The sequence below is a fragment of the Halomonas faecis genome (assembly GCF_010993975.1).
Taxonomy (GTDB): Bacteria; Pseudomonadota; Gammaproteobacteria; order Pseudomonadales; family Halomonadaceae; genus Halomonas; species Halomonas faecis.
On record NZ_JAACZO010000008.1, the window covers coordinates 1 to 57,671 of the forward strand.

Genomic DNA, 57,671 nt, shown 5'->3' on the forward strand with positions numbered 1-57,671 from the left:
GTAGAGCGTGACCTGTTGGCTGGTGACCGCCATACCGTCTCCCTGGTGGGTCAGGACAAGCGGTCAAGCTTAGGGCAACCGGTCAGAATAGTTGTCGTCCACCGGCCAGAGTAATTGTCGCTCTATACCATGAACATGCCAATGAAGAGTAGCAGCAGAAGGATGACCGCCAACACGATCCAGAAGGGTACGGGTAAAGCCCCCAGGAAGTTGGCGATGAGCGTGGGGATTCTCTCAAGCGTCAGGATTCTGGCATAGGTGGATGCGGTCGCAATGATAACCAGAATCATGCCGGAAATGAGGAAGGTAGTTTTCAACATCATGGGAACCTGCGACCACTGTGCTTCCCGATACAAAAGAGCAAGCACCAAGCTATAGGCCACGGCAATACCGGATGCTTCCGTCGGCGTAAAGACGCCCCCATAGATTCCGCCCAATACCACAATGGGCATCAAAAGGGTCCACTTCGCGCGCCAGACTGCCTTCCCTCGCGCGCCCCATTCTGCCCTCGCAACATGGGTGCCATAGCCCTTTTTCTTGCAGATATAGCGGTTGACGAGATAGAGAGATAGCACAATCACCAGGCCGGGAATCAACCCCGCAAGGAAGAGGTCGCCAATGGACGTATTGGTAGTGATGCCATATACGATGAGCGGAATGCTCGGCGGTATGACGATGCCCACACCACCGGCAGTTGCCAGCGTTCCGGCACTAAAACCCCGACCATAGCCTTCGCGAATCATCGCCGGAATCATGATACCACCGATGGCGGCAACCGTTGCCGGCCCCGAGCCGCTCAGCATGGCAAACACGGTGGTTCCCAGCAACGTTACTGCCGGCAAGCCACCGGTAATATGACCGACGAATGCCTTGGCAGCATCGATGAGCCGTTTGGAAAGTCCCCCATGTTCCATGATGACGCCGGATAACACGAAGAGAGGTACTGCCAGGAGGGAGTAGGAGTCTACGGCCCCGAACATGGTCTGTGTGAGGTAGTTGACGGGTACGACTTCAGTCATCATGACCGAGAGCATGGAAGCGATGCCGAGCGCAAAGGCAACGGGCATGCCCAGAATGAGCAGCACGATAAAGCTGATCGCCAGAATGCTGATACCCATGTCTTAATCCGCCTCCGGCTCTGATTGGGGAATAGGGGAAAAAGGGTGGCGAACGATGTCGATGAAGGAATGCACCGTATGCTGGAGAACCCGAAACGACATGAGAGAAAGGCCGAGGGGGAGCCCGACATAAACGAGATACATGGGAATCTGCGAGCCGGGGGACAACTGGCCGGTAATCAACTGTCTTCTTACCATCTCGATGGCAAGCGTGAACATGTAGATGAGAAAGGCCAGCCAAAGCACGAAGATGAAAAGACGGATGAGGCGTTGAACGAATGGCAGCTTTCTGCCGATCAGGTCGACGATCACGTTGAACTTGACATGTCGTTGGTACTTGATGGCATAGCTACCACTCAAGTAGACGAACCAGACGAGCGCATATCGCGCAATCTCTTCCGACCATGATGGTGGACTGTTGAAGATGTAGCGCATCACGACCTGGAAGATCACCAGAGACGCGAACACGACGAGTGCGACCGTGGCCAGATAGGTTTCTATGTGCTCATCCAAATGCGAGTATATCCACTTCCACATGGGGCAGCCATCCACGCTGAGATAACGACGTCAATGTGCCCCTACCCGAGCCTGCAGACTCGGATAGGGGCACGTTTAGACTAATTTACTGAATGGCTTCTAGGAAGGTGGTATTGCCTGCCGCTTCCAGAATGGCCTTGAGCTTGTCGGTATCGACTTCGGAAGCGTACTCCGCATAGAACGGGATGGCCGAATCGATCCAGGCTTGACGCTCTTCATCCGTCAGATCCGTGACCGTACCGCCTGCAGCCTCGATCTCGGCACGAATCTCATCACTCACGGTCTTCTTCAGCGAGCGGATCTTGTCGATCGCCGCGTCGGCTGCCTCCTGAACGATTTCCTGATCCTCTTCGGACAGGCTTTCGAAGAAGTCCTTGTTGATGAGCAGGACTTCCGGGTCATAGATGTGTCGGGTTTCGGTCAGGTAGTCGGCCGGCTCGGTCAGGCGCGCCGAGTAGAGCAGCTCGTAGGGGTTCTCGACACCATCCACGACCCCTTGTTGCAAGGAGGTGAAAACCTCGGGGAAGGAGATGGGCGTGGGGGCAGCACCAATGCTCTCCCAGTAAGCAATGTGCATGGGCACCTGCATGGTACGCAGCTTGACGCCTTCCATATCTTCGGGCACTCGCACCGTACCGTCGGTCATGGCCAAGTTACGGAAACCATTCTCGCCCCAGCCGAGCGCGATCAAGCCGCTGTCGGCCAGGCCAGCCAGCATTTCATCGCCGAGCTCGCTATCCAACACTTCGTGGGCCGTGTCGGCATCTTCGAAGATGAAGGGAAAATCGAAAACCTCGAGTGACTTGTCGAAGTTGGCAAGCACGCCGACCGAAGGCGCTGTCATCTCGATGTCACCGAACTGGGTAGCTTCGATCATCTCACGCTCACCACCAAGCTGACTGTCGGGGTACACCTCAACCGTAATCCGCCCATCGGTTCGCTCGGCCACCTGTTCGGCGAACAGTTCGTAACCCTGGTTTTGCGTGTCACCCGCTGAGATCACATTCCCGAATTTGATGGTGAGGGTATCGCTGGCGAGCAAGCTGCCGGACCAGGCAGTGAGGCCGAAGGCAGCAACGGCTCCAGCGGTGATGAGGTTTTTGGTGCGGATCATACGGCACTCCTGTTGTTGGATCGTCGTGTTGGAGCAACAGAGTAATGGGCTGGTGTGTCGGCGATTATATTCACCGATCGTGCACCCCCAGCACTGTCTTACAGTAACACAATATGCGTCTCCCGCAACTCGCTCGCCGACGACCCGCCGTGAGGCAGCGTTGACGCCCCACGGCGCAATGTGCCAGCCCGGCGAAGCGTCACGTCCCAGCCCTTCCGATGAGGTCCGGCACGCGGCGATGCAAAGTTGCCATACAGTCCGCTCCAACGCAGGAGTCGAAGGAGAAAGGTAGGCTTTTAGGGTCGGATTAGCCGATGGTTTCTTGGACGGTCCAGTGAAAGCCTGGAACACGGAATGGGGCGAGATTAGCCAGACAAAGAAAAAGCCGCTGAAATCAGCGGCTTAATCGATATTCGTGGCGGAGGGGGAGGGATTCGAACCCTCGAAGCCTTTCGACTTACACACTTTCCAGGCGTGCTCCTTCGACCACTCGGACACCCCTCCGTATTGTGGTTCTCACGCCTGGCTGTGAGCGCCTTTGTGCGTCAGAACGGCGCACATGCTATCGACTTAAGTGCGCGATTGCAAGCCGTTTTCCGTGCTGCCGGTCTCATCGGGCAGGCAGCACGGCGTAATCGCCTCGGGCTTCCAGGCAGAGCGTCTCGTCGCACCACAATCGCTGCACGAGGGCGATGCGCCCCTTGCCCCGGGCCTTGAGCTGCTTTTCCAGCAACGCGGGACCGCGCTCGTTTTCCGGCGTACAGATCAGTTGGTAGTCGCCGTTAACCGGGGCGAGAAAGCGTTGGTTGGCTTCAGCCACCACCACGTCGCGGGCATAGCCCAGCGAACGCAGCCACAGCGTGGTCCAGCACCAGCCAAGCAGCGTGGTCTGGGCAGTGAGGGCCCCGCCGAAGCCGGTGCCCTTGTCGTTGAGGTTGGGCCCCAGCGCCACATCCCAGCTCAGGGCGTCGTCTTTCCGCTGCATGGCAAGGATGCCGAGATGCTCGACCAGAGGAATGGCCTCATTCAACCAGCCGAGAAAAGTCGCCATGTCATCCAGTTGCCCGGCTGACGGCAGCGGTAGCCGGGGATGGGGTACGCCGATCTCGCGCATCGCTCAGCACCAGTGATCGACGAAGTCGGAAATTCGGTGCTCGACCGGCGGCTTATGGCGACCACCGAGCTGGCCGAGATAGACGAAGGCGACGATCTCGTCCTCTTCCTCGAGCCCCAGTCCTTTGCGCACGGTGGGGTCGAAGGCGTACTTGCCGCTGCGCCACATGGCGCCCAGCCCCAGGGCGTGAGCGGCCAGGATGATGCCATGGGCGGCGCAGCCGGCGGAAATTACCTGCTCGATCTTCGGCACCTTGGCCACGTCCGGCGTGACCTTGGCGATCACCGCGATGACCATGGGCGCCCGCTGCGGTTTCTTGCGGGCGGCATCCATTACGCTGTCATCGGCATGGGGATCTTCGCGGTACTCCGCCTCGGCGTAGAGCTCGCCCAGGCGCTCGAGCCCCTCCCCGGTGAACTCGATGAAGCGCCACGGCCGCAGCTCGCCGTGATCCGGCGCGCGCAGTGCTGCGCGGTAGATGGCCTCGAGCTGCTCGGGACTCGGCGACGGCCCCATCAGCTTGCCCATGGAACTTCGCTCGTGCAGCAGGTTCATGGCTTCCATGTTGCTCTCCTCTCGGTCTTGTCGAGCACTCTACCCAAGGTGCTACTGACGCGCCAGGCGCAGCGGCTGGGGCGGGCGTTCGCCGGGAGTCGCCCGCCAGGGACTGATGTCCAGCCCACCGCGTCGCACGTAGCGTGCCAGCACCAGCAGCCGTTCGGGCCGAGCACGCGCCATCAGGTCCATGAAGACATGCTCTACGCAGTGCTCATGAAAATCCTGATGCTGGCGATAGCCGATCAGATAGCGCAACAGCCCCTCGCGATCCAGCTTCGGGCCACGATAGCGGATCAGTACGCTGCCCCAGTCGGGCTGGCCGGTGACCGGACAGTTGGACTTGAGCAGATGCGAATGCAGCGTCTCTTCGACGACCTCGTCGCCCACGCCGATCACTTCGGCACTCGGCGTATAGGAAGTCACCTCGATGTCCAGGTCGTCGAGGCACTCGCCCGGCAGTTGCCGGGGCATGAGCGCGTCGTCGTCGACCCCGAACAGCTCGACCGAGACCGACGCGCCAGCCGCCCGACCCAGGTCGCGCTTGAGCGCCTCGAGCACATGCTCGCGGCTGGCGAAACGGCTCTGGTTGAACCCGTTGAGGTAGAGCTTCCACGACTTGGACTCGATCAGATTGGGCGACTCGGCCGGCAGACGGAAACGCGCCACCGCCACCAGCGGCTTGCCCCGGTCGTTTAGCCAGGACACCTCGAAGGCGTGCCACTCGTCCTCGCCGACGAACGGCAGTCGACCTTCTTGGATGCCCAGCGGCATGCGGTTGGCTGCACGGGCAATGGAATAGAGTAGCCCGGCGTCGTAGCGCTCGGGGTAGGCGGATTCACGCCCCAAAGGGGCATGTTCGAGCATATCGGGACGATGCATGGCTAACTCCTGATGCCCTTGCCGCGGCCGAGCATCCACAGAGCGATGGAAAAGAGGATGACGATGAAGGCAACGATGGCTGCCAGCGCCCAGCCTACGGGAATGTCGGAGACCCCCAGGAAACCATGGCGAAAGACGTTGACCATGTAGAGGATCGGATTGAGCAGCGAGACGCCCTGCCAGAAAGGGGGCAGCAGTGAAATGGAATAGAACACCCCGCCCAAATAGGTGAGCGGCGTGAGCACGAAGGTCGGCACGATGGAGACGTCGTCGAACTTGTCGGCGAGCAGCGCGTTGATGAAACCGCCAACGGAGAACAGTGCGGCGGTAAGCACCACCACCCCGACGGTGAGCAGCGGGTGAGCGACGCTCAGCTGGGTGAAAAACATGGATACGATGGTGACGATCAGCCCCACGCCCAGGCCGCGTGCCATGCCGCCCAGTACGAAGCCGCTGAGAATCACCCAGTGGGGCATCGGCGAGACCATCATCTCCTCGACCGAGCGCTGGAACTTGTTGGAAAAGAAGCTCGATGCCACGTTGGAGTAGCTGTTGGTGATCACCGCCATCATGATCAGTCCCGGCACGATGAAGTCCATGTAGGTGAAGCCGTCCATCTCGCCGATGCGCGAACCGATCAGGCTGCCGAAGATGATGAAGTACATGGACATGGTGATCGAGGGTGGCAGCAGTGTCTGCGGCCAGATTCGCGTGAAGCGCTTGATCTCCTTGAGTACCAGCGTCCACAGGGCAATCGCGGTCTGTGTGGCATTCATGTGCGCACCTCCTGCGGCTCCGCCTCGCTCGCCATCGCCGCGCTGCCCCGCTCGACCATGGACACGAACATCTCCTCGAGACGATTGGCACGGTTGCGCATGGAAACGACCTGAATGCCCCTGGCGCTGAGCGTCGAGAAGAGATCGTTGAGCCGCTGGCCACGATGCACCACCACGGAGAGCTGAGCCGGCTCCACGCGGCTCACCTCGAAACCGTCGATGTCCGGCACCGCCTCGACGGGGCGCGCCAGATCGAGCAGGAAGATTTCCGTGTTGAGCTCGGAGAGCAAGTCGCGAACGCTGGTGTTACGCACGATCTCGCCATGGTTGATGATCGCCACCTGGCGGCACAGGCTCTCCGCCTCTTCGAGGTAGTGAGTGGTGAGGATGATGGTGGTGCCCTCCTCGCGGTTGATGCGGCGCATGTATTCCCACATGCTACGGCGCAGCTCGATATCCACTCCCGCAGTGGGCTCGTCGAGGATCAACAGCTTGGGGCGATGCATCAACGCCCGCGCAATCATCAGGCGACGCTTCATGCCGCCAGAGAGCATGCGCGCACTGCCGTTGCGCTTGTCCCACAGCCCCAGATCGGTGAGCAGTTCGCGGGCTCGCGGCAACGCCTCGCGCCTCGGCATGCCATAGTAGCCGGCCTGGGCGAGCATGATGTCGATCACCTTCTCGAACTGGTTGAAGTTGAACTCCTGGGGGACCACGCCCAGATGGTACTTGGCGCGAGCGAAGTCACGGTCGATGTCGATGCCGAAAATCTCGACCTTGCCGGCCGTTTTCTGCACCAGCGAACAGACCACCCCCAGCGTCGTCGATTTGCCGGCACCGTTGGGACCCAGCAGGGCAAAGAAGTCGCCCTGCCCAACATCCAGGTCGATACCCTTCAAAGCATGAAAGCCATTGCCGTAGACCTTGGTCAGCCCACGGATCGACAGCGCCGGTTCAGCCATGCGAACTCCTCGCAACGGGTGGGTCGAAGCGGACATGCCGCAAAGGCATGGAACTATGGGGGCGGGCCTGCACCACTTCAAGCCGGTGCGGCGTTCCGACCGATGCACGCGGGTTTTGCCACTGCACGACGAGGCAGCGACTCACGAGGAGACGACGCATGCATGAGAAGACGACGAGTGGCGTCCCATAGGGGGTTCGAACCCCTGTTACCGCCGTGAAAGGGCGGTGTCCTAGGCCACTAGACGAATGGGACGAAAAGAAGAAGATTGGAGCGGGAAAGGAGATTCGAACTCCCGACCCTCGCCTTGGCAAGGCGATGCTCTACCACTGAGCTATTCCCGCTTGATCGACAGTCTATGCTATCGCTAACGCTACCGGAAGTGGCGTCCCATAGGGGGTTCGAACCCCTGTTACCGCCGTGAAAGGGCGGTGTCCTAGACCACTAGACGAATGGGACGCTGTTGGAGCGGGAAAGGAGATTCGAACTCCCGACCCTCGCCTTGGCAAGGCGATGCTCTACCACTGAGCTATTCCCGCATCCGGCACCTGCTGAAGGAGAGTGGCGTCCCATAGGGGGTTCGAACCCCTGTTACCGCCGTGAAAGGGCGGTGTCCTAGACCACTAGACGAATGGGACGCAGCCGTCTCGCCTCAACGAGGTGGCGCGAATGTTACTCAAGCCCCGGGGGGCTGTCAACTACTCCCATGAACGCCCCGGGGCTGGAAATTACCGCTGCCGACGATGTCTGATGAAAGTGGTGCCAAGACGTGCCGGCAGGACAGCCTGAACCGAGAGGAGAAGAAATCATGCGCAAAAAGGTCGAAAAGAGCGACGCGGAATGGCGTGCCCAACTGACCCCAGAACAGTATCGCGTCACTCGGGAGAGGAGCACCGAGCGCCCCTTCAGTGGCGACTATCGGGTTCATGATGAACAGGGCATCTACCACTGCATCTGCTGTCACGCGCCCCTGTTCGAGAACGAGCACAAGTTCGACGCCGGCTGCGGGTGGCCAAGCTTCGACCGCCCGCTGGGAAAATCCGCTGTCGAGGAGCGCTCCGACGACTCTGCCGGCATGCAGCGTACGGAAGTGGTGTGCGCCCACTGCGATGCTCACTTGGGGCATGTCTTTCCCGACGGCCCACCCGAGACGACGGGACTCCGCTATTGCATCAACTCCGTGGCGCTGGCCTTCCACCCCGGCGAATAACTCTCCGCCCCTGCCCTGAGGCGGCCACCCATCTGCTATGATGGGCGGCCGTCACGTTTAGGCAGGAGAAACCACGCAATGCTCGGCTGGTATCCGGGACACATGAACAAGGCGCGCCGCCAGATCAAGGAGGCGCTGCCGGAAATCGACGTGGCGATCGAGGTGCTCGATGCCCGCCTGCCCTACTCCAGCGCCAATCCCATGCTGGCCGAGCTCACCCGCCACAAACCGGTGCTGAAAATCCTCTCGCGCGCCGACCTGGCCGACCCCCAGCGCACCCGCGAGTGGGTCGCTCATTTCGACGCCCAGGCCGGCATGCGCGCGCTCGCCGTGACCACCACCCAGGCCCGGGAGCTCAAGCGCATCCCCCGGCTGTGCCACGAACTGGCCGGTGCGGTGCGCGCCGACCGCGACGTGCGGGTCATGGTCATGGGCATACCCAACGTGGGCAAGTCGACCCTGATCAATGGCCTGGCCGGCAGAGCCATTGCCAAGACCGGCAACGAGCCGGCGGTGACCAAGCGCCAGCAGAAGGTGCGCATCGCCGGCCGCGTGGCGCTGGTCGACACCCCCGGGGTGCTGTGGCCGAAGATCGAGGACCAGGCCAGCGCCTACCGGCTAGCGGCCAGTGGCGCCATCCGCGACACCGCCATTGACTACGTCGACGTCGCCATGGTCACCGCTGCGGAACTGGCCCATCGTTACGCCGAGGCGCTCAAAGCACGCTACAAGCTGAAGACGCTGCCGACCTACGTACCCCACCCGGAAGCCGAACGAGTCGAGGCCGACGGCCCCGAACGGCCGGACCTGATGGCCCTGGCCGGCTTCGACGGCCACGCCATACTCGCCGAAATCGCCACCAAGCGCGGCGGCCTTCGCCCGGGCGGCGAAGTGGACCTGCACCGCGGCGCCGAGGTACTGCTCCACGAGCTGCGCCACGGCAAGCTGGGCCGGTTGACGCTGGAAACACCGGCGGATATCCCGGCCCCCGACGCCGCGACCGATGACGATGCCTCGGCTACCAGCACATCCGCCTGAGACAACCGGCGCCCTCCGGCGCCACTGGACACCACCGACTTTCGGAATTGCCATGGACACGCCTTCTCCGTTCAGGAAATCGCACAAGCTCGACAACGTCTGCTATGACATCCGCGGCCCCGTCCTCGAACAGGCCAAGCGCCTCGAGGACGAAGGTCAGCGGATCTTGAAGCTCAACATCGGCAACCCCGCGCCGTTCGGCTTCGAGGCGCCGGAGGAGATCCTCCAGGACGTGATGCGCAATCTGCCCACGGCTCAGGGTTACTGCGACTCCAAGGGGCTCTACTCGGCGCGCAAGGCGATCATGCAGGAGTGTCAACGCAAGTCGATTCCCGGCGTCGGCATCGAAGACATCTTCATCGGCAACGGCGTCTCCGAACTGATCGTCATGGCGCTGCAGGCGCTGCTCAACGACGGTGACGAAGTGCTGATCCCCGCGCCCGATTACCCGCTGTGGACCGCCGCCGCCAATCTGTCCGGCGGACGAGCCGTGCACTACCGCTGCGACGAGCAGGCCGACTGGGCACCGGACATGGCCGACGTGCGCGCCAAGGTGACCGGCCACACCCGCGCGCTCGTGCTCATCAACCCCAACAACCCCACCGGCGCCGTCTACCCACCGGAGGTGATCCGCGAGCTGCTGGCCATCGCCCGCGAACACGACCTGGTGGTGTTCTCCGACGAGATCTACGACAAGATTCTCTACGACGCCACCGAGCACGTCTCCACCGGTGCCCTGGCCGACGAGGACCAGTTGGTGGTGACCCTGAACGGTCTGTCCAAGAGCTACCGCTGCGCCGGCTTCCGTTCCGGCTGGATGATTCTCTCCGGTCAGGTGGCCATGCAGCGTGCGGCCGACTTCATCCAGGGCATCAACATGCTCGCCTCGATGCGCCTGTGTGCCAACGTGCCGGCCCAGCACGCCATCCAGACGGCGCTCGGTGGCTACCAGTCGATCAACGACCTGATCCTGCCCGGCGGACGCCTGCTCGCCCAGCGCGACATCACCTTCGACAAGCTCAACGCCATTCCCGGCGTCAGTTGCGTCAAGCCGAAGGGGGCGCTCTACGCCTTTCCGCGGCTCGACCCCAAGGTGTTCAACATCCGCGACGACCAGCAACTGGTGCTCGACCTGCTGCTGCAGGAGAAGATCCTGCTGGTCCAGGGCACCGCCTTCAACTGGCCGGACCCGGACCACGTGCGCATCGTCACCCTGCCGTGGGCCGACCAGCTCGGCGACGCGCTGGACCGCTTCGCGCGGTTCCTGTCGCGCTATCGCCAATGAGCTCGGCAACGGTTCCACATCACGACTTGAAACCCCGCGGCCAAAGCCGTATCTAAGCAACGGCTTGTCGACGCCGCGAGCGGCGCAAACCCTTTGACGATCGACGGAGATATCCCGACATGATGCGCATCCTGCTCTTCCTGGCCACCAACCTGGCGGTACTGCTGGTGGCCAGCATCACCCTGCGCCTGCTGGGCGTGGACAGCTACCTCAGCGACCAGGGCATGAACTTCCAGGGTCTGCTGATCTTCTGCTTCATCTTCGGCATGGCCGGCTCGATGATCTCGCTATTCATCTCCAAGTGGATGGCCAAGCGCAGCACCGGCACGGTGATCATCGAGCAGCCCTCCAACGCCACCGAGAAATGGCTGGTCGACACCGTGGCCGAGCTGGCCCGCGATGCCGGCATCAAGACCCCGGAAGTGGGCATCTTTCCTGCCCAGCAATCCAACGCCTTCGCCACCGGCTGGAACAAGGACGACGCCTTGGTGGCCGTCTCCGCCGGTCTGCTCAACCGCATGAAGCCGGACGAGGTGCGTGCCGTGCTCGCCCACGAGATCGGCCACGTGGCCAACGGCGACATGGTCACCCTGGCGCTGATCCAGGGCGTGGTGAACACCTTCGTGATGTTCTTCGCTCGGGTGGTGGCTCACCTGGTCGACCAGTTCCTGCGGTCGCGCAGCGACGGGGGCGGGGGCCTCGGCTTCATGGGCTATTTCGCGGTGGTGATCGTCGCCGAGATCGTCTTCGGCATCGTCGCCTCGGCCATCGTGGCCTGGTTCTCGCGCTTCCGCGAATACCGCGCCGATGCCGCCGGTGCCAAGCTCGCCGGCTCGGGGGCCATGATCGGCGCCCTGTCACGCCTCAAGGCAGAAGTGGAAATGCCCGACCAGATGCCGGACACGCTGCGCGCCATGGCCATCACCAAGGGTCAGACCCGCTCGCTGATGGAGCGGCTGTTCGCCAGTCATCCGCCGCTGGACGACCGGATTCGGGCGCTGAAGGAAGCCGAATACCGTTGAGGGCTGCGGGCCACAGTCTAACTCGCCCCTCGAAACCCGCAACTCGAAACCCGTGGCTCGTATCTCGTGGCTGGCAACTCAGCCCGGCGCTACGCGAAAGCCGGCACCGGCAAGCAACGGCGTCAGATCTTCGGCGCCCTCGCCCAGCTCGATGCCGAGCGTGGCGAACTCCCGCCTCAGCGGGTAGTTCGCCCGGCAGGCGTCGAAGCCACGTGCCAGGCCCTGGCGGTGCTGCTCACGCAGCAAACGGTCGTGGTCGCGGCGCACGTCGAAGACGGCCCGAGCACAGAGCCGCAACGCCTCCTCCGAGGTGAGCCCACCGCCGAGTTCGAGCCGCCGCAGGGGCGGTGCCGGCAGCAGGTCGTCCAAGGCAAGCCGTGCCGGAAGCCCCAGCCGCTGGCAGAGCGCACGATAGATCTGATGGGTACCGCGCAGCTTGCCATCGAGGCTGTAGCCGGCCACGTGAGGTGTCGCAATGGCGGCCAGGTCGCGCAGAGCCGGGTCGATGGCCGGCTCACCCTCCCACACATCGAGCACCGCCGTGATGTCACCGGGCCCGGCAAGGCGCCCACGCAGTGCCTGACCATCCACGCAATCTCCCCGCCCGGCATTGAGCAGCACCGTCTCCGGCGCCAGCTCCGCAATGCGCCGCGCATCGAGCAGATGGTGGGTGACATGGGGGCCACGATGGATCAGCGGCGTGTGCAGACAAAGCACGTCACAGTCGTCGATCAGTGCCTCCAGGTCCTGGAAGCCGGCAGGCCCTTCCCGCTGTGCACGCGGCGGGTCGCAGGCCAGACACTCGACGCCGAGCGCACGGAGCCGTGCCAGCAAGCGACCGCCCACGTTGCCCACGCCCACGATTCCCACGCGCCGCTCGTCCAGGCGCCAGCCGTGGCGTTCGCCAAGCGTCAGTAGGCTCGAGAGGACGTAATCCACCACGGCTTCGGCATTGCAGCCCGGCGCGCTGGCAAAGTCGATGCCTTGACGACTCAGCAGCGCCTCGTCGACATGATCGGTGCCGATGGTACATGAGCCCACGAAACGCAGCCGGCTGCCTGTCACCAGCGATTCGTCCACTCGCGTGACCGACCGTACCACCAGGGCGTCTGCATCACGCACGGCGCACGCATCGATGTCGCGTCCGGCCAGGCGCACCACGTCGCCCAGCTCTCCAAAGCACGCCTCGGCGGCGGGAACGTTGGCGTCGACGACGATGCGCATCTTCACTCCCATGCGAGTTCCTGGAGAACCACCGCCGGAATGGGCGTATCCGACCAGACGCCCTTCAGGCCCACCTTGTGGATAGCCTGCTGCGGCTTGAGAAAGAGAAAGACGTTGACCGCGTCGTCGGCCAGATGACGCTGCGCCTCGCCCAGCAGCGCGTGACGGGCCGTCTCCTCCTGCTCCGCCTCGATCCGCTCCCACAGTGCCCGAAAATCGGCATCGCGATAGTTGAAGTAGTAATCATCGCGAGCGTAGATATCGATGTCCATGGGCTCGACGTGGGCCACGATGGTCAGGTCGTAATCGTGTTCGCCGAACACCTGATCAAGCCACTGCGGCCAGTCGAGCCGCTCCAGGGCCACCTCGATACCCACCGCCTCGAGATCGGAGGCGATGTACAGGCTAGCGGATTCGGCGTATTGGGTCGGCGGCACCGTCAGGGTCAACGACGCGCCGTCGGCCTGGCCGGCTTCCGCCAAGAGTTCGCGCGCTCGCCCAGGGTCATGAGGATAACGGTCGGCCAGATCGACGTAGGCTGGGTGGCGCGGCGAGAAGTGGCTGCCGATCAACGGTGGGGAGATGGCAGGGTAGATGTCGAGCAGCGCTTCCCGGTCCACGGCATGGGAGAGCGCACGTCGCACACGGCGGTCACCGAAGGGCTGGCGGGCATGGTTGATCGCCAGCAGCACCTCGCCTTCGCTGAAACCGTCCTTGATCCGATAATCGGCGCGGTGGGACAGGGCCATATGCGAGGTGAGGCTGCTGGCATCGGGATAGAGGTCGATCAACCCTTCGGCAAGTCCACCTTCCAGCTCCAGACGATTGCCGGTGTAGGTGAAAGTGGCATGCTTGATGGCCGGAGCCTGGCCCCAGTAGTCGGCAAAGGCCGCCAGGCGAACGCCCGAGCCACGCTCCCAGCCCTGGAACACGTAGGGCCCGGTGCCCACCGGCCGAGTCACGTTGGTATGAACGCTGTCGGGGTGCACCATCACGGCAGCGGAGAGCCCCAGCCGAAACGGCAGCAGGCTGTTGGGTTGCGAGAGATGCAGAACGAGCTCGTGGGAGCCGGCGACCTCCACCTCGCGAATCGCTTGATAGAGCAACCGCTGTGGGTTGCCGGAATCCTCGCTCAACAACCGCCGCAGGCTATAGGCCGCCACCTCGGCATCGAAACGACGTCCATCGTGGAAACGCACCCCCTGGCGTAGCCAGAAGCGATAGCGCAGCCCATCCTCGGACACTTGCCAGCGCTGTGCCAGGCCGGGTTGAACGTCGCCGTGGCGGTCGATGCGAGTCAGCCCCTGGAAGACATTGCGGTGGACCGTCTCGGCGGTGGTGGCCGAAGCCGTGCGCGTGGGATCCAGGTGTGGCGGCTCGAGCTGCAGATCGACCCGCAGGCTCTGCTGCGCCACCGTCACGTCCGCGAAGCTCATCAGCCCAGCCAGCAGCAGTGGCGTCATCGCCGCGATTCGTTTACCCATCGCTGTCTTCCTCGCTATCGGACTGGCGCAGCGGTCGAATCACCACGCGGTTTCGGCCGCAACGCTTGGCCTCGTAGAGCGCCTCGTCGGCCGCTTTGAGGCAGCGGCTGAATGCCGCGTCGGGAATCTTCTGCGCCACCCCGAAACTGACCGTCACCCACAGCGTCACACCATCGACCTGGACGGCGGCATCCATGAGGGTATGGCGTATGGCATCGAGCATCGGCGCCACCGCAGCCGCCGAACATCCCGGCACGAGCGCCACGAACTCCTCGCCGCCATAGCGGGCCAGCAATGCCGAATCCGGCAGCCCCCTGCTCAGCTGGTGGGCCACCATGCGGATCACCTGATCTCCCGCATCGTGGCCATGATTGTCGTTGATGCGCTTGAAATGGTCGATATCGACCATGACCACGCTGTAGAGCTCGCTGTCCAGAGTCTGCTGACGCTCATTGATGGCACGCTCGAAATGGTGGCGATTGTAGAGATGGGTCAAGGCATCGTGACTGGCCATGAAGTCGAGCTCGCGGTTCATCGCCAGGATGCGTCGCTCGTTGTCGCTGATATTGTGCATGTAACGCTGAATGGAGCTCGCCATGCGGGCGATTTCGTCATTGCCGCTGACATCGAGCTCCTCAGGCGCTGGCCGCTCGCGACTGATGGCCCGATGCAGTCGCAACACCCGATACACCACCGACCGGCTGACGTAGAACACCGTCACCAGCAGTACCAGCATCGCCACCCCGGCAAAGCCGGCAAGCAAGCGCTCGCGCTGGCCTATCTCCTCGTTGAGCCGGTTCACCGAAGACTCGAGCTGCGAACGGATATGATTGACGTGATACCCCACGGCCACGCCCAGCTTCATCGACAACGCACGGTTGGTGCGCATCTGCTCGGCAATGCGCTCCTCGAGATGATACAGCCGCACCACGCTGTCTTCGTCGTGGGGGCCGCGACTCAGGCGCAGCGCCTGGGTGTCGATGCGGCGCTGTACCAGCGCATCCAGCGCATCGAAGCTGTCGACCAGGTCGGCCAGCGTAGCCTCGAGTTCGGCAAACGAGCCTTGCGTCGCGGGTGACGCTTCCAGCTCCGCGAGCAGTTCGCGAATCCATTCCTCACGGTCGCTGATCTCGAACATCGCCTGGCGGCGACCGAAGTGATCGTCCGCCAGCAACAGCAGAGCGCCGCTTCCTACCATGCTCTCGCTCTGCTGTTTCAAGCGGCTGGCCGTCATCAGGGCCCGGGTCGACTCATCGGACAGTCGCGACAATGCCTGGCGATACTCGCCGAACGACATCAGCGCCAAGCCGATGGTCGAGAGTATTACCAACGTCAGCAGCCCCGTCAGCACCGCCAGCCTGACGGTCAGCCCGAACCCCTTTCTCATGTCACATCCTGTGCCCGAGAGCGTGGCGGACGAACCGTGCCCGCCAAAGCCGGCCAGCCACCCCGATGAGCTCCGATGGCCCGCTTGTCCGGCAGAACGAGTGCATTACAATAGTCCCATCTATTATCGGCCGCCAAAGCGGCAACTTGATGGCTGAGGCCGGGAGTACGCGTGATCGTCCGCTGGGAAAGTGACCATGACTACGTGCTGGTGCACATCCACCAGGACATGTTCGGCGACTGGATATTCAGTCGCGCCTGGGGGCAGATCGGCACCCAGTTCGGCGGGCTGAAGCATCAGTTGGCCGACGACCACGCTCAGGCCATGATGTGGCTCGCCGACGAGACCACCATCCAGACCTCGCGGGGCCTGCGCAAGGTACTGGAAGCCGAGGACCACAGTGCCGAAGGCCGTGAAGCGGTCGGTCAGCTCTCGCTGCTCGACACCCTTTAGCGCCGATAGCCGAGCAGATCCCATCCACATGGCCAGTGGCGAAGGGTTTTTCTTACAGCTCGAGGCTTATAGCTCATGGCTCCCGGCGAAGCCGGGTCAGCCCAGGTAGCGTCGCCCATCACGCAGGACGGCACCGCGCGCCCTGCCGGGTGCCGTTTCGCCAGGGTACTGCAGCCGTGCCCAGGCCGCTTCGTCCAATCGCTCGCGCGCTCCCAGCCAGGCTGCCAAGCGCCCTGGCTCGAAGCCACGATCGAGCTCTTCTCCCTGGGCATCCACCAATACCGGAATGCGCACCCCATAGCGAGCCAGCAACGCTTCGTCCTCGCTGATCTCAACCTTGTCCAGCCGATACTCGCCGTCGTGCAGTGTCGCCAGCAGCGCCTCGAGCCGCTCGCAAAGATGGCAGCCCAGAGTGGTGTATAACGTCAGGCGGGTCATTCGGCCTCCCGGTGGCGAATCACGAACACGTGGTGCAGGTCCGGGTTACGATGGAAGTCGGGGTCGAACGTCCGGGCCGAAATGTCCTGCGCTGCATAGCGCTCCGCCAGGGCATCATCGAGGCGAAAGCGGCGCTGATTGTTGGAGAACACCAGGGTGCCGCCAGGCGCCAGGCGCGCCATGGCCAGGTCGACGAGCCGACCATGATCGCGTTGCACATCCAGGGTGCCCGTCATCTTCTTGGAGTTCGAGAAGGTCGGCGGGTCGAGAAAGATCAGGTCGAACTCGGCGTGGGCCGTCTCCAGCCAGCGCAGGCAATCATCGCGCACCACCCGATGACGCGACGGGTCGAGCTCGTTGAGGGCGAAGTTGTCGCGTGCCCACGCCAGGTAGGTGTTGGAGAGATCCACGCTCACGCTCTCCGCGGCTCCCGACACCGCCTGGGTGCCCAGCGCCGCTTGCACGGTGGCTGCGGCGGTGTAGCAGAAGAGATTGAGGAAACGCCCCCCGGCGGCCATTTCAGCGAGCATGCGGCGTACCGGACGATGGTCGAGAAACAGCCCGGTATCCAGATAATCGTGAAGGTTGACCCACAGCTGGGCCCGGCCCTCCTGCACCACGAATCGCTCACCGCTGTCACCCTGCTTGCGATACTGGTCGCGGCCGCTCTGGCGCTCGCGCCGCTTGACCACGACGTGACTCGGATCGACCTCGAGCACCTCGGGCACCACCGCCAGCGCATCGAACAAGCGCTTCTGGGCTTGCGCCGGGTTCACCGAGCGCGGCGGCGCGTACTCCTGAACGTGCACGCGGTCGCCGTAGACGTCGATGGCCATGGCATACTCCGGCATGTCGGCATCGTAGAGCCGATAACAGGTTTCGCCGGAGCGGCGCAACCACTTGGCCAGTCGCTTGCGGTTCTTCACCAAGCGGTTGGCGAACATTTGCGCCCCTTCGCCGCGGATCGGACGCTCGGTCGCGGTCGCGGTGCTCTCATGGGCCTGATTCTCGACGGGCACGTCCAGCAACAGCAGCTTGGCCTCCAGCGGGCCGTTGTTCAACGCGTATTGCTTGTCGGCGCGCAGGCCGAGTCGATGTCCCAGGTCCGGGTTGGCGGTGAACACCGCCAGCCGCCAGCCGGGAAAGGCGCGCCGCACGCCCTCCCCCAGTTCGGCGTAGAGACTCACCAGTTCGGGCAACTCGCCGAGACGCTCGCCGTAGGGCGGGTTGGTGATCACCAGGCCACGCGCCGTCTCGTCCAACGCCTCCGGGCGCCGCAACTGGCCAAGCGAAGCGCCGTGGAAAGCGATCAAGGCGGGGATGCCGGCGCGCATGGCATTGGCCTTGGCCGCGGCGAGGGCCGGCGGGCTCTGGTCGAAGCCGAACAAGCGCGCCCGGCAGCGCTTGCGCCCGATGCGAGCCCGCGCCACGGCCTCACGCTTGAGTTCATGCCACTGAGCCGCATCATGGCCGGCCCAGCCATGCAGGCCAAACCGCTCGCGGTTCAAATTGGGGGCCATATCCGCCGCCATCAGCGCCCCCTCGATCAGCAGCGTGCCGGCCCCGCACAGCGGGTCGACCAACGCCTCGCCGGCATGCGCACGTGCCGGCCAGCCAGCACGAATCAACAGCGCCGCGGCCAGGTTTTCCTTGAGCGGCGCATGACCCACATCGCGCCGATAGCCGCGACGATGCAGGCTGTCGCCTGACAGATCCACGCCCAGGGTCAACCGCCCACGGTGAAGGTGAGCGTAGAGACGCAGATCCGGCTGTTTGAGCTCCACCCGGGGACGCGCCTGGCCGGCTGCCTGAACGGAATCGACGACACCGTCCTTGACGATCTGGGCGCCGAAACGGGTATGCCGGATGTGCTCGCTACGCCCGTGAAAATCTACCGCCAGGGTGCTGCCGGGACTCAGGTGCCGCGTCCAGTCGACAGCGGCCACAGCCTGGCGCAGGGTGTCGGGCTGTACGATGCCTTCCTCGCGAACGATGCACAGCACGATGCGATTGGCCAGCCGCGACCACAGGCAGGCTCGGTAGGCACCAGCCAGATCGGCGTGGAAGTACACGCCGGCCACGGTGCTCTTCTGCGGCTCGCCACCGAACTCGCGCAGCTCGTCGGCCAGCAAGACTTCGATCCCGCGGGGGCAGGTCGCCAAGAAGGTGGAGGGTGAGGTAGGCGTTTCGTTCATGATTCTCGTGCCGGCGGCTGACGCCGCACATATTCCTTTTATGGCATTTCAATGGCGATCTTATGACGAAACATAGGTCGACAGTCGCCACCATGATGCGCTATGAATGAAGTAGTAGCTACTGTCAGGACGCATGCGCTCTGTTGGCGAGCCAAGAGCTCGCTACCACTCGCTCGGCCGTGGAAAACGTCTTCCCACCGCCGAGGGCGTGGCACGCCGGGCTCCACGACGCCGTGCAGCCCAAATTGGTACCTTGACAAGAGGTCATCCGATGAAAAGACAGAAACGTGATCGGTTCCAGCGCGCCTATCTGCATGGCTACAAAGCGGGTATCTCGGGGCGCTCCCGCGACGACTGTCCCAGTCAGGATGTCAACATACGCGAGTATTGGATGAGCGGTTGGCGTGAAGGCCGTGGGGATCAGTGGGCCGGGATGACCGGTGTCTCCGGCATTCACAAGAACCCCATGGTCATTTGACCTTCCACTTTCGTTACACCCAATCGTTCGTCTTGTGAGCCGACACGTCGGCTTCATCTCAGCCAAGCCCATGACTGCGGTCATGGGCTTTCTTCTTGCCCCATGGGGGGCGCCAAAGCCTCACCGGACAGTGTCGCCGCCTGCAATGCCCTGGCGCACTCTGCCACCAGTGCCGGCCCGCGATAGATGAACCCCGAATAGAGCTGTACCAGATCGGCTCCCGCTTCGCGCTTGGCGATCGCCGCCTCGCCGCTGTCGATGCCGCCCACGCCGATGATCGGAAGCCGGGGCAGGTGGCGGCGCAGCTCGCGGACCACTGCGTTGGAAGCCTCGAACACCGGGCGACCGGAGAGCCCGCCCGCCTCGTCGGCGTGGGGCAGACCGGCCACTCCCTCGCGCGACACCGTGGTATTGGTGGCAATCACCGCATCGATGCCGTTGTCGGCGATGCGGCGCGCCACCAGCGCCACCTCCTCGGTCAGCATATCGGGGGCGATCTTCACCGCCAACGGCACCCGCCGCCCACTCTGGCGATCGAGTCGCGTACCGGCTTCGCGCAGCGTGCCCAGCAGCGCATCCAGGTGCTCGCCGAACTGCAGGTCGCGCAGCCCCGGCGTGTTGGGCGAGGAAACGTTGACGGTGACGTAGTGGGCATGGGCATGCACCTTTTCCAAGCAAGACAGGTAGTCATCGACGGCCCGCTCCACCGGGGTAGCCAGATTCTTGCCGATGTTGATGCCGATCACGCCATCGAAGCGGCTCGCTCTCACCCGCGCCACCAGATGATCGACCCCGGCATTGTTGAAGCCCATGCGATTGATGATGCCGCCCACCTCGGGCAGGCGGAACAAGCGTGGCTTGGGGTTGCCCGGCTGAGGCTTGGGCGTCACGGTGCCCACTTCGACGAAGCCGAACCCCAGCGCCCCCAGGGCGTCCAGGTGGTCGGCATTCTTGTCGAGGCCGGCGGCGAGCCCCACCCGGTTGGGAAAACGCAACCCCATGAGTTCCACCGGATCGTCGATGCGCTCGCCGGCCAGGCGCGGGGCCAGCCCCAGGCGACACGCTGCGTCGAGACCGCGCAAGGCGATGCCGTGAGCCGTCTCGGCATCCAGGCGAAACAGCAGCGAGCGAGCAAGGGCATACATGGGCATCTCCGAACGGCAGCGAAACGAGCGGGCGGGAGTATAGCAGCCCCGCTCGCCCGTCACGACTCACCCCTCGCCGTTGCTCTCCGCCAGATCGACGAGTTCGCGCACGGCCACCGCAAACAGCGGGAAGCCGCCCTGGCTGCCGCCACGCACCTCACTGACCAGGCGGCACCAGCGCTCATGCAGATGGCGGTGCTGATCGAGCCAGTGGTCGACGCGCTCGTCCGCATCGCGGCCGCCCTCCTCGGCTTTGAGCACACTGACGGTGAGCGCCAGTTGCTGGCGGTCGATGTCGTCGCGAAAGGTTTCCCGCGCCTGGGCCTGCCAGCTGTCGCGCACCTTGAGGTTGGTCACCTGCTGGAGCATCCACGGCAGCTCGAGGCGATGGCCGATCTCATAGAAGATCTCGGCCACCCGCTGCGGCTTCTCGTCGGACTGGCGGGCGGCCTGAATGATGCCCAACGCGCTGTACAGGCTGCCGGCAGCTGCCACCGTCGCCGCGAGCCCTTCGGGCACACCGACCTCGAGCAGCTCGTCGCGGCGCGTTTCCCATTGAGCCCGTTCTTCGCCGCGCAGCAGATCGCCGATGCCCTCCTGGAGCTGGGCGACCCGAGGGGCGAAGTATTCGATGGCATCGCGAGTCGACAACCCCATCCGCTGGCGCAGGAACCAGCGGGTCGCCCGCCGAATCAGCCGCATCAGGTCGAGCATCATGGCGTACTGCACCTGGCTCGGCACCTGATTGTCGAGCGCTTCGATCTGTTCCCAGATCGTGGCGAGCTGATAGCTGTCTCGTGCCACGATGTAGGACCGAGCGATCTCGGCACGGCTCGCTCCGGTGGAATCGATCAGCCGACGCACGAACACGATGCCCATGTGGTCGACCAGATCGTTGGCCACCTGGGTGCTGACGATCTCGCGCTTCAGACGGTGCTGGTACATCTCGTCGCGGAAACGCTCGACCAGCACCGATGGGAAGATACGCTCCAGGTACTGCTGGATATAGGGGTCGTCGGGTACGTCCGACGCCAGCACCTCGCCCTTGAGCACGCTCTTTGCGTAGGAGATCAGTACCGAGAGTTCGGGCAGCGTCATGCCCTGTTCATTGTTGGCCCGCTCATGGAGCTCGTCGTCGGCCGGCAGATATTCCAGCTCGCGGTCGATCTGGCCGGCCGCCTCCAGTTCGCTGACGAAGCGCCGGTAAGCCCCGATGCCCAGCCGCGACAGGATCTCGGAAAGATCCAGCGCCTGGGTCTGGCGGTAGTTGTCGCGGATCACCAGCTCGGATACCTCGCCGGTCATGTCGGCCAGCAGCCGATTGCGCTGCTTCTCGGTCATGTCCCCACGCTTGACCACCTCGTCGATGAGGATCTTGATGTTGACCTCATGGTCGGAGCAGTTCACGCCACCGGCGTTGTCGATGAAGTCGGTGTTGACGCGAATGCCGTTGAAGGCAGCCTCCATGCGGCCACGCTGGGTGAGGCCCAGGTTGCCGCCTTCGCCCACCACGCGACAGTTGAGTTCGGCACCGTTGACGCGCAGGGCGTCGTTGGCCTTGTCGCCGACATCGGTATCGCTCTCTTGGCCGCCCTTGACGTAGGTGCCGATGCCGCCGTTCCAGATCAGGTCTACCGGCGCCTTGAGCAGGGCGCGGATCAGCTCGTTGGGCGCAAGCTTGTCCTCCTTGATGCCAAAGCGCTGTTTCATCGCTTTGGAGATGGGAATCGACTTGGCACTGCGCTTGAACACGCCGCCACCCGCCGAGATGAGGCTGGTATCGAAGTCTTCCCAGGAAGCGCTCGACGAGGTGAACAGCCGCTGGCGCTCGGCGTAGGTGGACGCCGCATCGGGTTCGGGGTCGACGAAGATGTGCAGGTGGTTGAAAGCGGCCACCAGGCGAATCTTGTCGGAGAGCAGCATGCCGTTGCCGAAGACGTCGCCGCCCATGTCGCCGATGCCCAGCACCGTGAACTCGTCACGCTGGGTATCCACCCCCAGGCCGCGGAAGTGGCGCTTGACCGACTCCCAGGCGCCCTTGGCGGTGATGCCCATCTTCTTGTGGTCGTAGCCATTGGCGCCGCCGGAGGCGAAGGCATCGCCCAACCAGTGGCCATACTCGGCGGAGATCTCGTTGGCGATGTCGGAGAAGGTGGCCGTGCCCTTGTCCGCCGCCACCACCAGATAGGCGTCGTCGTCATCGTGGCGGAGCACGTCACGAGGCGGCACGACGTCGCCGCCGACCAAATTGTCGGTGACGTCGAGCAGTGCCCGGATGAAGGTCTTGTAGCAGGCGATGCCCTCCTGCTGGATGGCCTGGCGATCGCCGCTCTCGGGCAGGCGTTTGCACACGAAGCCGCCCTTAGCACCCACCGGCACGATCACCGCATTCTTGACCTGCTGTGCTTTGACCAGCCCCAACACTTCGGTGCGAAAGTCCTCATGGCGATCGGACCAGCGCAGACCGCCGCGGGCCACCTTGCCGCCACGCAGGTGCACGCCCTCCACCCGTGGCGAACAGACGAAGATCTCATAGACCGGCCGCGGACGCGGCATGTTGGTGACCCGCATGGGATCCAGCTTGAAGGCGATGTAGTCCTTGATGCGCCCATCCGGCGTGGTCTGATAATAGTTGGTGCGCAGCGTGGCCAGCATGAGTTCCATGTAACGGCGCAGCAGTTGATCGTCGTTGAGGCTCGCCACGTCATCCAGGTGGCGAACGATGCGCTCCACGCTGGCATCGATCGCCTCCGCCCCGCCGCGCTGCCGCGGGTGGAAACGCAGCTCGAACAGACGCACCAGCTCGCGGGTGATCTCGGGATGATTGGCCAGAGTGGTGGCGATGTAATCCTGGGACATGCCGAAGCGAATCTGCTTCAAGTAACGCGCATAGCCGCGCAGCATCGCCACCTCACGCCAGTCGAGGTTGGCGGCGATCACCAGGCGGTTGAAGGCGTCGTTGTCTGCCTCGCCGGCCCAGATGCGCTGGAAGGCTTCGATGAACGGCTCGCGCATCGACTGCAGGCTGACTTCAACGCTGGTATGGTGCTCCAGATCGAAGTCGTGAATCCAGTAGGTCCCTTCCGCCGTCTCGATCTCGTAGGGCCGCTCGCCGATCACTCGCAACCCCAGATTCTCCATCATCGGCAGCACGTCGGAGAGCGGGATCGGGCGACTACGGTGGAACAGCTTGAGGTTGACTCCGCTGCTCTCCTCCTCCAGCAAGCGATAGAGCGACAACGTCAGATCCTTGCCGTCGTCGAGTTCGATCAGATGGTGAACGTCGAACACCGCCGTACGCGCACCGTAGTCGTCGCGGTAGCTGGCCGGGAAGGCGTCGCGGAAGCGGTCCATCAAGCGATTGGCCTGCTCCTCGCCATAGCCTTCCACCATGGCTTCCTGCAGCTCGTCGCGCCAGCTGCGCGCCAGGCGCGCCACCTTGGCCTCGAGCCGCCGGATATCGACGTCCTTGGGCGTCTCGCCGTTGAAGCGCAAGATGAACTGGATGCGCGCCAGTACCGATTCCGAGAGGTAGGTGTTGAAGTCGCCGAAGGTGGCGTCGAGCTCCTCGCAGAGCAGATCCTGGATGCGCAGACGCAGATCGGTGGAGAAGACATCGCGGGGCACGAAGACCAGGCAGGAGTGGAAGCGGCCTGAATGGTCGGTGCGAATGAACAGCCGCACACGGCGACGTTCACGAATATCGAGTATGCCCAGGGTCGTACGCGCCAGCTCCTGGATGTCGATCTGAAAGAGGTCGTCGCGCGGGTAGACCTCGAGGATCTGCAACAGCTGCTTGCCGTTGTGCCCCTTGGGATTGAAGCCGGCGATGTCCATCACCGCCTTGATCTTGCGGCGCAGCAACGGAATGTTGCGTGGCGACTCGTTGTAAACGGTGGCGGTGAAGAGGCCCAGGAAGCGTCGCTCGCCGATTACCCGACCGTGCTCGTCGTAGCGATCCACCGAGATGTAGTCGGGATAGGTGGGCCGGTGAACCCGGGCATGGTGGGCGCTCTTGGCGAACGACAGCAGCTGTGGCACCAGCACGAAACGCTGGCCCTCGATGCCGAGCTCGGTGCGGATGCGCTCTCGATAGCGCGGCTGATCGAGGCGGAAGACCCCCAGCTCGCTGCCGGCCACCTTCTCCAGACGATCGCCTTCGGCGTCCGACTCGACGGTGAACTCGTCATAGCCGAGGAAGGTGAAGTTGTCGCGCACCAGCCAATTGAGGAAGGCGATCGCCTCGACATGGTCGTCCGCGTCGACCGAGGCCGGCCGGCTCGCCTTGAGTTCATCCACCGCCGCATTCACCCGTTCGCACATGGCAGGGTAGTCGCCCACGGCGGTACGCACATCCCGCAGCACTTCATGGATACCGGCCTCGATCTCGGCCAGGAAATCGGGATTGGAGTGCCGGTCGATCTCGATGACGATCAACGACTCGCGGGCGGCCGGAGCCTTCTCGTCACGCGGCGAAGCGACCCGCTGAAGGTCGTGCTTGGCACTGCGCTTCACGGCCAGCACGGAATTATGGATGGCATGCACGGTGAAGCCGCGGCGATTCAGCTCGATACGCACCGAATCGACTAGAAATGACATGTCCTCGTGCAGCACCGCCACGAAGGTGTGGGTCGACTGCCAGCCGTGCTCTTCGAAATCGGGGTTGAAGACCCGCACCTTGGGCTCGCCAGCGTCGAAATGCTGAATGAATTGCCACACCGATAGAGTGGCGCCGTAGAGATCGTCGAGTCGTCGGTCGACCAGGTCCTCCAGCGGCACCGTGGCGTAGAAGTACCGAGCGAAGGCATCCACCGCCTCGGCGCGCTTCCGATCCAGGCCCCCTTCCAGCCGCTCACGCAGCTGATCGAGAATGTCCTGCCTGTCCGCTTCGATCGTCTCGTAATGCATCCCTAACCTCGACTGCCACGGGCCGCTGTCGGCGGCCCTGGTAAGTGTCCAGCGATTGACTCATTGCTGACGCAAGCTTACTCCAGCCCTCGATCACAACCCACCGACATGCCGGCCTTTTCATGGAGCATGTCGCTTACGCATCGCGCCCGGCGTCATGACGGCTTGACTTCCCCGTCAGACGCAGCGGGGCTCAGGCTTCACGGCGAACCAAAAGCACTCCGCACTCGCAGTGGCCGGTCCAGGGAAACTGGTCGAACAGCGCCAGACGCTCGATGTCATGGGTTTGGCTGAGGAACTCCAGATTGCGCTCCAACGTATCGGGGTTGCATGAAATATAGACGATCCGCCGATACTCGCTCAGTTGACGGCAGCTCGCCTCGTCGAGGCCGGCCCGCGGCGGGTCGACCAGCACGGTGGAGAAGTCATGATCGCCGAGCGCCATGGCGGCTACTCGTCGCCCCGTCTTCTCGCCGGCCAAGGCCTCGGCGAACTCCTCGGCGGACATACGTGCCACATGCACGTTGTCGATGCCGTTGGCTGCCAGGTTCTGCTGCGCACTGACCACCGACACCCGCGAGATTTCCGTGGCCACCACGCGGCGGAAGTTCTCGGCCAGCGCCACGGTGAAGTTGCCGTTGCCGCAATACAGCTCCACCAGATCGCCACCTTGGCTGCCCCGCGTCGCATCGCGCGCCCAGGCGAGCATGGAGCGACACACCTCGGCGTTGGGCTGGGTGAAGCTGTTCTCCACCTGTTGGTAATGGAAGGTCTGCCCCTCCACCTCCAGCCGCTCCCAGACATGATCGCGGCAGAGCACCAGGCGCTGCTTGCGGGCCCGCCCGATGATGTCGATACCCAGCCGCTCCTGCAACTGGCGGGCCTCGACCTCCCAGGCGTCGTCCAGCTGGCGGTGGTAGATCAGCGTGACCAGCGCCGCGCCGGAGAGCGTGGTGAGAAACTCCACCTGGAAGAGCTTGTGACGCAGCACCGGGCTTTCCAGCAGCACGTCGCGCAAGCGCGGCATCAGCGCATTGATGCGCCGGCTGGCCACCGGATACTGGTCGAGGCGCACCACCCTCTTTTGCTTGGGGTCATCGGGATCGACCGCGAACATCGCGTAGAAGAGATCGTCCCCGGCGTGCCAGATGCGGAACTCGCAGCGCTGCCGGAAGTGGCTCGGCGGCGAGGCAAAGACCTCTAGATCGGGCGGTGCGAAACGGGCGAACTGGCGACGGATACGCTGGCACTTGGCAGCGAGCTGGTCGTCATAGCGGGGCGGGTCGACAACGGGAATGGACACGGCAACTCCGATCGGGTAACGGCAAAGGAAAATGCAAGGGACGCTCAACCGACGGTCAGCAGGCGCGGTTCGGCAAACTCAAAGCGGGCCAATGCGCGAGCCAGGCGCGCATCGGGCGCAGTGGCCAGGCTCGCATCCACCCCGCGATGCGCAGCGACGTCGCCCACCACCTGGCCCGTGCGGCGGGCGATCGCGGCACTCGAATCGATCAGCGTTACCGGCCAGGAAACTGCCGCGGCGATTTCGCGATGCAGTAGCGGAAAATGCGTGCAGCCCAGCACCAGAGTATCCAGCGTGGGCGACCGCCACAGCGGGGCCAGCGCCGCACGAATGGCATCCTCGTCGACCGCGTCTCCCGACACTTGCCGCTCGGCCTGCACCACCAGGCCATCGGCTGCCACGCGCTCCACCCGGCAATCGCTGGCAAACTCGCGAATCAACCGCTCCGTGTAGGGTCGTGCCACGGTGGCACTGGTCGCCAGCAGGGCAAGATGGCGGTTTCGGCTGAGTCGGGCGGCCGGCTTGATGGCCGGTACCGTACCCACCACCGGCACGCAGAGTCGCGCGCGCAGTGCATCGAGTGCCAGGGTACTGGCCGTATTGCAGGCCACCACTAGCGCCGCACAGCCACTGGCCGTCACGGCCGCCTCGCACACCGCCAGGATGCGCGCCACCAACCAGGCATCGGGACGGAGACCGTAGGGCAGCATGGCGTTGTCGCACGCGTAGACCAGCGCCGCGCCGGGTAGCTGGCGGCGCAGTTCGGCGACCACCGACAGGCCGCCGACCCCAGAGTCGAAGATCAGGATCGGGCCGGGCATGGGGCGGCGAAGGTCCATCCGGTGAAGCGCTCCCGCCGGCAGAACCGACGGGAGCGGAGCGAAACGGGGATCATGCAGCAGGGCTCCGCGACGACGAGGCGCCCATTCTAGCAGCCCTGGGCGTCGGGCAAAGCCTGCAGCGGTCCCGCGAGTGACTCAGGTGGCAGGCTCGGGAGCCTCCTTCAGCTCGGCATAGAGTTCGGGATACGCCTGCTGGAGCCGTTCCAGCTCGGCTGCGGCGCCTTCCGGCAGCGCCTCGGCGAGCTGATCCAGGTCGTCGTCATCGAAATGCTCACGGATCAGCGGGAACAGCAGCTCGCGCTCATCGCGCAGGTAGGCGCGGTGGGCATCGAGGTAGGCCTTGAGATCGTCGGCGAAGCGGTCCATCGGGACCACGGCGTCCATCAGGACCATGTCGATGTCGTTGGACAAGCGCTTCAACTGGCGGCGCAACGCCTGGTAGTCGCAGCTCAGACGTTCCGTCAACACCTGGCAATCGGGCTGCTTGGCCTGGAGACGCTCTGCCAGTACGCGCTCCAGTGGCTGGGTGAAACCTTCCATGTAGTCGAGAATGTAGTCGACCACCTCCCGAACCAGTTGAAAGTTGGGCCGCTCTCCAGCGGACAGGGTCTTCTGCTTGAGCTGAAGGACGTGCAACATGCGCGCCATGTTGGCATGATCCTGGCGCAGCTGGGTCAGCATGGGCATGTCGAAGCCTCCTCTACTACCTGCGGGTGAACGGCATATCGAATTGGAGTCGCATCGCGGGGGGTAGGTTCAGTGCCACGTCAACGTCGCGACGCGCATGGCCAGTGATGCTGTATCACCCTAGTGCGTTTGCGCTCACTGCGCCTATCATCAAATGTCATATTGACAAGGCCGCTAATCACATTTCAACGCTTGATCCCAACTCTCCGATTCGGCACCGTTGCCGATACCTCTGCAAGGACAAGCCCATGGATCTCTTCGCAACGGCCAGCGACGCTGCCGCACCGCTCGCCTTCCGCATGCGCCCCCGGCGGCTGACCGACTACGTCGGCCAGCAAGCGCTGGTCGGACCTGGCAAGCCGCTGGCACGCATGGTCGAGACGGGCAAGGTGCGCTCGATGATCCTGTGGGGCCCCCCCGGGAGCGGCAAGACCACCCTGGCCGACATCCTCGCCGAAGAGTCGGATTCCCACCTGGAGCGTCTGTCGGCGGTGATGGCTGGGGTCAAGGAGATCCGCGCTGCGGTGGAGAGAGCCCGCGCCATGCAGGCGCAGGGCCGCGCCACTCTGCTGTTCCTCGACGAGATCCATCGCCTCAACAAGAGTCAGCAGGACGCCCTGCTGCCCCACGTCGAGTCGGGGTTGCTGACGCTGATCGGCGCCACCACCGAGAACCCCTCTTTCGAGGTCAATTCGGCGCTGTTGTCGCGGGCCCGCGTGCACGTGCTCAAACCTCTCGGCGAGACGGAGCTCGTCGAGGTGCTGCGCCGCGCCCTGGCCGACGGCGAGCGCGGCCTGGGCGAGCGGCAAATCCATGTGGACGACGAGGTCCTCGGCCTGCTGGCGCGCGCTGCTGCCGGCGATGCGCGCCGGGCGCTGGGGCTGCTGGAGACCGCTTGCGACTTCACCGAGGCCTCCGCCGAAGGGGGAGAGGCACTCAGGCGCAAGGCGCTCGACGATGTACTCGGCCATCAGGCCAGCGCCTTCGACAAGCAGGGCGATCATTACTACGACCTGCTCTCGGCCATTCACAAGTCGGTGCGCTCCTCGCGGCCCGATGCGGCGCTGCTGTATATCGCCCGTTTCGTTCAGGGTGGCGGCGACCCGCTGGACATCGTCCGCCGCCTGGCCGCCATTGCTTCCGAGGACGTAGGCAACGCCGACCCGCGTGCCCTGCCCCTGACGATGTCCGCCTGGGACGCCTACCTGCGCCTGGGCGACTACGAGGGCCAACGCGCCATCGCCCATGCCGCCATCCACCTCGCCGTGGCGCCCAAGAGCAATGCCATCGACCAAGCCTGGAAGCGCGCCAAGCAGTTCGTTGCCGCCCAGCCGAGCCTCGAGGTGCCGACCTACCTGCGCAATGCGCCCACCAAGCTGATGGAGTCGCTGGGCCACGGCGATGGCTATCGCTACGCGCATAACGAGCCTAACGGCTATCCGGCGGGCAGCGCCCACGACTGCTGGCCGGATGACACACCTCGGGAGCGTTTCTATCGGCCCACCGGATACGGTCAGGAGAAGCGGTACGGCGAACTGATGGCGTGGCGGGACAACCTCGACGCCGAAGCGAACGACGGCGCGTAACGCCGAACTGGAAGCTGGATAGCCGCCTAAATGACACCGCCTCCAAGGCAAGACCTCGGAGGCGGTGTTCTTCTCGCTTCAAGCCTACCGCTCCCGGCGAAGCCGGGTCGGGTTCTCTTCTAGCTTCCAGCCGCGAAGCGGCGCTCTTCCAGCTTCAAGCTTCTGACCGGCGAAGCCGGGCCTAGTGCGTCTCACGAATCACATCGACGCCGTCGGGTACCTCGAGTTCGAAACGCGCCGCGTCGATGGACGAGTTCATCACCACATCGCGGAATTCGATGGCGGTTTCCTGACCGGTGCTGTCGGTCATCTGCAGGAAACGCAGGCGCCGGTCGCGGAAGGTCATCTCAAGCTCCTCGAAGAGAGTATCGGAAGCCTTGGGCACCAGCGTGAAGCTATCGCCCCCTTCCTGTTGGCGATACGAAACCTCGTAGCTCTCGGTGAGTTCGTCAGCGCTGCCGGAAAGCAGCAGGGCAGGCGTGTGGGTGACGCGCTGATCGAGCGCCTGGACGGTGACCTGCTCCAGATCGGGATCGTAGAGACTGACCTCTTCACCGTCCGACACCACCACCTGCTCGTAGGGAGCGTCGACCTCCCAGCGGAACTTGCCGGGACGCGACAGCCACATCCGGCCACGGGTCTCCTGCAGGCGTTCGCCGCCGCCATCAAGGATCAACTGCTCGAAGCTGGCCTGGTAGGACTCGAGCGGCTCGAGTATGGCGGTCAGTCGCTCAGCGCCGTCGTTGGCCAGCACCGCCGTCGGTACGGCAAGGGCCGCAGCCAGCACGGCCAAGCGTTTTTTCACGGTCATCGTCATGAGTCTCCTTGGACGGTTGCACGACACTCCTGTCACTCGGATTGCCACCGCGCCGGTGGGTTGCGCGCCCGCCGACGCTTGCAGGATGATTGCACGGTTACCCGCTGGCGTCGCTGGGTGGCGACATCGTCAATCCCCCGCCGGCGGCCCTGCCAGCACTTCGCGCGCGCCGTTGGTGCCCATTGAGGAGACCACCCCCGCGGCTTCCATCGCCTCCACCAGGCGCGCCGCGCGGTTGTAGCCGATCTTGAAGCGGCGCTGCACCGCCGAAATGGAGGCGCGGCGGCTTTCGGTGACGAAGGCCACGGCTTCGTCGTAGAGTGCGTCCTGCTCGGCATCACCGCCACCCTCGCCACCATCGGACTCGAGGCCGGTAAGCGCGTCGGCGGTGACGCCCCCAGAGAGGATCTCCTCGATGTATTCCGGTTCGCCGCGACGTTTCCAGTCCTCCACCACGCGGTGCACCTCGTCGTCGTCGACGAAGGCACCGTGGACGCGGGTGGGCAAGCCGGCACCCGCCGGCAGGTAGAGCATGTCGCCGTGGCCGAGCAGGTTTTCGGCCCCGCCCTGGTCGAGGATGGTCCGCGAATCGACCTTGGAAGAGACCTGGAAGGCCATGCGCGTGGGGATGTTGGCCTTGATCAGGCCGGTGACCACATCCACCGAGGGCCGCTGGGTGGCCAGTATCAGGTGGATGCCGGCGGCACGAGCCTTCTGCGCCAGCCGCGCGATCAGTTCCTCGACCTTCTTGCCGACGATCATGAACATGTCGGCGAACTCGTCGATCACCACCACGACGTAGGGCAGCTTCTCGAGCACCGGGGGATGCTCGTGCATCTGCCACGGTTGCGGCTCCCACAGCGGGTCGGCGACCTGGGCACCGGCGCGCTCCGCCTCGTCGAGCTTGGCGTTGAAGCCGGCGATGTTGCGCACTCCCATGGCGGCCATCAGCTTGTAGCGCCGTTCCATCTCGGCGACGCACCAGCGCAGGGCGTTGGCGGCCTCCTTCATGTCGGTGACCACCGGCGCCAGGAGATGCGGGATGCCGTCGTAGACGGAGAGCTCGAGCATCTTGGGGTCGACCATGATCAGGCGCAGCTCGTCGGGCGTGGCCTTGAGCAGCATCGAGATCAGCATGGCGTTGACCCCCACGGACTTGCCCGAGCCGGTAGTGCCGGCCACCAACAGGTGGGGCATCTTGCCCAGGTTGGCCACCACCGGGCCACCGCCGATGTCCTGACCGAGCGCCAGAGTGAGCGCCGAGGCGGCCTCCTGGTAGCGGTCGGAGTCGATCACCTCGCGCAGTCGGATCATCGCACGGTGCGGGTTGGGTATCTCGATGCCCACCGTGGGCCGTCCGGGAATCACCTCTACCACGCGCACACTCTTGACCATCAGCGAACGCGCCAGATCCTTGGCCAGGTTACTGATCTTGGAGACCTTCACCCCAGCCGCCGGCTTGATCTCGAAGCGCGTGATGACGGGCCCCGGCCAGGTGTGAACCACCTCGGCCTTGACGCCGTATTCACGCAGGCGCGTTTCGAGCAGTTCCGCCATGTCGGCCAGCTGCTGCTGGGTGTAGTTCTGCTGGTGAGGCTCGGGTGGCGTGAGCAGGCGCAGGCTCGGTAATTCGCCATCCGGCTCCGGCAAGCCGTCGAGCACCGGGCGCTGGCTCTGCAGATGCTCGACCGTCCACAGCGCTGGACCTTCGGGGTCCTCCGCCGCATCACGCCCCTGTTCTGCCGTGGCGTGGCGTGGCGTGGCCGCGGCTCCCTGGGTATCGGGTGTTCCACCCTGCGTTTCACGCCAGGTTCGCAGACCGGCGGCCTGATCGTCTCGCGCCGGACCGTCGGATTCTTCCTCGTATTCGGCATCGGCCGGCTCGGGCGGCGCGAAGGTCATGGCAGCATCACGCTCTGCGCCAGCCTCCGGCTTCATGTCGTCCCAGCCCAGCCGCGGTTCGTTGTCGTCTGGCTCCGGCTCGGTCGGCTGCCAGTCGTTCATGCTCGGCTCGCGTCGAGCGGCTGGCGATGATGCCGACGCTTCGCGGCCGGGCACGGACGCCTGCGCTGGAGTCGCATCACCTTGGCTCTCACCTTCGCTCGTCGCTTCGGGCTCTCGGGCGCGCAGCGGCATGCCAGCGGTCGGCGGATCCGGCTCGTCGCGGCGGGCGCTGAGCGGCGAGCGGGCCGGTTCGGAGGCGGCGTTCTCGGCGGGGCTCGCCGACCGGGCGGCATAGGCCGCCGACGGCTGCTTGGCAGAAGGCGTGCGCTCGGGCACTTCCCAGGGGATCTGCACATCGCCGTCATTGCCATAGGTATCCGCCAGCCCAGGCTCTCGAGCGCTTTCTGCCGCCGGATCGGCGGTCTCACGTCGCCTACGCTGCCACCAGCGGCGACGTGGCGGCTGATTCGACGACGGCCGTTCCTCCTCTACCGGTTCCGCATCATCAGCCTCGGCCTCACGTTCCACAGCGCGTGCTTCTCGGCGCTCGCGCACCAGGCCAAAGGGCTTTGCCGCCCATCGCCATAGCCGGAGCGCCCCATGCCCCGTCTCGTCCATGACAGTCAGCCATGACAGGCCGCTGAACAGCGGAAAGCCACACAGCATGGCCGCCACCGCCAGGAGACCGGTGCCGCCGGTATCCACCAGGGGAACCAGCGCCCCCACCAGGCCTTCGCCGAGAATCCCTCCCGCGGCATAGGGCAACAGGCTGTCGGGGTTGTAGAAGTGCAGTGCCCCCAGGGTGGTGGTGCCCAGCAGCAGCAGCACGAGTCCGCCCAGGCGCACGGCCAGTGCCGTGGCATCCCACTCGAAGCGCACCTGTCGCGAGCGCACCAACCACCAGCCGGCGAAGCCCAGCATGCCGGGCCACCATAGTGCACTGGCACCGAACAGCGAATAGAGCACGTCGGCCAGCCAGGCACCGATGGGGCCCATCCAGTTGGTCACGGCCGTCTCAGGCCCACGCTGCGACCAGCCGGGGTCGGTGGGCTGATAGCTGAACAGTGCCAGCAGCAGGAATACGCACGCGGCCAACAGCACGATCACCACGCCCTCGCGCGCCGCCCCTTGCAGGCGCAGTCCGAACCGTTTGGCGCTGGCTCGAGCCTGTTCGGCCGTGGCCCGTGCCGAGGCCCGCTTCTCCTTCACGCTCAACTGTTTCCCCCTCGCGCCGCGACAGCGGCGCCTTGCAGAAGCCTCGAATGGTCCGAATCGATCTCGACCGTCCATCATACCGGGACGACGCGCCAGCGCACAGGGAAGGACACCTCGCGCTTGAGACGTTGCCGCGGCATCGTCACACTGAGCGTTCATTCACGCGGAGAAGCGCCGCTCATGCTGCCCTGGCTGCCCAAGTCCCCGGTCGCATTCCCTCCCTTTTCGCAAGCGCTGCGCGACCCCGATGGCCTCTTGGCCGCCGGCGGCGATCTGACGCCCGAATGGCTGCTTGCCGCCTACGCCCGGGGCATCTTTCCCTGGTACAGCGACGACCAACCGATCCTGTGGTGGAGCCCGGAGCCGCGCATGGTGCTCTTTCCCGAAGCACTGCGCGTCTCGCGAAGCCTCGCCAAGCGGCTGCGCAACGGCGGTTTCTCGGTCACCTTCGACCGCCGCTTCGATGCGGTGGTTGCCGCCTGTGCCGCTCCGCGACCCGGTCAGCCGGGCACTTGGATCACTGCTGCCATGCGTCAGGCCTACGGCACGCTTCACGCCATGGGCTTCGCCCGCTCGGTGGAGGTGTGGCGAAACGAGCGGCTGGTGGGGGGGCTCTACGGCGTGGCCATGGGCGGCGCTTTCTTCGGCGAGTCGATGTTCTCCCACGAGCGCGATGCGTCCAAGGTCGCGCTGGTGCATCTCGTGCGTGCCATGCAGGCAGGCGGCGGGCGGCTGATCGATTGCCAGATGCATACCGCCCATCTGGAGCGCCTCGGGGCCCGTGACATCGCTCGCCGGGCATTCATCGGCTATCTTGAAGAGTGCCTGGAAAGCCCGGCGGAACGGCACTTCGGCCACCCTTTGCCGGTCTGGCCACAGCCCGATGACGCCGCATGTCCATCGACACCTCATGCACTCACATAGGAGGCGGTCGCCGTGAGCAGCAATGCGCCCCATCAGCCGGTGCGCGACCTGCGCTTCTTCCTGACGGTACCTCATGCCTGCAGCTATCTGGCAGATCGCGAGGCCACCACGCTCTTCCTCGACCCTCAGGAATCCCACAGCCAGGGCATCTACGATGCCTTGGCCCTGCTCGGCTTCCGCCGCAGCGGACGCCATCTCTATCGCCCGCATTGCGAAGGTTGCAGCGCTTGCATCTCGGCACGAATACCGGTCGCCGACTTCACGCCCAGCCGTAGCCAGCGCCGCATACGACGCCGCAATGCCGATCTCAGCTGGCACGTACGTCCAGCGCTCTTCGATGCCGAGCACTATGCACTCTACGACCGCTATATCCGCACCCGCCACGCCGACGGCGACATGTATCCGCCGAGCCACGAACAGTACCGCACCTTCCTGACGTTGGACGAGCCCTACGCCCGCCTGATGGAGTTCCGCCTCGGCGAGCGACTGCTCGGCGTCACGGCCTACGACCACCTCGACCACGGCCTCTCGGCGATCTATACCTTCTTCGACCCGGACCCGGCGTGGAACCGCCGCTCGCTAGGCACTTTCGCCGTGCTCAGCCTGGTCAGGCATGCCGAGCGGCTGGGACTGCCCCACGTTTACCTGGGCTACTGGATCCGCGAATGTCGCAAGATGGCCTACAAAGAGGCCTACCAGCCCTTGGAGATTCTCGACGGCCGCCACTGGCGACGCATGATTGCCACCTGAGAAGGGCGTTCCTTTGCCTTGACGACCGCCTTGCGGCACAATACCGCGCTATCCGGCACGGGTCGGACGTTACGTGCAGCACGCACCCCGACCGGTCGGTTTCAAACCATCATCAGCGAGGAATCGCCTATATGGCACGTGAAGACCATATCGAAATGGAAGGCGTCGTCGTCGATACCCTTCCCAACACGACTTTCCGGGTCGAGCTGGAAAACGGTCACGTCGTGACCGCCCACATCTCGGGCAAGATGCGCAAGAACTACATCCGCATTCTCACCGGCGACAAGGTCAAGGTCGAGCTGACTCCCTATGACCTGACCAAGGGTCGCATCGTCTACCGCTCGCGCTGAGCCTTCGCTCGCACCCCGCCACAGCGCCACACGCCGGTACCCGTATACAAGCTCGGCAAACCGCATCACAAGACAACGCCCCGTCCGTAGACAGGGCGCTGTGTCGTGTTGCCGGATGATGCTCCGCCGTCAGGGAGCGTCGGCCAGCTCCGATTCGGTGGCCAGGTGCAATTCGTCGTCTTCCACGCTGACATGCACCACACCGCCGTGCTCGGCGAGCTCGCCGAACAGGATCAACTCGGCCAGCGGCTTCTTGAGCTTCTCCTGGATCAGGCGTGCCATGGGGCGCGCGCCCATGTCGGGGTCGTAGCCCTTCTCGGCCAACCAGCTGCGCGCCGCTTCGTCCACATCGAGCTGCACGCGCTTCTCGTCCAGTTGGGCCTGCAGCTCCACCAGGAACTTGTCCACCACGTTGCGCACCACGGAGGTGGGCAGCGAGTGGAATTGGATGATGCCGTCCAGGCGATTACGGAACTCCGGCGAGAAGGTCTTGCGGATCACCTCCATGGCATCGGTGGAATGATCCTGGGTCTGGAAGCCGATGGAACGACGCGTGGCCTGCTCGACCCCGGCGTTGGAGGTCATGATCAGTATCACGTGGCGGAAGTCCGCCTCCCGGCCGTTGTTGTCGGTGAGTCGCCCGTGATCCATCACCTGCAACAGCAGGTTGAACACTTCCGGGTGCGCCTTCTCGATCTCGTCGAGCAGCAGCACGCAGTGCGGCTGCTTGGTGATCGCCTCGGTCAGGAGGCCGCCCTGATCGTAGCCGACGTAGCCCGGGGGAGCGCCGATCAGGCGCGACACCGTGTGGCGCTCCATGTACTCCGACATGTCGAAGCGCACCAGCTCGATGCCCATGATGTGCGACAGCTGCCTGGCCACCTCGGTCTTGCCGACACCGGTGGGGCCGGCAAACAGGAAGCTGCCCACCGGCTTGTCCGGCGACTTGAGACCGGCCCGCGACAGTTTGATGGCCGCCGACAGGCTGTCGATGGCCTCGTCCTGACCGAACACCAGCATCTTGAGATCGCGGTCGAGGTTCTCGAGCAGCTTGCGGTCCGAGCTGGATACGCTCTTCGGCGGAATCCGCGCGATGGAGGCCACCACCGCCTCGACCTGGTCGACGTCGATGGTGTCGATGCGCACCTCCGGCGGCAGCAGCCGCTGGTGAGCGCCGGCCTCGTCGATCACGTCGATGGCCTTGTCGGGCAGGTGACGGTCGTTGATGTAACGATCCGCCAGGCGAGCTGCGCTCTCCAGGGCGCCGTCGGTATACTTGAGCTGATGGTGCTCCTCGAAGCGCGAGCGCAGGCCCTTGAGGATACGAATGGTGTCCTCCACCGAGGGCGCCATGACATCTACCTTCTGGAAGCGACGGGCCAGCGCGCGATCCTTCTCGAAGATGCCGCGAAACTCCTGGAAGGTGGTGGAGCCGATACAGCGCAGCTCGCCCGAGGAGAGCAGCGGCTTGAGCAAGTTGGAGGCATCCATCACGCCACCGGAGGCGGCACCCGCACCGATCACGGTGTGGATCTCGTCGATGAAGAGGATGGAGTTGGGCTGCTTGCGCAGCTCGGCGAGCAGGCTCTTCAATCGTTTCTCGAAGTCGCCGCGGTACTTGGTGCCAGCCAGCAATGCACCCATGTCCAGTGCATAGACCACGGCATCACCGATCACTTCCGGCACGTCCTCCTCGACCACGCGCTTGGCCAGCCCCTCGGCAATGGCCGTCTTGCCGACGCCGGCTTCACCCACCAGCAGCGGGTTGTTCTTGCGCCGCCGCGCCAGGATCTGGATGACGCGCTCCAGCTCGTGGTCGCGGCCGATCAGCGGATCGATCTTGCCCAGCCGTGCCTGCTCGTTGAGGTTGGTGGCGTAGCCGGTCAACGGGTTGGCGTTGGTTTCGGCACCACCCTCCTCGGCTTCCTCGGACTCCGGCGACGGCGAGGAAGGGTTCTGGCCATGGCCGGACACCTTGGAAATACCGTGGGCGATGTAGTTGACCGCATCCACTCGCGCCACGTTCTGCTGTTTCAGGAAGTAGACCGCCTGGCTCTCCTGCTCGGAGAAGATCGCCACGAGCACGTTGGCGCCGGTCACCTCGCTCTTGCCGGATGACTGCACGTGGAAAACGGCACGCTGCAGCACCCGCTGGAAGCCCAGCGTGGGCTGGGTTTCGCGGTCGCCCTGGTCCTCGGGGATCAGCGGCGTCGTGGAGTTGATGAAGTCCTGCAGGTCGGACCGCAGCTTGTCGAGGTTGGCCCCACAAGCCCTGAGCACGTCTGCCGCCGAGGCATTGTCGAGCAAGGCCAGCAGCAGGTGCTCCACGGTCATGAACTCGTGGCGCTTGGAGCGCGCCACGGTGAAGGCCGTGTTCAGGGTCAGTTCAAGTTCTTTGCTCAGCATGGCAGTCCCCTTCTCGCCGCTTAGGGCTTGCGTCGGATCTTTCACAGTCCGGCATCAATCAACATCGGGCACAAACGCGGCCGTTGCAAGTCGGACACTCAACGACGCCATTCACATCCCGTCTGACCATGCCAGCCGTCAGTCCGTTGCTTCAGTATCGCACAGCAACGGATGCTGACACTCACGTGCATATTGATTGACCTGATGGCTTTTGGTTTCCGCGATATCGCGGGTAAAGATGCCGCAGGTGGCCTTGCCCCGGGTATGCACCGTCATCATGACCTGCACCGCCGTCTCGCCGTCCATGTGGAAAAAGGACTGCAGCACCTCCACCACGAACTCCATGGGAGTGAAGTCATCATTGTGCAACACCACCTTGTACATCGGCGGGCGGGCCAGCTCGGGGTCCGAGGACTGCACGGACAGGTCGCCGTCATCATCCTCCTGGGGCTGCGAGAGCTGCGTCATGCCCGCGACACTACCCTTCACCAGCCAGTCCCGAGGACCATCCGTCTTGAACATAAGAGCCACACACCCTCTCGACAAGCCGCGCGCCATCAGGCACCTCCAATGCAATTGGACGGCATGGCGCCGGCGGGGTTCACCGAATTTCCCTTCATCTACCGCAGCGGCAGCAGGTTCCAACGCAAGGGCCCCTGTCCACCGTCTGGCGGACAGGGGCCCAAGCCACGCAACCGCCGTTACATGTTGTCGGCGACGGCCTGGCCGAACTCGGAGCACTTGAGCAGCTTGGCATCGTCCATCAGGCGATGGAAATCGTAGGTCACCTCGCCCTTGGAGATGGCTTTTTCCATTCCCTTGAGTACCAGGTCGGCCGCCTCGAACCAGCCCATGTGGCGCAGCATCATCTCGGCCGAGAGGATCAGCGAGCCGGGGTTGACTTTGTCCTGACCGGCATACTTCGGCGCGGTGCCGTGGGTGGCCTCGAACATGCCAACGGCGTCGGAGAGGTTGGCACCCGGCGCGATGCCGATGCCGCCCACCTCGGCCGCCAGGGCGTCGGAGAGGTAATCGCCGTTGAGGTTCAGGGTAGCGATGACGTCGTACTCGGCCGGACGCAGCAGGATCTGCTGCAGCATGGCGTCGGCGATCACGTCCTTGACCACGATGTCCTTGCCGGACTTGGGATTCTTGAAGGTCATCCAAGGGCCGCCGTCGAGCAATTCGGCACCGAACTCCTCCTTGGCCAGCTCATAGCCCCAATCCTTGAAGGAGCCTTCGGTGAACTTCATGATGTTGCCCTTGTGCACCAGGGTCACCGACTCGCGGTCATTATCCACGGCGTACTGCAGGGCCTGACGTACCAGGCGCTTGGTTCCTTCCTCGGAAACCGGCTTGACGCCGATGCCGCAGTTCTCGGGGAAGCGGATGTTCTGAACGCCCATCTCTTCGCGCAGGAACTTGATCACCTTGTCGGCTTCCGGGGTACCGGCTTTCCACTCGATGCCGGCATAGATGTCCTCGGAGTTCTCGCGGAAGATCACCATGTCGACGTCGGCAGGCTTCTTCACCGGGCTCGGCACGCCCTCGAACCAGCGCACCGGGCGCAGGCAGGTGTACAGGTCGAGCTTCTGGCGCAGGGCCACGTTCAGGGAGCGGATGCCGCCGCCTACTGGGGTGGTCAGCGGGCCCTTGATGGAAACGACGTAGTCCTTGACGACTTCCAGGGTCTCCTCGGGCAGCCAGGTGTCGGCGTCGTAGACCTGGGTGGCCTTCTCGCCAGCGTAGACCTCCATCCAGTGAATCTTGCGCTCACCGCCGTATGCCTTCTGCACGGCCGCATCGATGGCGATCTTCATGGCGGGCGTCACGTCCATGCCGATACCATCACCCTCGATGAACGGAATGATCGGCTCGTTAGGCACGTTCAGGGTGTTGTCAGCGTTGACGGTGATCTTCTGGCCGCCTTCAGGGACGACGATTTTCTGGAACCCCATTGAGAACTCCCCTGTCTGGTCTGTTCAGTGGAGCGCGGAGTATAGCATTCACCGTGCGGATCGGAGTAGGCTTGGAGCGAGATTTGTCGACAATCCATGGTAGCAAGACCTTGGTCGAATGAGCGCACTGTACCTGCTGCACAAGCCCTACCGCATGCTCTCGCAGTTCACCGACCGCCAGCGCGGCGAGGGTGAGCGGCGCGCGACCCTGGCCGAGGTCATCGGCGTTCCGGGGATCTATCCCGCCGGCCGGCTCGACTACGACTCGGAGGGTCTGCTGCTGCTCTCGGGCGACGGCGAACTGATCCATCGCATCAGCGACCCGCGCCACAAGCAGCCCAAGACTTATCGCGTCCAGGTCGAGGGTATCCCCGACGAGGCCGCTCTGGCCGCCCTGCGCCGCGGCGTCGAACTCAACGACGGCCCGACCCGCCCCGCCAAGCTGCGTCGGCTCGACGTGCCCGGGCTGCCCGAACGCCAACCGCCGGTGTCTGCCAAACGCCACCCGACCACCACCTGGCTCGAGCTCACCATCACTGAAGGACGCAACCGTCAGGTTCGCCGCATGACGGCGCACGTCGGTCACCCCACCCTGCGCCTGGTGCGCGTGGCCATCGGACCCTGGCGGCTCGACGGGCTGGCACCCGGCCAGTGGCGGCGCGAAGCACTGCATGCCCCACGCCGCTCGTCACCTCGGAGGAGACGCCGATGAATCGCTGGCAGCCCCACGTCACCGTGGCCACCGTGGTGGAGCGCGCCGGCCGTTTCCTGATGGTGGAGGAGCGCCCCGACGGCGGAGAAACGCGCTTCAATCAACCGGCCGGGCACCTGGAACCCGGCGAACGCATCCGCGAGGCGGCACTGCGCGAACTGCGCGAGGAGACCGCCTGGCAGGTCGGCATTACCGACTATCTGGGCATGTACGTCTATGAAGCCCCGAGCGGCGCCACCTTCCATAGCCACGGCTTCTTCGGAATGGCGCTGGCCCATCTCGGCACGCCACTGGACTCCGACATTCTCGGCGTGCACTGGCTGACCCTGGAGGAACTGGAAGCGCTGGAGCGTGCCGGCCAGTTGAGAAGCCCCCTGGTCATGCGCCGCGTACGCGATGCTCTGGCCGGCAAGTTCTATCCCATGGACGTGATCCACGAGCGATAGAATCAGCTACGAGTTACGAGCAGGCTCGAAGCTCGAAGCTCGAAGCTCGAAGCTCGAAGCTCGAAGCTCGAAGCTCGAAGCTCGAAGCTCGAAGCTCGAAGCTCGAAGCTCGAAGCTCGAAGCTCGAAGCCAGGATAAGGTACAATCCCGTCCCATTCGAGATACATCACCCGAGAGCGCCCATGACCGCCACCCCTGGCAAGGTGATCGTCGGCATGTCCGGCGGCGTCGACTCCTCCGTCTCCGCCCTGTTGCTGCTCGAGCAGGGCTACCGGGTCGAAGGCCTGTTCATGAAGAACTGGGACGAAGACGACGGCACCGAGTACTGCACCGCCAAGGCCGACCTGGCGGACGCCGAGGCCGTGTGCGAGAAACTCGGTATCAAGCTCCATACGGCCAATTTCGCCGCCGAATACTGGGACAACGTCTTCGAGCACTTCCTCGCCGAATACCGGGCCGGGCGCACGCCGAATCCGGACATCCTGTGCAACCGCGAGATCAAGTTCAAGGTATTCCTGGAGTATGCAGAGATGCTCGGTGCCGAGAAGATCGCCACCGGGCACTACGTACGTCAGGGCGAAGTACGCGGCGACATCGACGGCCAGCTCCGCCCACGCCTGCTCAAGGGTCTCGATGCCAACAAGGACCAGAGCTACTTCCTGCACGCCGTGCCGGAAGCGGCCATCGCCCGCACGCTCTTTCCGGTGGGCGAACTGGAAAAGCCCGAGGTGCGCGCCATCGCCGAGCGCCATGGGTTGGCGACGGCGAGAAAGAAGGACTCCACCGGCATCTGTTTCATTGGCGAGCGGCGCTTCCGCGACTTCCTGAAGCAGTACCTGCCCGCCCAGCCGGGGGTAATAGCAACACCAGAGGGCGACGTGATCGGCGAACACATGGGCCTCATGTACTACACCCTGGGCCAGCGCCAGGGACTGGGCATCGGTGGACTGACCGACTACCCCGAAGAGCCCTGGTACGTGGCCGCCAAGGATCTCGAGCGCAACGTTCTGATTGCCGTACAAGGCAAGCATCACCCCTTGCTCTACACCGACAGCCTCGCCACCGAACCCATGGACTGGGTGGCCGGTGAACCGCCCACCGGCACCGGACGCCTCACCGCCAAGGTACGCTACCGCCAGTCTGACGTGCCCTGTACCGTCCACACGCGGAAGGATGGCGGCGTGGAGGCGCGCTTCGATGCACCTCAGCGCGCCGTCACGCCCGGCCAGTCGCTGGTACTCTACGATGGCGAGATCTGCCTCGGCGGCGGGGTGATCCGCGACACTTGGAACGCCACGGAGGGTCGCCCATGACCGCCACCACCCCGATTCATCGCGCCCCGGATTCGCCGGTGGCCCGCCAGGCGCTGGCACTCGCCGGCGTCTTCCAGGCGGCCAGCCTGGTCGACGAACTGGCCCGTACCGGCCAGGTAGAGCCACGCCCCTGGGAGACACTCATCGAAGCCACCGTGGATACCAGCCCGGAGAGCTTCGAAGCCATCTACGGCGGCCACCCCAACAACCTACGCCGTGGCCTCGAAGTGCTCGAGGCGGTAATCGGTCGTCGGCAGGCCAACCCCGCCGTGCTGCGCTACGGTTTCTCGATGCTGCTGCTGATGAACAAGCTGCGCAGCAACACGGCCATGATGGACGCATTGGGCGAGAAACTGACCCGGATCCAGGGTCAGGCCGAACACTTCGGTACTACCCACGAGAACGTCATCGCCAGCCTCGGCGAGGCCTATCAGGAGACGCTCTCCACTTTCAAGACGCGTATCGTGGTACAGGGCGATCCTTCGCTGCTGCAGCACCGCATGATGCCCGAGCGGGTGCGCGCCATCCTGCTCGCCGGCATCCGCTTCGCCCTGCTGTGGCACCAGCAGGGCGGGCGGCGCTGGAAGCTGGTTTTCCAGCGCAGCGCTCTCAAAAAAGCCCTGGACCAACTGAACTGACCGCGCGCATCGCTCACTATCCACCCGGAATTCGACCATGCAAGCTGCAGACCTGCCTCTTTCCTCTCTCACCGCCCTCTCTCCCGTGGACGGCCGCTACGCCGCCAAGGCCGCCATCCTGCGCGAACACTTCAGCGAGTTCGGCCTGATCCGCGCCCGGGTCACCGTCGAGGTGCGCTGGCTGCAGCGGCTCGCCGAGCAACCCGGCATCACCGAGGTGCCGCCGCTCTCCGCCGAGGCCACGGCCTTCCTCGAAGGGCTGATCCGCGATTTCTCGGTGGCGGACGCCGAACGCATCAAGACGATCGAAGCCACCACCAACCACGACGTCAAGGCGGTGGAGTACTTCCTCAAGGAGCGGATCGCCGAGGTTCCGGAGCTGCACGCCGTCAGCGAGTTCGTGCACTTCGCCTGCACCAGCGAGGACATCAATAACCTCTCCCACGGCGTGATGCTGACCGATGGTCTCCGAGCCCTGCTGCCGGTGATGCGTCAAGTAGCCGACGCCATCGCTGCGCTGGCCCATGAACACGCCGGGCAACCCATGCTCTCGCGCACCCACGGCCAGACGGCGAGCCCCACCACGCTCGGCAAGGAGATGGCCAACGTCGCCTACCGCCTGCGCCGCCAGCTCGCGCAGATCGAGGGCGTCGAGATCCTGGGGAAGATCAATGGCGCGGTGGGTAACTACAACGCCCATCTGGCGACCTACCCGGAGGTGGACTGGGAAGCCAACGCCCGCACCTTCGTCGAAGGCCTGGGGCTGACCTTCAACCCCTTCACCACTCAGATCGAGCCTCATGACTACATCGCCGAACTGTTCGATGCGGTGTCCCGCTTCAACACCATCCTCATCGACTTCGATCGCGACGTCTGGGGCTACATCTCGCTGGGCTACTTCAAGCAGAAGACCGTCGAGGGCGAGATCGGCTCCTCGACCATGCCCCACAAGGTGAACCCCATCGACTTCGAGAACTCCGAGGGCAACCTGGGGCTTGCCAACGCCGTTCTCGGTCACCTGGCCCAGAAGCTGCCGATCTCCCGCTGGCAGCGCGACCTCACCGACTCCACGGTGCTGCGCAACCTGGGCGTCGGCTTGGCCTACGGCCTGATCGCCTACGAAGCCTCGCTCAAGGGCATCGGCAAGCTCGAGGCCAACCCGGCGCGCATCGCCGAGGATCTCGACGCCAGCTGGGAGGTGCTCGCCGAACCGATCCAGACGGTGATGCGCCGCTACGGCATCGAGAAGCCCTACGAAAAGCTCAAGGAGCTGACCCGCGGCAAGCGCATCGATCAGCCCGGGCTCAAAGCCTTCATCGACACCCTCGAACTGCCCGAGGCGGTAAAGGAAGAGCTCAAGGCGCTAACGCCGGCCAACTACATCGGTAACGCCAGCGAGCAAGCCCGCAAGCTATAAGCTGGAAGAGCTGACACCACCAAGGTGAGCGGCGCCGGGGACAGGCCGTAGAGGGGGTCTTTTGCCATGGATGGCAAAAGTAGCGTACAGGGATGTATTTACAGCGCCCCTCGCAGGCCTGTCGCCGGAACAGCCGCGACTCGAAGCCACCCATGGCTTCAGCATTGCAAGAGGTAGCCCCAATGTCCTCCAATACCCCCCTGTCGATGCTCGGCGGCCTGAGCGCCGCCGAGTTCCTGCGCGACCACTGGCAGCGTAAGCCGCTGCTGATCCGCGGCGCCTTTCCCGACTTTCAATGTCCGCTCGACCCCGACGAACTGGCTGGCCTCGCCTGCGAGGAGGGCGTCGAGGCTCGCATCGTCGAAGAGCATGGCAACGATGGTCCCTGGCAGGTGAGCCACGGCCCCTTCGACGAGACCGTGTTCGCCGAGCTGCCCGAGCGCGACTGGACACTGCTGGTGCAGGCCGTGGACCACTACGTGCCGGAAGTGGCCGAGCTGCTCGATCGGTTCGACTTTCTGCCCCGCTGGCGACTCGACGACATCATGATCAGCTACGCCCCGCCGGGCGGCAGCGTTGGTCCCCATGTCGACCAGTACGACGTCTTCCTGCTCCAGGGCATCGGTCGGCGGCACTGGCAGCTGGGCGGCAAGGTGGCCGACGATGCACCGATCATCGCCGGCATCGACCTGCGCATTCTCGAGCGTTTCGAGGTGACGCCGGGGGACGACTGGGTTCTCGAACCCGGCGACATGCTCTACCTGCCGCCCGGCTGGGCACACCACGGCGTCAGCCAGTCCGACGACTGCCTGACCCTCTCGGTGGGCTTCCGCGCTCCCTCCGCAGACGAAGCGATCACCTCCTTTGCCGACTATCTCGGTGAACAGCTGCCCACTTCGCTACGCTACGCCGACCCCGACCTGGCACCGCCCGACGACCCCGGCGAGCTGGACGCCGATGCCGTAGCGCGCATGCGCCGCCTCATTCTCGACACCCTCGACGACCCCGAACAGCTGGCTCAGTGGTTCGGTCGTGCGATGACCCAACCCAAGTACGTCGACCAGCTCGTTCCCAACGAGACAGCGACTCCGGTCGACGATCTTGTCGCCGCACTACACGACGGCGAAACCCTGCAGCACATGCCCGGTTCGCGTTTCGCGTGGCATGATCTGGGCAACGGTCGCGCAACGCTGTTCGCCGATGGCGATGGCGTCGACTGCGAGCTGGGGCTGGCGCAGGCCCTGTGCGCGAACGCCCCGCTGGACGTCGAGCTACTGGACATCGCCGGCGCCGGCGAGACGATCACCGCTCTGCTGGATGCAGGCAGCCTCGGCTGGGTCGACGACGAGCAAGAGGAGTAGCCGCTGGATCAGCCCCGAGTACACGAGTACAAGAAAAGCGAGAGGTGAGAGATGACGCAAGTGCTGGAGGTCCATGAGGGCGACTGGGAGACACTGGGGCCCGAGGCTACCGAGATCCGCCACGCGGTATTCATCGAAGAGCAGCACGTGCCCCAGGCGGAAGAGTGGGACGGTCGCGACCGCGACTGCATCCACTTCCTCGCACGGCTCGATGGCCGACCGGTGGGAACCGCGAGACTGCTCCCCGACGCCCATATCGGCCGTGTCGCCGTGCTTGCCGAGGCACGCGGCCTGGGCATCGGCGTGGCGCTGATGCGGGCCGCCATCGAAGCGGCGCGGCGCGACGGCCACCCCGCCGTGGAACTCGCCGCCCAGACCCATGCCCTGCCCTTCTACGAGCGCCTCGGGTTCAGGACCTTCGGCGAGGCGTTCATGGATGCCGGAATTCCGCATCGCAACATGCACTTGTCTTTCACCCCCTGATATCTCCCCTCCGGCGAAATTCGGCTACAGGATCGCCTCCCTCGACAGCCTTCCTGTAGTCGAGCTACAACGCCTCCTGCCCCCAAGTGTCAATTGCCGAACCCCACTGTCGTGGGCCATAGTGAATACAAGACGAGGTTAAAACGACCGTTCGATCACTGACGGCTCGGTGCTTCACGGCGGTGCATTTTTCCTCGGCGATGGTTCGACCATGGCCGTAGAGACATCCTCCACGATCTGGTTGAACCTGATGACGACTTCGCAGGTGCAGCATGACCGGTTTCGGGGCCGGCCCTGCCACTGCGGCAAGCACGAGACGGCAGCGATGCGCCTCCCAACGGCCCTCGACGTCGACGCCCCCCAACAGATCGGAAGGATGGTTCCATGTCATACCAAGACGACATCAAGGCACTGGCTCAACTCCGCGAAGCCCAGCGCGGCAAGTGGGACAACGTCAACCCCGAGCATGCCGCTCGCATGCGCGCCCAGAACCGTTTTCAGACCGGCCTGGACATCGCCCGTTATACCGCCAGGATCATGCGCGAGGACATGGCCGCCTACGACGCCGACAGCTCGCAGTACACCCAGTCGCTGGGCTGCTGGCATGGCTTCATCGGCCAGCAGAAGCTGCTCTCCATCAAGAAGCACTTCGGTACCACCCAGCGCCGTTACCTGTATCTTTCCGGGTGGATGGTCGCCGCCCTGCGCAGCGAATTCGGCCCGCTGCCCGATCAGTCCATGCACGAGAAAACCACCGTGCCGTCACTGATCGAAGAACTCTACACCTTCCTGCGCCAGGCCGACGCCTGGGAACTCAACCACCTGTTCCGTGACCTGGAAGCCGCCCAGGAAGCCGGCGACAAGGCGAAGGCCGACGAACTGATCGCCAAGATCGATGGCCACGAGACCCACATCGTGCCGATCATCGCCGATATCGATGCCGGTTTCGGCAACGCCGAGGCCACCTATCTGCTGGCCAAGAAGATGATCGAAGCCGGCGCCTGCTGCATTCAGCTCGAGAACCAGGTGTCCGACGAGAAGCAGTGCGGCCACCAGGACGGCAAGGTCACCGTGCCCCACGAAGACTTCATCGCCAAGATCAACGCCGTGCGCTACGCCTTCCTGGAGCTTGGCGTCGAGGAGGGCGTCATCGTCGCCCGCACCGACTCCCTGGGCGCCGGCCTGACCCAGAAGATCGCCGTCACCAAGGAGCCCGGCGACCTGGGCGACCAGTACAACAGCTACCTGGACGGCGACGAAATCGCCAGCGCCTCCGACATCGACAACGGCGATGTAGTGATCAAGCAGAACGGCAAGCTGGTCAAGGTCAAGCGCTTGGCCTCCGGCCTTTACCAGTTCAAGCCCGGCACCGGCGAAGACCGAGTCGTGCTCGACTGCATCACCAGCCTCCAGAACGGCGCCGACCTGCTGTGGATCGAGACCGAGAAGCCCCATGTCGGCCAGATCAAGGGCATGGTGGATCGCATCCGTGAAGTCTGCCCGGACGCCAAGTTGGTCTACAACAACTCACCGTCCTTCAACTGGACGCTGAACTTCCGTCAACAGGTCTTCGACGCCTGGGAGGCCGAGGGCAAGGACGTCAGCGATTACGACCGTGCCGACCTGATGAACGAAAAATACGATGCCACCCCGTTGGCCCAGCTGGCCGACGAATGGACGCGCAACTTCCAGCGCGATGGCGCGCGGGAAGCCGGCATCTTCCACCACCTCATCACGCTGCCGACCTACCACACCGCGGCACTCTCCACCGACAACCTGGCCAAGGGTTACTTCGGCGACGAGGGCATGCTGGCCTACGTGACCGGCGTACAGCGCAAGGAGATCCGCGAAGGGATCGCCACCGTCAAGCACCAGGACATGGCCGGTTCCAACATCGGCGACGACCATAAGGAGTTCTTCCACGGCGACGCCGCCCTCAAGGCCGGCGGAAAAAGCAACACCATGAATCAGTTCGGCTGAACGACGCCACGGAACGACGACTGGAACCCTTGGGAGGCCTTGCGCCTCCCTTTTTTTCGTCTGCCCCTACCACTGGCTCAGTCTTTACCGACTTTGACAGCTCCGCTACGGCACCCTGTCATGGGATAGTGGTCAAATCTGGCACACTTGGTATAAGCTGATTAACAAAACAGTGTTCCCTAACTAACGGACTCGGTGCCGGCCGACTCGCCTGGCACTCAACAAGACTGCGGAGGTCTTCATGAAGCGTCTTCTCCCCATACTGGCCATCGGCATGCTGACACTAGCCGGCTGCGCCAACACCGCTCCTTATGGCGGCAACGTCTACAGCGGCAATCAGGCTGGCGCCGAACAAACGGTACGTTTCGGAACCATCCAGGCCCTACGCCAAGTGCAAATCCAGGCCGATAGCCGCGCCGGCGGCATCATCGGCACCGGCGGCGGTGCGGTGATCGGCGGCCTGCTGGGCAACCAGGTCGGTGGCGGCTCAGGCCGCACTCTGGCCACGGCAGCGGGAGCCATCGCAGGCAGCGTGGCCGGCAGCAAGGTCGAGGAGTCCGCCAACCGGGTCACTGCCTGGGAAATGGAAATCCGCCGTGATGACGGCATGAACGTCGTGGTGGTCCAGAAGGCCGACCAGGCTTTCGAGGTCGGCCAGCGCGTTCGCCTGGTCGGCAGCGGGACCAACGTGACCGTCGCCCCATACTGAGCGATTCGACGAGCCACCTACGCGAAGGCCCGCGGCTAATGCCGCGGGCCTTCGCGTTTCGGCGCCTGACGGCCCAGTCGCAGCCGTCGGATTCTCAGTCAGTGGAAGTCGGCCTTGTTAAGCCCCCAACTGGCGAGCTTGCGGGCGATGAGCACGGCGATCCCGAGAAAGATCGCAATCATCAGCATGTCCACCGGGCGCACCAGCGTCGTCGCCCCGAGTATGGCCAATGCCAGACTCCACACGCCCCGGTTGTCGTCATCGTGCTTGATGACCCGCGGCAGGATCTTGTCTAGGCCTGGGCTGACGGAGGCCTCCCAGCGCGTGATGCTCAAGAACAGGATGAGGGCAAAGGCAATCAACCAGATCACGATCTCGATCATGGGTAGTCTCCTGGATGGGTAAAATGGGGGTCGTGGTCAACCACGCGGAAAAGCGATTCGGGTAGGGTATCCGTGCCTCTTGGGCGGCGCAACCGCGCCAAAAGGCGTGAATGACGTTCAGCCGGCCCCGAGCGAAACTGAAATTCCCCCATGCCCCCTGACACCGCCAGCCATGGCACGTTACCATGGTCATGACATGCACTCACCGAAAGGTTCATCAATGCAGATTGCGCAGAATTCCGTCGTCGCCTTCCACTACACCCTGACCAACGATGCAGGTGAGGTGCTGGACAGCTCCGAGGGCCGCGATCCCCTGACCTACCTCCATGGTGCCGGCAACATCATCCCCGGCCTGGAGAAGGAGCTCGAGGGCCGTGAAACCGGCGAAAAGCTCAACGTGGCCGTGACCCCGGAAGACGGTTATGGCGAGGTTCAGCCTCAACTGGTGCAAGAGGTGCCGCGCGATGCCTTCCAGGGCGTCGAGGCCGTGGAGCCGGGCATGCAGTTCCAGGCGCAGACTCAGGGTGGACCGCTGATGGTCACCGTGACCAAGGTCGAAGGCGACACCGTCACCGTTGACGGCAACCACCCGCTGGCCGGCCAGAAGCTGAATTTCGACGTCGAAATCGCCGACGTTCGCGAAGCCAGCCAGGAAGAGGTCGAACACGGCCACGTGCATGGTGAAGGCGGCGCCGAGCACTGAGCCTTTGCACCGAACGCACTCACGGGGGCAGCCAGTCGGCTGCCCCCGTTTCGTTGCCGACCTCCGCCGACGCTTTTCAATGACGTAACGCCCCCCGCTGCGATGACGTCTTCCGCGAAGCTCCCCATGCCTTTCGTCGCCAGGCGAAATAGCGCGCCAGAACATTCAGAAGACGTTCTGGTTTGTGGGTATTCTTCCACACCCCGGCACTCGCCTTGGCGGCTTCCGACCAGGTCGGGTAAGGATGCACCGTACCCAGCAGCTTGTTGAGTCCGATGCCATGGGTCATGGCCAGGGTGAACTCGGCGAGCAACTCGCCGGCTCCGTGCCCGACCACCGCTGCCCCAAGAATGCGGTCTTTTCCCGGCACCGTAAGCACCTTGACGAAGCCTTCGGTGAGCCCTTCGGCGATGGCGCGGTCGAGCTCGGCAAGCTCATAGCGGGTGATCTCGTAAGCGATGTCACGGGCCTCGGCCTCGCGCTCGGAAAGCCCGACTCGCGCGACTTCCGGCTCGGTGAACGTGACCGCCGGCAGAGCCCGGTAGCTGACTCGAAAACGCTTGAGCTCACCGAACAGCGCGTTCACGGTGGCATGCCAGGCTTGGTGGGCACTGGCGTGGGTGAGCTGATAGGGGCCGGTGACATCGCCACAGGCCCAAACGTTGGGCAGCACCGACTGCAGCGTCTCATCCACCGCCAGAGTGCCGTCGGCGCGCGTCTCCACGCCCAATTCTTCCAACCCCATTCCCGACACGTTGGCTTGCCGGCCGATCGCCACCAGCAAGCGATCGAAAGGCAACCGCTCTTCCACTTCCTCGCCGCTTGCATCGCGTCGCTGCACCACCAGCGCATTGGCACCCTGTTCAGCGGTACCGGCCTCGACCCGCACGGCCCGCGTGCCCAGCCACACTGCAACGTCTTCATGCTCCAAACGGTGCTGCAGCACAGCGGCCACCTCGGCATCCTCGCGAGGCAGCAGTTGCTCACCCATCTCGACCAGGCTGACGTTGCTGCCCAATCGGGCGAAGCTCTGCCCCAGTTCACAGCCAATGGGTCCACCGCCCAGCACCACCAACCGCCCCGGTAGCGATTCGAGCTGCCATAGGTTGTCCGATGTCAGTACATCGATCTCGTCGAGCCCAGGCAAGTCCGGCACGCGTGGCCTGGCCCCGCTGGCGATGATCACGTGACGGGCAGTGAGCACACGCTCACCGTCCACCCCTGCGACCCGAACCCGCCACGGATCGTCGAAATACGCACGACCGGCAACCACTTCCACGCCCAGGCTCTCATAGCGTTCGCGGCTATCGTGGGGCTCCACCTCGCGAACCGCTCGCTCGACGTGCCCCATTACCTCGCGAAAGTCGACCTGCGGCGCAGCAGCATGAACGCCATATCGCGGCGCCTCGCGTATCTCATGGGCAGCACGTGCGGCACGAATCAACGCCTTGGAGGGCACGCAGCCGGTGTTGAGACAGTCGCCGCCCAGGCGGTCGCGCTCCACCAGTGCGACCTTGGCCTTGACGGCCGCGGCGATGTAGCTCGCCACCAGCCCCGCCGAACCGCCGCCGATGACGACGACATCGTGATCGAAGTGCGCCGGACGCGCGAAACGCACCGCCAGGCGCCGACGCTTGGCGATGGCCACCACCGCTCGCGCCACCCAAGGAAAGAGCCCGATCAACGCGAAAGAAGCGATCAGCCCCGGAGAGAGGATGCCAGACAGCGACTCGAGGTCGCCAAGCTCGCGACCGGCGTTCACGAACACCGCGGTGCCGGGCAGCATGCCCAATTGACTGACCCAGTAGAAGGTCCAAAGGCGCATCCGGGTGAGTCCCATCACCAGGTTGATGACGAAGAACGGAAAGATGGGAATCAAGCGCAAGGTGAAGAGATAGAAGGCACCTTCGCGACGCATGCCCGCATTGATGCGCTCCAGCTGCACCGCAAAGCGCCGCTCGAGCGGCGTGCGCAGTAAAGTACGAGCGATCGATGCCGCCAAGGTCGCGCCGAGCGTGCTGGCAAATGAGATGATCAAGAGGCCCCAGCCCAGTCCGAACAGCGCTCCGCCCAGCACGGTCAGCAGCGTAGCCCCAGGTAGCGAGAGTGCGGCCATGACCACATAGATGGCAAAGAAGGCCCCGATCACGGTGACGGGATCGCTGGCCAGCCACGCTTGGAAACGCGCCTGTTCTGCCTTGAGATTGTCCAGAGTCATGGCTTCATGGGCACCGCTGAAAAAGAAGGCGGTTACCACCAGACCGATCACCAGCACTAATAACAAGCGTCGCTTGGTCACGCGGGCACTCCTCATCACATCGACGTCGAGGTAGGGATAGGTGTACCTGCGTCGCCGTGCTCCCAACTTCCTTACATCGACTCGCTCTACGGGAACCCCGAGGGCGTCGCAGCCTCCAACCTATCACCCTCCCCTGGAACAGGCATGCATCATGAACTGGAAATTCCGTTTCAAGCCTCTGCTGCTCGCTGCACTGCCGACCCTCGTTGTCATGCCCGCCACAGCCGAGGACAGCGACGCCACTGCCCGTGCGTTGTTTGCCGGTGGCTGCTTCTGGTGCGTCGAAGAAGCCTTCGACAAAGTGGCAGGCGTGGAGGCCACCACCTCCGGCTTCAGCGGCGGCGACGTGGCCGACCCCAGCTACGAACAGGTGGTCGACGGCGGCACGGGTCACGCCGAGGTGGTCGAAGTCGAATACGACCCGCAGCGCGTCGACTACGAAACCCTACTCCATGTGTTCTGGCGCAACATCGATCCCTTTGCGGAGGGACGCCAGTTCTGCGACGTGGGCGAGAGCTACCGCAGCGCCATCTTCGCGCTCGATGAGCAGCAGCGCCAACTCGCCGAGGCCAGCCGCAACGCCCTCGCCGAACGCTTCGGCCGAGAAATTGCTACCGAGATCAACGACTTCGAAGCCTTTTACGCTGCCGAGGAGTACCACCAGGATTACTATCGCAAGAATCCGGTGCGCTACAACTACTACAAGGCCGCCTGTCAGCGCGAGGAACGCCTGGAAGAGATATGGGACGATGAAGCCGGCGGACACCGTGCCGGCCCCTCCCCCGGGTGAGCGCCCCGCGGACCACCCGACGCGGTGAGACAATTCACCGCACCGCTCGACGCCTCGCCAGGCAGACACACCCGCCGCAAAAGTGATTGAATCCCATTACCTTTCAAAGGCAAAAGGAGTCAAACATGATTCGTCACACGGCCGTTGCCGTCTTTCTCGGCTTGCTGAGCCTGCCCGCCATGGCAGACGACTGCTCCGTTACGGTGGAAGCCGACGATCAGATGCAATTCGATACCGATGCCATAGAGGTCAGCCAGAGCTGCGACGAGTTCACCGTCAATCTGGAGCACACCGGCACGATGCCCGTCGAAAGCATGGGCCACAACTGGGTGCTTACCCGGGAAGACGACATGAGCGATGTCGCCGGTGCCGGTGCTGGCGCCGGAGTGGACAATGACTATATCGAGCCTGGAGACGACAGGGTCATCGCCCACACTGAGCTGATCGGCGGCGGTGAAACCACTTCCGTGTCCTTCGCTGTGGATCAGCTCGAAGAAGGCGAGGACTACACCTTCTTCTGCAGTTTCCCCGGTCACTCCGGGCCCATGCAGGGCAGTGTCTCGCTGGTCGACTGAAGCGGTGAGAACCGACTAGCCAGAGCGACGAGGGGCGCGCCTGGCGCGCTCCTTGCTCCGCAAACTGATGGCGATGCCCAGAGTCGTCACCAGCACCAACCAGGAACCGAGAGCCACTCCGAACCATCCCCAACGCTGCCAAAACGGCTCCAGCCAGAAGCCACCCAGGCTCGCCCCCAGGTAGTAGAACACCAGGTAGAGCGCTGAGGCGCTTCCCCGGGCCTTCTCGGCCTGGCGACCGACCCAGCTCGATGCCATGGAATGGGCAAGGAAGAAACCAAAGGCATTGATGGTCAATCCGGCCAGGATCCAGGCCAGGGATTCCAGCAGGGTCAACGCCGTTCCCGTCACGAAGATGGCAATGCCCAGCATCATGCACACCGGCTGCGACAACCGCCCTGCCAAGCGTCCGGAGAATGCTGAGCCCAGCGTCCCCCCCAGATAGGTGATGAAGATCAGCCCCAGCAGCCGCGTTCCCAAACCGTAGGGTGCCTCGGCCAGACGAAAGGTGATGTAGCTGTATTGGTTGATGAAAATCAGGAAGTTCAGCCCACCGAGCACGTAGGCAGGCAACAGCAAGGGATGGCAAAGATGTCCAGTCAGATCGGCAATGGCCCTGCGCAACTCGAAGTGGCGCGGGGAGAAGGCGCGCGCCGGCGGCAGCAGTTTCCAGAACAGCACCACCCCCACCAGGGTCAGCAATCCCACCGTTGCGAAACTCGCCGACGTCCCCGCCAATTCCGCAACGGCACCGCCTACGATGCGCCCACCGATGCCACCCAGGGTATTGGCGCCGATATAGAGCCCTACGGCCGAGAGCAGTGCCGGCTTTTCGAACTCGTCTCCCATCCAGGCAATGGCAACGGCCGGCAACCCACCGAGCACGAAGCCCTGCACGGCGCGCAGCGCCAGTAGCGTCTCGTAGTTGGGAGCGAAGGCGAGCCCCAGGGAAAGCACCCCCGCCGCGAGCAAGGTCGCTCGCATGATGCCGCTGCGGCCGATGGCATCGGAGAGCGGTCCGAATACCAACAGGGAGGCCGCTACCGCCAGAGTGGCCACTGACATCACCAGGCTGATCGCCAGGGTCGAAACGCCATAGCCTGCCCGCAGTTCGGGCAACAGGGGTTGCGGCGCATAGAGGTTGATGAACACCAGCAAGGAGCCAAGGCACAACGCCAGGGTCGCGCGCCACCAAGCGGGGGTGCGGGCTTCGATCATTCCGCCATCCGCCACCCAACTGTGCGGCAATGACAGGAAAGCCGCCGAGCACTGTCACGCATGACGGAAGCCTCCAGCATGACCTCTTCTCCTCGCCCCCGAGCGGGACTGGCATGTGCGTTCGACCTACCCTTCGTCATGCAAGCTCACGCGTTGGGCCAGCAGGGGCGGAGCCAGGGTACGCCGCGCCTGCCAGAAGTGACGCTGCCAGTACACGTTGTCGAGGCGGGACAGCATCACTCCTTGCGAGGTGGAGGCATGCAGGAAATGGCCTTCGCCCACATAGATACCCACATGATCGTAGGCACCGGGTGGGCGGAAGAAGACCAAGTCGCCGACCTGTAGCGCATCGCGATCGACCGACTCTCCCTGATGGACCTGCTCGCCGGTGGTGCGCGGCAACGCCATGCGAAAGGTTTCCGCGAAGACCCGCTGCACCAGCGCTGAGCAGTCGATGCCCTGCGCCGAGCTCCCGCCCAAGCGATACGGCGTGCCGGCCCAGCGCTGGTGCTGGTCGAGCAGCGCCATACGCAGCCGTTCGGGCGGTGACGCACGAAGCCCCCCCGCAAAGAATGGCCTATCGGCCGGCGACATCAAGGGGTCCCAGTCGCTGGGTAGACCCGGCAGCTGACGCGCGAAGTAGTCATCCGGAGCCCGTTCGGGCTGCATCGATGTCGTGCTGCAGCCTAGCAGCAGCGATAACGGTAGCAACAGGCATCCGATTTGCAGGATACGCAACGCAGGCGTAGCGGCCATCCGGCGAATTCCTCGTTCCCTGAGCCGCCGGCCACCGCAACGCAACGCATTGCGGCGGCCCCTCGGGCAGTCGCTGTGGCAGTGGCGCAGCGTTTCGACGTACCACTGCCAAAGCGGCCTCACGGCGGCTCGCTGTCATGGCAAGCTGGCTCCCGAACGGGAACCCTTTCCGTCAAACTTGTGACTATACGATATCCGCCCGGTGCATGGCGAGCCGCTAATGCAGGGTTTGCGCATCACCTGGCAGGGTGTCGACATGCATGGGCGCCCAGTGACGAGCTCGCGCCCCTGGGAAGTCGAGGCTCGCCCATGGCCCCCCCAGCGGCGGCGCGCCGGTCAGCCAAGCGGCCAGCGCTTGGCGCATGCCGGCGAGAAAGCTCTCCCGCTCGGGCGTTTCCCCCATGAAAAACGAGAAACCGGCATACAGGCCGCGCGCATACGCGATCCAGTCCGCATAGCGTTCACCGGCCAGCACATGAGCCCGCTCCAGCACGTCAGCGAAGGCTTCCGCCTCCAGCCAGCCGAGCTGGCGTCCGGCAATGGCCAGATCCACGGCCTGAGCCAGATCCCAGGCGGTCAGATCCACGTCATTGCAGCCATCCTCGTTGTCGCGCACGCGACGCAGACGCAACAGGTGATGGCGGTCCTCCTCACTGCAATCACCGGACTCGAGCATGGCGATCTCGGAGGCGAGACGAGCCTCGTTGAGGGTATAGGGGGCGTAGTTGATCTGATACTCCTGCCGGTCGCCGGCTTCGAGCAGAAAGTCAACGAACTCGCCGAGCTCGGCACGCCCCGTGATGGCATAATGATCGTCGACCCACTCACGGATCGATAACGCCTCGCGCTCGCTCTCCACCTGGGGTTCGCTCCAGGCCGGCATGTTCAGCGGCCCCACCAGCGCCATGGCGGTGAAGCGTCGCAGCGTAGGACGTGGGCCAGGCTCATGCCATTCATGGCTGTGCCAGTCGAGCCAGTGGAAAGGGCTTCCGGGATCTTCCAGGTGCCAACGGATTTCTGCCGTCAGCGGCGGCTGTTCCGCCTCGGGCAGCAGCGCATCCCACTGTGCCCAGGCCTCGAGCAAGCGACGTGCATCGGGGTAGAAGCGACACAGCGTGCTGCGCAGCGCTTCGGCGAAACATTCCAGGGCTGTCGGCTCGAAAGCCTCGGTATCCATCGCCATCTGCAGGTAGAAGGCGTATTTCTCGGCCATGTGGATGGTGGCCGCATACCGGCACCCCTGCCGCAGAGCATCCCGAGCCGCCAAGTCGGCCGGCTGCGGATGGCCGAAGGCAGTTTCGGCGCTGGGCAGCGCGCCGTGGGCGGCATCGGCAGCCAACTGATTGAGGTGATGGGCCTGGGCCGGTAGCCAGTAGCGCGCCAGCGCCTCGGCGCCCTCCTCGGGATGCAGGTCCAGGGTTTCACTCAGATACTGCAGCGCGTCATTGCGGCGTTCCGCGGCAACGGGTGCCGGCGGCCCCTGACGGGTCGCCAGTTCCGGTTCGCGCACCGAGGCGAGCGCCAGCACCCAGTGGCGCGGCGAACGACGCCATTCGGCCATGGCACGACGGGCAGCCTGGCGTTCGGCAGGCTCGGCCAGCTCCTGCAGCGACGTGCGCCAGGGGCTCACCGGCGACTGCAGCAACAGCCGCCAGTCGCGGTCCAGCGACTTCAAACAGTTGTGCCCCTCGAACAGGCTGCGACCGCGCTGGTAGGCCCGCACCAGTGCCGACCAGTCACTGTAGCGATGCTGCACCAGTTCGAGGGCATGATTGGCAAAGT

At 64.3% G+C, this 57,671-nt stretch carries 50 protein-coding genes and 6 tRNA genes (1 of these 56 running past the window's edge); 22 read left to right on the forward strand and 34 right to left on the reverse strand.

Annotation, left to right across the window (positions count from 1 at the left end; genetic code table 11):
* Positions 1-122: 122 nt before the first annotated feature.
* The 14 genes from GFD32_RS04490 to GFD32_RS04555 form a co-directional block, all read right to left on the reverse strand.
* Complete coding sequence (locus GFD32_RS04490) at positions 123-1,118, reverse strand: TRAP transporter large permease (protein WP_163575375.1); 996 nt, start codon at positions 1,116-1,118, stop codon at positions 123-125.
* A 3-nt stretch (positions 1,119-1,121) separates the two neighbouring features.
* Positions 1,122-1,655: a TRAP transporter small permease gene (locus tag GFD32_RS04495; RefSeq protein WP_163575376.1), complete on the reverse strand. Its 534-nt coding sequence runs from the start codon at positions 1,653-1,655 to the stop codon at positions 1,122-1,124.
* An 85-nt stretch (positions 1,656-1,740) separates the two neighbouring features.
* The gene (locus GFD32_RS04500; protein ID WP_163575377.1) at positions 1,741-2,769 is read right to left on the reverse strand and encodes a TRAP transporter substrate-binding protein; all 1,029 of its coding nucleotides are present in this window, start codon (positions 2,767-2,769) and stop codon (positions 1,741-1,743) included.
* Between the two features lie 416 nt (positions 2,770-3,185).
* Positions 3,186-3,273: transfer RNA gene (locus tag GFD32_RS04505), tRNA-Ser, on the reverse strand.
* 106 nt (positions 3,274-3,379) lie between these two features.
* Positions 3,380-3,883, reverse strand: coding sequence for a YiiD C-terminal domain-containing protein (locus tag GFD32_RS04510; RefSeq protein ID WP_163575378.1), 504 nt, complete (start codon positions 3,881-3,883; stop codon positions 3,380-3,382).
* 3 nt (positions 3,884-3,886) lie between these two features.
* A complete protein-coding gene (locus tag GFD32_RS04515; protein WP_163575379.1) occupies positions 3,887-4,447 on the reverse strand; it encodes a nitroreductase family protein in 561 nt (186 codons plus the stop codon).
* Positions 4,448-4,489: 42 nt separating this feature from the next.
* Complete coding sequence (queF, locus tag GFD32_RS04520) at positions 4,490-5,320, reverse strand: NADPH-dependent 7-cyano-7-deazaguanine reductase QueF (protein ID WP_163575380.1); 831 nt, start codon at positions 5,318-5,320, stop codon at positions 4,490-4,492.
* Between the two features lie 2 nt (positions 5,321-5,322).
* Positions 5,323-6,096, reverse strand: coding sequence for an ABC transporter permease (locus GFD32_RS04525; protein WP_163575381.1), 774 nt, complete (start codon positions 6,094-6,096; stop codon positions 5,323-5,325).
* The gene (locus tag GFD32_RS04530; protein WP_163575382.1) at positions 6,093-7,058 is read right to left on the reverse strand and encodes an ABC transporter ATP-binding protein; all 966 of its coding nucleotides are present in this window, start codon (positions 7,056-7,058) and stop codon (positions 6,093-6,095) included. The genes GFD32_RS04525 and GFD32_RS04530 overlap by 4 nt, the downstream gene beginning before the upstream one ends.
* A gap of 178 nt (positions 7,059-7,236) precedes the next feature.
* A tRNA-Glu gene (locus GFD32_RS04535) sits at positions 7,237-7,312 on the reverse strand.
* Positions 7,313-7,326: 14 nt separating this feature from the next.
* A tRNA-Gly gene (locus tag GFD32_RS04540) sits at positions 7,327-7,401 on the reverse strand.
* Between the two features lie 39 nt (positions 7,402-7,440).
* A tRNA-Glu gene (locus GFD32_RS04545) sits at positions 7,441-7,516 on the reverse strand.
* Between the two features lie 5 nt (positions 7,517-7,521).
* Positions 7,522-7,596, reverse strand: a tRNA-Gly gene (locus GFD32_RS04550).
* A 23-nt stretch (positions 7,597-7,619) separates the two neighbouring features.
* A tRNA-Glu gene (locus GFD32_RS04555) sits at positions 7,620-7,695 on the reverse strand.
* Between the two features lie 170 nt (positions 7,696-7,865).
* Between GFD32_RS04555 and msrB the strand changes: the two genes are divergently transcribed.
* From msrB to htpX, 4 genes are all read left to right on the forward strand, one after another.
* Complete coding sequence (gene msrB / locus GFD32_RS04560; protein WP_163575383.1) at positions 7,866-8,267, forward strand: peptide-methionine (R)-S-oxide reductase MsrB; 402 nt, start codon at positions 7,866-7,868, stop codon at positions 8,265-8,267.
* Between the two features lie 78 nt (positions 8,268-8,345).
* Positions 8,346-9,305: a ribosome biogenesis GTPase YlqF gene (ylqF, locus tag GFD32_RS04565; RefSeq protein WP_163575384.1), complete on the forward strand. Its 960-nt coding sequence runs from the start codon at positions 8,346-8,348 to the stop codon at positions 9,303-9,305.
* A 52-nt stretch (positions 9,306-9,357) separates the two neighbouring features.
* On the forward strand, positions 9,358-10,590 hold the full coding sequence (locus GFD32_RS04570; protein WP_163575385.1) for a pyridoxal phosphate-dependent aminotransferase: 1,233 nt from the start codon (positions 9,358-9,360) through the stop codon (positions 10,588-10,590).
* Between the two features lie 119 nt (positions 10,591-10,709).
* A complete protein-coding gene (htpX, locus tag GFD32_RS04575) occupies positions 10,710-11,612 on the forward strand; it encodes a protease HtpX (RefSeq protein ID WP_163575386.1) in 903 nt (300 codons plus the stop codon).
* Positions 11,613-11,690: 78 nt separating this feature from the next.
* On the opposite strand, the gene pdxB is transcribed toward htpX, so the two are convergent.
* From pdxB to GFD32_RS04590, 3 genes are read right to left on the reverse strand one after another with little or no spacing between them, the layout of a single operon-like run.
* Positions 11,691-12,836 carry a 4-phosphoerythronate dehydrogenase PdxB gene (gene pdxB / locus GFD32_RS04580; RefSeq protein WP_163575430.1) on the reverse strand — a complete coding sequence of 382 codons (1,146 nt, stop codon included), beginning with the start codon at positions 12,834-12,836 and terminating at the stop codon, positions 11,691-11,693.
* Positions 12,837-12,838: 2 nt separating this feature from the next.
* Entirely contained in the window at positions 12,839-14,320 is a 1,482-nt protein-coding gene (locus GFD32_RS04585) for an ABC transporter substrate-binding protein (protein ID WP_163575387.1), read from the reverse strand.
* Complete coding sequence (locus GFD32_RS04590) at positions 14,313-15,707, reverse strand: GGDEF domain-containing protein (protein WP_163575388.1); 1,395 nt, start codon at positions 15,705-15,707, stop codon at positions 14,313-14,315. Before GFD32_RS04590 ends, GFD32_RS04585 begins: the two co-directional genes overlap by 8 nt.
* 171 nt (positions 15,708-15,878) lie before the next feature.
* Between GFD32_RS04590 and GFD32_RS04595 the strand changes: the two genes are divergently transcribed.
* Complete coding sequence (locus GFD32_RS04595) at positions 15,879-16,160, forward strand: hypothetical protein (protein ID WP_163575389.1); 282 nt, start codon at positions 15,879-15,881, stop codon at positions 16,158-16,160.
* A gap of 96 nt (positions 16,161-16,256) precedes the next feature.
* On the opposite strand, the gene GFD32_RS04600 is transcribed toward GFD32_RS04595, so the two are convergent.
* Both GFD32_RS04600 and rlmKL read right to left on the reverse strand, forming a co-directional pair.
* Complete coding sequence (locus GFD32_RS04600; protein WP_163575390.1) at positions 16,257-16,598, reverse strand: glutaredoxin family protein; 342 nt, start codon at positions 16,596-16,598, stop codon at positions 16,257-16,259.
* Complete coding sequence (gene rlmKL, locus GFD32_RS04605; RefSeq protein ID WP_163575391.1) at positions 16,595-18,793, reverse strand: bifunctional 23S rRNA (guanine(2069)-N(7))-methyltransferase RlmK/23S rRNA (guanine(2445)-N(2))-methyltransferase RlmL; 2,199 nt, start codon at positions 18,791-18,793, stop codon at positions 16,595-16,597. The genes GFD32_RS04600 and rlmKL overlap by 4 nt, the downstream gene beginning before the upstream one ends.
* A gap of 271 nt (positions 18,794-19,064) precedes the next feature.
* Here rlmKL and rmf point away from each other — a divergent pair, with 271 nt between their 5' ends.
* Entirely contained in the window at positions 19,065-19,271 is a 207-nt protein-coding gene (rmf, locus tag GFD32_RS04610) for a ribosome modulation factor (RefSeq protein ID WP_089682073.1), read from the forward strand.
* 80 nt (positions 19,272-19,351) lie between these two features.
* On the opposite strand, the gene GFD32_RS04615 is transcribed toward rmf, so the two are convergent.
* The 5 genes from GFD32_RS04615 to GFD32_RS04635 form a co-directional block, all read right to left on the reverse strand.
* Complete coding sequence (locus GFD32_RS04615; RefSeq protein WP_163575392.1) at positions 19,352-20,416, reverse strand: quinone-dependent dihydroorotate dehydrogenase; 1,065 nt, start codon at positions 20,414-20,416, stop codon at positions 19,352-19,354.
* Positions 20,417-20,482: 66 nt separating this feature from the next.
* Positions 20,483-25,324, reverse strand: coding sequence for an NAD-glutamate dehydrogenase (locus tag GFD32_RS04620; RefSeq protein WP_163575393.1), 4,842 nt, complete (start codon positions 25,322-25,324; stop codon positions 20,483-20,485).
* A gap of 193 nt (positions 25,325-25,517) precedes the next feature.
* Positions 25,518-26,627 (reverse strand): tRNA (uridine(54)-C5)-methyltransferase TrmA, encoded by a 1,110-nt coding sequence (gene trmA, locus GFD32_RS04625; protein WP_163575394.1) that lies wholly within the window; start codon positions 26,625-26,627, stop codon positions 25,518-25,520.
* A gap of 44 nt (positions 26,628-26,671) precedes the next feature.
* Positions 26,672-27,448 (reverse strand): glutamate racemase, encoded by a 777-nt coding sequence (murI, locus tag GFD32_RS04630; RefSeq protein WP_163575431.1) that lies wholly within the window; start codon positions 27,446-27,448, stop codon positions 26,672-26,674.
* A 156-nt stretch (positions 27,449-27,604) separates the two neighbouring features.
* Positions 27,605-28,150, reverse strand: coding sequence for a hemerythrin domain-containing protein (locus GFD32_RS04635; RefSeq protein WP_163575432.1), 546 nt, complete (start codon positions 28,148-28,150; stop codon positions 27,605-27,607).
* A 254-nt stretch (positions 28,151-28,404) separates the two neighbouring features.
* On the opposite strand from GFD32_RS04635, the gene GFD32_RS04640 reads away from it, so the two are divergent.
* Entirely contained in the window at positions 28,405-29,742 is a 1,338-nt protein-coding gene (locus tag GFD32_RS04640; RefSeq protein WP_163575395.1) for a replication-associated recombination protein A, read from the forward strand.
* 181 nt (positions 29,743-29,923) lie between these two features.
* Here GFD32_RS04640 and lolA read toward each other — a convergent pair whose 3' ends face one another.
* Complete coding sequence (gene lolA, locus GFD32_RS04645; RefSeq protein ID WP_163575396.1) at positions 29,924-30,553, reverse strand: outer membrane lipoprotein chaperone LolA; 630 nt, start codon at positions 30,551-30,553, stop codon at positions 29,924-29,926.
* 135 nt (positions 30,554-30,688) lie between these two features.
* Positions 30,689-33,712 (reverse strand): DNA translocase FtsK, encoded by a 3,024-nt coding sequence (locus GFD32_RS04650; protein ID WP_407081068.1) that lies wholly within the window; start codon positions 33,710-33,712, stop codon positions 30,689-30,691.
* 186 nt (positions 33,713-33,898) lie between these two features.
* On the opposite strand from GFD32_RS04650, the gene aat reads away from it, so the two are divergent.
* From aat to infA, 3 genes are all read left to right on the forward strand, one after another.
* Positions 33,899-34,642: a leucyl/phenylalanyl-tRNA--protein transferase gene (gene aat, locus GFD32_RS04655; protein WP_163575397.1), complete on the forward strand. Its 744-nt coding sequence runs from the start codon at positions 33,899-33,901 to the stop codon at positions 34,640-34,642.
* A 12-nt stretch (positions 34,643-34,654) separates the two neighbouring features.
* Positions 34,655-35,392: an arginyltransferase gene (locus GFD32_RS04660; protein WP_163575398.1), complete on the forward strand. Its 738-nt coding sequence runs from the start codon at positions 34,655-34,657 to the stop codon at positions 35,390-35,392.
* 131 nt (positions 35,393-35,523) lie between these two features.
* Complete coding sequence (gene infA / locus GFD32_RS04665) at positions 35,524-35,742, forward strand: translation initiation factor IF-1 (RefSeq protein WP_010627817.1); 219 nt, start codon at positions 35,524-35,526, stop codon at positions 35,740-35,742.
* Between the two features lie 129 nt (positions 35,743-35,871).
* On the opposite strand, the gene clpA is transcribed toward infA, so the two are convergent.
* The 3 genes from clpA to icd form a co-directional block, all read right to left on the reverse strand.
* A complete protein-coding gene (gene clpA, locus GFD32_RS04670) occupies positions 35,872-38,148 on the reverse strand; it encodes an ATP-dependent Clp protease ATP-binding subunit ClpA (protein WP_163575399.1) in 2,277 nt (758 codons plus the stop codon).
* A gap of 138 nt (positions 38,149-38,286) precedes the next feature.
* On the reverse strand, positions 38,287-38,616 hold the full coding sequence (gene clpS, locus GFD32_RS04675) for an ATP-dependent Clp protease adapter ClpS (RefSeq protein ID WP_163575434.1): 330 nt from the start codon (positions 38,614-38,616) through the stop codon (positions 38,287-38,289).
* Between the two features lie 233 nt (positions 38,617-38,849).
* Entirely contained in the window at positions 38,850-40,106 is a 1,257-nt protein-coding gene (icd, locus tag GFD32_RS04680) for an NADP-dependent isocitrate dehydrogenase (RefSeq protein ID WP_163575400.1), read from the reverse strand.
* Positions 40,107-40,224: 118 nt separating this feature from the next.
* On the opposite strand from icd, the gene GFD32_RS04685 reads away from it, so the two are divergent.
* From GFD32_RS04685 to GFD32_RS04725, 9 genes are all read left to right on the forward strand, one after another.
* On the forward strand, positions 40,225-40,818 hold the full coding sequence (locus GFD32_RS04685; RefSeq protein ID WP_163575401.1) for a pseudouridine synthase: 594 nt from the start codon (positions 40,225-40,227) through the stop codon (positions 40,816-40,818).
* Positions 40,815-41,264 (forward strand): NUDIX domain-containing protein, encoded by a 450-nt coding sequence (locus tag GFD32_RS04690; protein ID WP_163575402.1) that lies wholly within the window; start codon positions 40,815-40,817, stop codon positions 41,262-41,264. Before GFD32_RS04685 ends, GFD32_RS04690 begins: the two co-directional genes overlap by 4 nt.
* Before the next feature lie 182 nt (positions 41,265-41,446).
* The gene (mnmA, locus tag GFD32_RS04695; protein ID WP_163575403.1) at positions 41,447-42,577 is read left to right on the forward strand and encodes a tRNA 2-thiouridine(34) synthase MnmA; all 1,131 of its coding nucleotides are present in this window, start codon (positions 41,447-41,449) and stop codon (positions 42,575-42,577) included.
* The gene (hflD, locus tag GFD32_RS04700) at positions 42,574-43,215 is read left to right on the forward strand and encodes a high frequency lysogenization protein HflD (protein WP_163575404.1); all 642 of its coding nucleotides are present in this window, start codon (positions 42,574-42,576) and stop codon (positions 43,213-43,215) included. The genes mnmA and hflD overlap by 4 nt, the downstream gene beginning before the upstream one ends.
* A gap of 52 nt (positions 43,216-43,267) precedes the next feature.
* On the forward strand, positions 43,268-44,632 hold the full coding sequence (gene purB, locus GFD32_RS04705; RefSeq protein WP_163575435.1) for an adenylosuccinate lyase: 1,365 nt from the start codon (positions 43,268-43,270) through the stop codon (positions 44,630-44,632).
* Between the two features lie 182 nt (positions 44,633-44,814).
* Positions 44,815-45,993 (forward strand): cupin domain-containing protein, encoded by a 1,179-nt coding sequence (locus GFD32_RS04710; RefSeq protein ID WP_163575405.1) that lies wholly within the window; start codon positions 44,815-44,817, stop codon positions 45,991-45,993.
* Between the two features lie 51 nt (positions 45,994-46,044).
* Positions 46,045-46,476: a GNAT family N-acetyltransferase gene (locus GFD32_RS04715; protein WP_163575406.1), complete on the forward strand. Its 432-nt coding sequence runs from the start codon at positions 46,045-46,047 to the stop codon at positions 46,474-46,476.
* A gap of 384 nt (positions 46,477-46,860) precedes the next feature.
* A complete protein-coding gene (locus GFD32_RS04720; RefSeq protein WP_163575407.1) occupies positions 46,861-48,456 on the forward strand; it encodes an isocitrate lyase in 1,596 nt (531 codons plus the stop codon).
* A 241-nt stretch (positions 48,457-48,697) separates the two neighbouring features.
* The gene (locus GFD32_RS04725) at positions 48,698-49,165 is read left to right on the forward strand and encodes an outer membrane lipoprotein (protein WP_163575408.1); all 468 of its coding nucleotides are present in this window, start codon (positions 48,698-48,700) and stop codon (positions 49,163-49,165) included.
* A gap of 98 nt (positions 49,166-49,263) precedes the next feature.
* On the opposite strand, the gene GFD32_RS04730 is transcribed toward GFD32_RS04725, so the two are convergent.
* The gene (locus GFD32_RS04730) at positions 49,264-49,548 is read right to left on the reverse strand and encodes a hypothetical protein (protein WP_163575409.1); all 285 of its coding nucleotides are present in this window, start codon (positions 49,546-49,548) and stop codon (positions 49,264-49,266) included.
* A gap of 220 nt (positions 49,549-49,768) precedes the next feature.
* On the opposite strand from GFD32_RS04730, the gene GFD32_RS04735 reads away from it, so the two are divergent.
* Entirely contained in the window at positions 49,769-50,251 is a 483-nt protein-coding gene (locus tag GFD32_RS04735; RefSeq protein WP_163575410.1) for an FKBP-type peptidyl-prolyl cis-trans isomerase, read from the forward strand.
* 76 nt (positions 50,252-50,327) lie between these two features.
* Here the strand turns inward: GFD32_RS04735 and GFD32_RS04740 are convergent, their stop codons facing one another.
* Positions 50,328-52,550, reverse strand: coding sequence for an FAD-dependent oxidoreductase (locus GFD32_RS04740; RefSeq protein WP_163575411.1), 2,223 nt, complete (start codon positions 52,548-52,550; stop codon positions 50,328-50,330).
* A 151-nt stretch (positions 52,551-52,701) separates the two neighbouring features.
* Between GFD32_RS04740 and msrA the strand changes: the two genes are divergently transcribed.
* Positions 52,702-53,340, forward strand: a complete 639-nt coding sequence (gene msrA, locus GFD32_RS04745) for a peptide-methionine (S)-S-oxide reductase MsrA (RefSeq protein WP_163575412.1) — start codon at positions 52,702-52,704, stop codon at positions 53,338-53,340.
* 125 nt (positions 53,341-53,465) lie between these two features.
* Entirely contained in the window at positions 53,466-53,915 is a 450-nt protein-coding gene (gene azu, locus GFD32_RS04750; protein ID WP_163575413.1) for an azurin, read from the forward strand.
* Between the two features lie 15 nt (positions 53,916-53,930).
* On the opposite strand, the gene GFD32_RS04755 is transcribed toward azu, so the two are convergent.
* The 3 genes from GFD32_RS04755 to GFD32_RS04765 form a co-directional block, all read right to left on the reverse strand.
* A complete protein-coding gene (locus tag GFD32_RS04755) occupies positions 53,931-55,133 on the reverse strand; it encodes an MFS transporter (protein ID WP_163575414.1) in 1,203 nt (400 codons plus the stop codon).
* Positions 55,134-55,259: 126 nt separating this feature from the next.
* Positions 55,260-55,889, reverse strand: a complete 630-nt coding sequence (locus GFD32_RS04760) for a C40 family peptidase (RefSeq protein ID WP_163575415.1) — start codon at positions 55,887-55,889, stop codon at positions 55,260-55,262.
* Positions 55,890-56,106: 217 nt separating this feature from the next.
* Positions 56,107-57,671 carry the 3' portion of a DUF1266 domain-containing protein gene (locus GFD32_RS04765; protein WP_163575416.1) on the reverse strand. 895 nt of this gene lie beyond the right edge of the window, so only the last 1,565 of its 2,460 coding nucleotides appear in the window; its start codon lies off the right edge, out of view; the stop codon is at positions 56,107-56,109.

Bases quoted from the DNA above. Each gene is read 5' to 3' on its own strand.
- GFD32_RS04490 (WP_163575375.1), bottom strand. From the start codon at position 1,118: ATGGGTATCAGCATTCTGGCGATCAGCTTTATCGTGCTGCTCATTCTG.
- GFD32_RS04495 (WP_163575376.1), bottom strand. From the start codon at position 1,655: ATGTGGAAGTGGATATACTCGCATTTGGATGAGCACATAGAAACCTAT.
- GFD32_RS04500 (WP_163575377.1), bottom strand. From the start codon at position 2,769: ATGATCCGCACCAAAAACCTCATCACCGCTGGAGCCGTTGCTGCCTTC.
- GFD32_RS04510 (WP_163575378.1), bottom strand. From the start codon at position 3,883: ATGCGCGAGATCGGCGTACCCCATCCCCGGCTACCGCTGCCGTCAGCC.
- GFD32_RS04515 (WP_163575379.1), bottom strand. From the start codon at position 4,447: ATGGAAGCCATGAACCTGCTGCACGAGCGAAGTTCCATGGGCAAGCTG.
- queF (WP_163575380.1), bottom strand. From the start codon at position 5,320: ATGCATCGTCCCGATATGCTCGAACATGCCCCTTTGGGGCGTGAATCC.
- GFD32_RS04525 (WP_163575381.1), bottom strand. From the start codon at position 6,096: ATGAATGCCACACAGACCGCGATTGCCCTGTGGACGCTGGTACTCAAG.
- GFD32_RS04530 (WP_163575382.1), bottom strand. From the start codon at position 7,058: ATGGCTGAACCGGCGCTGTCGATCCGTGGGCTGACCAAGGTCTACGGC.
- msrB (WP_163575383.1), top strand. From the start codon at position 7,866: ATGCGCAAAAAGGTCGAAAAGAGCGACGCGGAATGGCGTGCCCAACTG.
- ylqF (WP_163575384.1), top strand. From the start codon at position 8,346: ATGCTCGGCTGGTATCCGGGACACATGAACAAGGCGCGCCGCCAGATC.
- GFD32_RS04570 (WP_163575385.1), top strand. From the start codon at position 9,358: ATGGACACGCCTTCTCCGTTCAGGAAATCGCACAAGCTCGACAACGTC.
- htpX (WP_163575386.1), top strand. From the start codon at position 10,710: ATGATGCGCATCCTGCTCTTCCTGGCCACCAACCTGGCGGTACTGCTG.
- pdxB (WP_163575430.1), bottom strand. From the start codon at position 12,836: ATGCGCATCGTCGTCGACGCCAACGTTCCCGCCGCCGAGGCGTGCTTT.
- GFD32_RS04585 (WP_163575387.1), bottom strand. From the start codon at position 14,320: ATGGGTAAACGAATCGCGGCGATGACGCCACTGCTGCTGGCTGGGCTG.
- GFD32_RS04590 (WP_163575388.1), bottom strand. From the start codon at position 15,707: ATGAGAAAGGGGTTCGGGCTGACCGTCAGGCTGGCGGTGCTGACGGGG.
- GFD32_RS04600 (WP_163575390.1), bottom strand. From the start codon at position 16,598: ATGACCCGCCTGACGTTATACACCACTCTGGGCTGCCATCTTTGCGAG.
- rlmKL (WP_163575391.1), bottom strand. From the start codon at position 18,793: ATGAACGAAACGCCTACCTCACCCTCCACCTTCTTGGCGACCTGCCCC.
- rmf (WP_089682073.1), top strand. From the start codon at position 19,065: ATGAAAAGACAGAAACGTGATCGGTTCCAGCGCGCCTATCTGCATGGC.
- GFD32_RS04615 (WP_163575392.1), bottom strand. From the start codon at position 20,416: ATGTATGCCCTTGCTCGCTCGCTGCTGTTTCGCCTGGATGCCGAGACG.
- GFD32_RS04620 (WP_163575393.1), bottom strand. From the start codon at position 25,324: ATGCATTACGAGACGATCGAAGCGGACAGGCAGGACATTCTCGATCAG.
- murI (WP_163575431.1), bottom strand. From the start codon at position 27,448: ATGCCCGGCCCGATCCTGATCTTCGACTCTGGGGTCGGCGGCCTGTCG.
- GFD32_RS04635 (WP_163575432.1), bottom strand. From the start codon at position 28,150: ATGCTGACCCAGCTGCGCCAGGATCATGCCAACATGGCGCGCATGTTG.
- GFD32_RS04640 (WP_163575395.1), top strand. From the start codon at position 28,405: ATGGATCTCTTCGCAACGGCCAGCGACGCTGCCGCACCGCTCGCCTTC.
- lolA (WP_163575396.1), bottom strand. From the start codon at position 30,553: ATGACCGTGAAAAAACGCTTGGCCGTGCTGGCTGCGGCCCTTGCCGTA.
- aat (WP_163575397.1), top strand. From the start codon at position 33,899: ATGCTGCCCTGGCTGCCCAAGTCCCCGGTCGCATTCCCTCCCTTTTCG.
- infA (WP_010627817.1), top strand. From the start codon at position 35,524: ATGGCACGTGAAGACCATATCGAAATGGAAGGCGTCGTCGTCGATACC.
- clpA (WP_163575399.1), bottom strand. From the start codon at position 38,148: ATGCTGAGCAAAGAACTTGAACTGACCCTGAACACGGCCTTCACCGTG.
- clpS (WP_163575434.1), bottom strand. From the start codon at position 38,616: ATGACGCAGCTCTCGCAGCCCCAGGAGGATGATGACGGCGACCTGTCC.
- icd (WP_163575400.1), bottom strand. From the start codon at position 40,106: ATGGGGTTCCAGAAAATCGTCGTCCCTGAAGGCGGCCAGAAGATCACC.
- GFD32_RS04685 (WP_163575401.1), top strand. From the start codon at position 40,225: ATGAGCGCACTGTACCTGCTGCACAAGCCCTACCGCATGCTCTCGCAG.
- GFD32_RS04690 (WP_163575402.1), top strand. From the start codon at position 40,815: ATGAATCGCTGGCAGCCCCACGTCACCGTGGCCACCGTGGTGGAGCGC.
- mnmA (WP_163575403.1), top strand. From the start codon at position 41,447: ATGACCGCCACCCCTGGCAAGGTGATCGTCGGCATGTCCGGCGGCGTC.
- hflD (WP_163575404.1), top strand. From the start codon at position 42,574: ATGACCGCCACCACCCCGATTCATCGCGCCCCGGATTCGCCGGTGGCC.
- GFD32_RS04710 (WP_163575405.1), top strand. From the start codon at position 44,815: ATGTCCTCCAATACCCCCCTGTCGATGCTCGGCGGCCTGAGCGCCGCC.
- GFD32_RS04715 (WP_163575406.1), top strand. From the start codon at position 46,045: ATGACGCAAGTGCTGGAGGTCCATGAGGGCGACTGGGAGACACTGGGG.
- GFD32_RS04720 (WP_163575407.1), top strand. From the start codon at position 46,861: ATGTCATACCAAGACGACATCAAGGCACTGGCTCAACTCCGCGAAGCC.
- GFD32_RS04725 (WP_163575408.1), top strand. From the start codon at position 48,698: ATGAAGCGTCTTCTCCCCATACTGGCCATCGGCATGCTGACACTAGCC.
- GFD32_RS04730 (WP_163575409.1), bottom strand. From the start codon at position 49,548: ATGATCGAGATCGTGATCTGGTTGATTGCCTTTGCCCTCATCCTGTTC.
- GFD32_RS04735 (WP_163575410.1), top strand. From the start codon at position 49,769: ATGCAGATTGCGCAGAATTCCGTCGTCGCCTTCCACTACACCCTGACC.
- msrA (WP_163575412.1), top strand. From the start codon at position 52,702: ATGAACTGGAAATTCCGTTTCAAGCCTCTGCTGCTCGCTGCACTGCCG.
- azu (WP_163575413.1), top strand. From the start codon at position 53,466: ATGATTCGTCACACGGCCGTTGCCGTCTTTCTCGGCTTGCTGAGCCTG.
- GFD32_RS04755 (WP_163575414.1), bottom strand. From the start codon at position 55,133: ATGATCGAAGCCCGCACCCCCGCTTGGTGGCGCGCGACCCTGGCGTTG.
- GFD32_RS04760 (WP_163575415.1), bottom strand. From the start codon at position 55,889: ATGGCCGCTACGCCTGCGTTGCGTATCCTGCAAATCGGATGCCTGTTG.